General features: G+C 45.9%; 70 protein-coding genes (1 of these 70 running past the window's edge). 14 read left to right on the top strand and 56 right to left on the bottom strand.

Features of this window, described 5'->3' with window-relative positions; genetic code table 11:
• Window positions 1-1,190, top strand: partial view of an acetyl/propionyl/methylcrotonyl-CoA carboxylase subunit alpha gene (locus OIK42_RS11125; RefSeq protein ID WP_273640532.1) — the 3' portion only. It extends 787 nt beyond the left edge of the window; 1,190 of the gene's 1,977 nt are visible here — the last part of the coding sequence; its start codon lies off the left edge, out of view; the stop codon is at window positions 1,188-1,190.
• Window positions 1,177-2,100, top strand: a complete 924-nt coding sequence (locus OIK42_RS11130; RefSeq protein WP_273640534.1) for a hydroxymethylglutaryl-CoA lyase — start codon at window positions 1,177-1,179, stop codon at window positions 2,098-2,100. The genes OIK42_RS11125 and OIK42_RS11130 overlap by 14 nt, the downstream gene beginning before the upstream one ends.
• Window positions 2,101-2,164: 64 nt before the next feature.
• On the opposite strand, the gene OIK42_RS11135 is transcribed toward OIK42_RS11130, so the two are convergent.
• The 3 genes from OIK42_RS11135 to OIK42_RS11145 form a co-directional block, all read right to left on the bottom strand.
• The gene (locus tag OIK42_RS11135; RefSeq protein ID WP_273640535.1) at window positions 2,165-3,328 is read right to left on the bottom strand and encodes an MFS transporter; all 1,164 of its coding nucleotides are present in this window, start codon (window positions 3,326-3,328) and stop codon (window positions 2,165-2,167) included.
• A gap of 123 nt (window positions 3,329-3,451) precedes the next feature.
• Entirely contained in the window at window positions 3,452-3,994 is a 543-nt protein-coding gene (locus OIK42_RS11140) for an SRPBCC family protein (RefSeq protein ID WP_273640537.1), read from the bottom strand.
• Between the two features lie 43 nt (window positions 3,995-4,037).
• Complete coding sequence (locus OIK42_RS11145; protein WP_273640539.1) at window positions 4,038-5,009, bottom strand: nucleoside hydrolase; 972 nt, start codon at window positions 5,007-5,009, stop codon at window positions 4,038-4,040.
• 276 nt (window positions 5,010-5,285) lie between these two features.
• Here OIK42_RS11145 and glgC point away from each other — a divergent pair, with 276 nt between their 5' ends.
• Complete coding sequence (gene glgC / locus OIK42_RS11150) at window positions 5,286-6,566, top strand: glucose-1-phosphate adenylyltransferase (RefSeq protein ID WP_273640541.1); 1,281 nt, start codon at window positions 5,286-5,288, stop codon at window positions 6,564-6,566.
• An 18-nt stretch (window positions 6,567-6,584) separates the two neighbouring features.
• Here glgC and OIK42_RS11155 read toward each other — a convergent pair whose 3' ends face one another.
• The gene (locus OIK42_RS11155; protein WP_273640543.1) at window positions 6,585-7,877 is read right to left on the bottom strand and encodes a spinster family MFS transporter; all 1,293 of its coding nucleotides are present in this window, start codon (window positions 7,875-7,877) and stop codon (window positions 6,585-6,587) included.
• A 193-nt stretch (window positions 7,878-8,070) separates the two neighbouring features.
• Here OIK42_RS11155 and OIK42_RS11160 point away from each other — a divergent pair, with 193 nt between their 5' ends.
• Window positions 8,071-8,889 carry an acyl-CoA thioesterase gene (locus OIK42_RS11160; protein WP_273640545.1) on the top strand — a complete coding sequence of 273 codons (819 nt, stop codon included), beginning with the start codon at window positions 8,071-8,073 and terminating at the stop codon, window positions 8,887-8,889.
• Window positions 8,890-9,177: 288 nt separating this feature from the next.
• Here OIK42_RS11160 and OIK42_RS11165 read toward each other — a convergent pair whose 3' ends face one another.
• From OIK42_RS11165 to OIK42_RS11175, 3 genes are all read right to left on the bottom strand, one after another.
• Window positions 9,178-12,156, bottom strand: a complete 2,979-nt coding sequence (locus OIK42_RS11165; RefSeq protein WP_273640547.1) for a TonB-dependent receptor — start codon at window positions 12,154-12,156, stop codon at window positions 9,178-9,180.
• Window positions 12,157-12,227: 71 nt separating this feature from the next.
• The gene (locus tag OIK42_RS11170) at window positions 12,228-14,873 is read right to left on the bottom strand and encodes a glycoside hydrolase family 16 protein (protein ID WP_273640549.1); all 2,646 of its coding nucleotides are present in this window, start codon (window positions 14,871-14,873) and stop codon (window positions 12,228-12,230) included.
• 519 nt (window positions 14,874-15,392) lie between these two features.
• Window positions 15,393-16,244 (bottom strand): HDOD domain-containing protein, encoded by an 852-nt coding sequence (locus OIK42_RS11175; RefSeq protein WP_273640551.1) that lies wholly within the window; start codon window positions 16,242-16,244, stop codon window positions 15,393-15,395.
• Window positions 16,245-16,555: 311 nt separating this feature from the next.
• On the opposite strand from OIK42_RS11175, the gene OIK42_RS11180 reads away from it, so the two are divergent.
• On the top strand, window positions 16,556-17,791 hold the full coding sequence (locus OIK42_RS11180) for a glycosyltransferase (RefSeq protein WP_273640552.1): 1,236 nt from the start codon (window positions 16,556-16,558) through the stop codon (window positions 17,789-17,791).
• Between the two features lie 10 nt (window positions 17,792-17,801).
• On the opposite strand, the gene OIK42_RS11185 is transcribed toward OIK42_RS11180, so the two are convergent.
• Window positions 17,802-18,191 (bottom strand): SufE family protein, encoded by a 390-nt coding sequence (locus OIK42_RS11185; RefSeq protein ID WP_273640555.1) that lies wholly within the window; start codon window positions 18,189-18,191, stop codon window positions 17,802-17,804.
• Window positions 18,184-18,570: a DUF2750 domain-containing protein gene (locus OIK42_RS11190; RefSeq protein WP_273640557.1), complete on the bottom strand. Its 387-nt coding sequence runs from the start codon at window positions 18,568-18,570 to the stop codon at window positions 18,184-18,186. Before OIK42_RS11190 ends, OIK42_RS11185 begins: the two co-directional genes overlap by 8 nt.
• Before the next feature lie 143 nt (window positions 18,571-18,713).
• On the opposite strand from OIK42_RS11190, the gene xthA reads away from it, so the two are divergent.
• Both xthA and OIK42_RS11200 read left to right on the top strand, forming a co-directional pair.
• The gene (gene xthA, locus OIK42_RS11195) at window positions 18,714-19,523 is read left to right on the top strand and encodes an exodeoxyribonuclease III (RefSeq protein WP_273640559.1); all 810 of its coding nucleotides are present in this window, start codon (window positions 18,714-18,716) and stop codon (window positions 19,521-19,523) included.
• Window positions 19,524-19,526: 3 nt separating this feature from the next.
• Window positions 19,527-20,177: an energy-coupling factor ABC transporter permease gene (locus OIK42_RS11200; RefSeq protein ID WP_273640560.1), complete on the top strand. Its 651-nt coding sequence runs from the start codon at window positions 19,527-19,529 to the stop codon at window positions 20,175-20,177.
• A gap of 116 nt (window positions 20,178-20,293) precedes the next feature.
• Here OIK42_RS11200 and OIK42_RS11205 read toward each other — a convergent pair whose 3' ends face one another.
• A complete protein-coding gene (locus tag OIK42_RS11205; protein ID WP_273640561.1) occupies window positions 20,294-21,703 on the bottom strand; it encodes an ATP-binding protein in 1,410 nt (469 codons plus the stop codon).
• The gene (locus OIK42_RS11210) at window positions 21,703-22,401 is read right to left on the bottom strand and encodes a response regulator (RefSeq protein WP_273640563.1); all 699 of its coding nucleotides are present in this window, start codon (window positions 22,399-22,401) and stop codon (window positions 21,703-21,705) included. The genes OIK42_RS11205 and OIK42_RS11210 overlap by 1 nt, the downstream gene beginning before the upstream one ends.
• A 184-nt stretch (window positions 22,402-22,585) precedes the next feature.
• On the opposite strand from OIK42_RS11210, the gene OIK42_RS11215 reads away from it, so the two are divergent.
• Complete coding sequence (locus tag OIK42_RS11215; protein WP_273640565.1) at window positions 22,586-22,993, top strand: hypothetical protein; 408 nt, start codon at window positions 22,586-22,588, stop codon at window positions 22,991-22,993.
• Between the two features lie 57 nt (window positions 22,994-23,050).
• Here OIK42_RS11215 and OIK42_RS11220 read toward each other — a convergent pair whose 3' ends face one another.
• The 4 genes from OIK42_RS11220 to OIK42_RS11235 are packed head-to-tail and all read right to left on the bottom strand — an operon-like array spanning window position 23,051 to window position 24,817.
• Window positions 23,051-23,476, bottom strand: a complete 426-nt coding sequence (locus OIK42_RS11220) for a PH domain-containing protein (protein ID WP_273640567.1) — start codon at window positions 23,474-23,476, stop codon at window positions 23,051-23,053.
• 13 nt (window positions 23,477-23,489) lie between these two features.
• A complete protein-coding gene (locus OIK42_RS11225; RefSeq protein WP_273640569.1) occupies window positions 23,490-24,026 on the bottom strand; it encodes a GNAT family N-acetyltransferase in 537 nt (178 codons plus the stop codon).
• Window positions 24,016-24,306, bottom strand: coding sequence for a hypothetical protein (locus OIK42_RS11230; RefSeq protein ID WP_273640570.1), 291 nt, complete (start codon window positions 24,304-24,306; stop codon window positions 24,016-24,018). The genes OIK42_RS11225 and OIK42_RS11230 overlap by 11 nt, the downstream gene beginning before the upstream one ends.
• Window positions 24,307-24,355: 49 nt before the next feature.
• Window positions 24,356-24,817 (bottom strand): YaiI/YqxD family protein, encoded by a 462-nt coding sequence (locus OIK42_RS11235; protein ID WP_273640571.1) that lies wholly within the window; start codon window positions 24,815-24,817, stop codon window positions 24,356-24,358.
• Between the two features lie 263 nt (window positions 24,818-25,080).
• On the opposite strand from OIK42_RS11235, the gene OIK42_RS11240 reads away from it, so the two are divergent.
• From OIK42_RS11240 to OIK42_RS11250, 3 genes are read left to right on the top strand one after another with little or no spacing between them, the layout of a single operon-like run.
• Entirely contained in the window at window positions 25,081-25,602 is a 522-nt protein-coding gene (locus tag OIK42_RS11240) for a helix-turn-helix domain-containing protein (protein ID WP_273640572.1), read from the top strand.
• A 1-nt stretch (window position 25,603) separates the two neighbouring features.
• A complete protein-coding gene (locus OIK42_RS11245) occupies window positions 25,604-26,341 on the top strand; it encodes an AzlC family ABC transporter permease (RefSeq protein WP_273640573.1) in 738 nt (245 codons plus the stop codon).
• Window positions 26,342-26,701, top strand: coding sequence for a branched-chain amino acid transport AzlD family protein (locus OIK42_RS11250; RefSeq protein WP_273640575.1), 360 nt, complete (start codon window positions 26,342-26,344; stop codon window positions 26,699-26,701).
• A 59-nt stretch (window positions 26,702-26,760) separates the two neighbouring features.
• On the opposite strand, the gene OIK42_RS11255 is transcribed toward OIK42_RS11250, so the two are convergent.
• The 13 genes from OIK42_RS11255 to OIK42_RS11315 all read right to left on the bottom strand — a co-directional run bounded on the left by OIK42_RS11255 (window position 26,761) and on the right by OIK42_RS11315 (window position 32,967).
• Window positions 26,761-27,171, bottom strand: coding sequence for a Dabb family protein (locus OIK42_RS11255; protein WP_273640576.1), 411 nt, complete (start codon window positions 27,169-27,171; stop codon window positions 26,761-26,763).
• A 137-nt stretch (window positions 27,172-27,308) separates the two neighbouring features.
• Window positions 27,309-27,566: a hypothetical protein gene (locus OIK42_RS11260; protein WP_273640577.1), complete on the bottom strand. Its 258-nt coding sequence runs from the start codon at window positions 27,564-27,566 to the stop codon at window positions 27,309-27,311.
• Window positions 27,567-27,627: 61 nt separating this feature from the next.
• Window positions 27,628-27,918, bottom strand: a complete 291-nt coding sequence (locus tag OIK42_RS11265; RefSeq protein WP_273640578.1) for a hypothetical protein — start codon at window positions 27,916-27,918, stop codon at window positions 27,628-27,630.
• A gap of 114 nt (window positions 27,919-28,032) precedes the next feature.
• Complete coding sequence (locus OIK42_RS11270; protein WP_273640580.1) at window positions 28,033-28,509, bottom strand: DM13 domain-containing protein; 477 nt, start codon at window positions 28,507-28,509, stop codon at window positions 28,033-28,035.
• A 29-nt stretch (window positions 28,510-28,538) separates the two neighbouring features.
• Window positions 28,539-28,781 (bottom strand): hypothetical protein, encoded by a 243-nt coding sequence (locus OIK42_RS11275; protein WP_273640581.1) that lies wholly within the window; start codon window positions 28,779-28,781, stop codon window positions 28,539-28,541.
• Window positions 28,782-28,899: 118 nt separating this feature from the next.
• A complete protein-coding gene (locus OIK42_RS11280; RefSeq protein WP_273640582.1) occupies window positions 28,900-29,091 on the bottom strand; it encodes a hypothetical protein in 192 nt (63 codons plus the stop codon).
• 256 nt (window positions 29,092-29,347) lie between these two features.
• Window positions 29,348-29,629: a hypothetical protein gene (locus tag OIK42_RS11285; RefSeq protein ID WP_273640584.1), complete on the bottom strand. Its 282-nt coding sequence runs from the start codon at window positions 29,627-29,629 to the stop codon at window positions 29,348-29,350.
• A gap of 415 nt (window positions 29,630-30,044) precedes the next feature.
• Entirely contained in the window at window positions 30,045-30,539 is a 495-nt protein-coding gene (locus OIK42_RS11290) for a P-loop nucleotide/nucleoside kinase family protein (RefSeq protein WP_273640586.1), read from the bottom strand.
• 165 nt (window positions 30,540-30,704) lie between these two features.
• Complete coding sequence (locus tag OIK42_RS11295; RefSeq protein WP_273640587.1) at window positions 30,705-31,112, bottom strand: Ig-like domain-containing domain; 408 nt, start codon at window positions 31,110-31,112, stop codon at window positions 30,705-30,707.
• Window positions 31,113-31,221: 109 nt separating this feature from the next.
• Complete coding sequence (locus OIK42_RS11300) at window positions 31,222-31,572, bottom strand: hypothetical protein (RefSeq protein ID WP_273640589.1); 351 nt, start codon at window positions 31,570-31,572, stop codon at window positions 31,222-31,224.
• 44 nt (window positions 31,573-31,616) lie between these two features.
• The gene (locus OIK42_RS11305; protein ID WP_273640590.1) at window positions 31,617-32,006 is read right to left on the bottom strand and encodes a GFA family protein; all 390 of its coding nucleotides are present in this window, start codon (window positions 32,004-32,006) and stop codon (window positions 31,617-31,619) included.
• 35 nt (window positions 32,007-32,041) lie between these two features.
• Entirely contained in the window at window positions 32,042-32,632 is a 591-nt protein-coding gene (locus tag OIK42_RS11310; RefSeq protein WP_273640591.1) for an HD domain-containing protein, read from the bottom strand.
• Between the two features lie 170 nt (window positions 32,633-32,802).
• Window positions 32,803-32,967, bottom strand: coding sequence for a hypothetical protein (locus OIK42_RS11315; RefSeq protein ID WP_273640593.1), 165 nt, complete (start codon window positions 32,965-32,967; stop codon window positions 32,803-32,805).
• A gap of 290 nt (window positions 32,968-33,257) precedes the next feature.
• Here OIK42_RS11315 and OIK42_RS11320 point away from each other — a divergent pair, with 290 nt between their 5' ends.
• Window positions 33,258-34,607, top strand: coding sequence for a DUF4397 domain-containing protein (locus OIK42_RS11320; RefSeq protein ID WP_273640594.1), 1,350 nt, complete (start codon window positions 33,258-33,260; stop codon window positions 34,605-34,607).
• Between the two features lie 257 nt (window positions 34,608-34,864).
• Here OIK42_RS11320 and OIK42_RS11325 read toward each other — a convergent pair whose 3' ends face one another.
• From OIK42_RS11325 to OIK42_RS11400, 16 genes are all read right to left on the bottom strand, one after another.
• Complete coding sequence (locus OIK42_RS11325) at window positions 34,865-35,131, bottom strand: hypothetical protein (protein WP_273640596.1); 267 nt, start codon at window positions 35,129-35,131, stop codon at window positions 34,865-34,867.
• 144 nt (window positions 35,132-35,275) lie between these two features.
• Window positions 35,276-35,728, bottom strand: a complete 453-nt coding sequence (locus tag OIK42_RS11330; RefSeq protein ID WP_273640597.1) for a hypothetical protein — start codon at window positions 35,726-35,728, stop codon at window positions 35,276-35,278.
• A 90-nt stretch (window positions 35,729-35,818) separates the two neighbouring features.
• Window positions 35,819-36,319 (bottom strand): hypothetical protein, encoded by a 501-nt coding sequence (locus OIK42_RS11335; protein ID WP_273640599.1) that lies wholly within the window; start codon window positions 36,317-36,319, stop codon window positions 35,819-35,821.
• A 140-nt stretch (window positions 36,320-36,459) separates the two neighbouring features.
• Complete coding sequence (locus OIK42_RS11340) at window positions 36,460-36,621, bottom strand: hypothetical protein (RefSeq protein ID WP_273640601.1); 162 nt, start codon at window positions 36,619-36,621, stop codon at window positions 36,460-36,462.
• A 136-nt stretch (window positions 36,622-36,757) separates the two neighbouring features.
• Window positions 36,758-37,597, bottom strand: coding sequence for a glycoside hydrolase family 12 protein (locus OIK42_RS11345; RefSeq protein WP_273640603.1), 840 nt, complete (start codon window positions 37,595-37,597; stop codon window positions 36,758-36,760).
• Window positions 37,598-38,329: 732 nt separating this feature from the next.
• Complete coding sequence (locus OIK42_RS11350; RefSeq protein WP_273640604.1) at window positions 38,330-38,695, bottom strand: cupin domain-containing protein; 366 nt, start codon at window positions 38,693-38,695, stop codon at window positions 38,330-38,332.
• A gap of 132 nt (window positions 38,696-38,827) precedes the next feature.
• Window positions 38,828-39,319: a hypothetical protein gene (locus OIK42_RS11355; RefSeq protein WP_273640605.1), complete on the bottom strand. Its 492-nt coding sequence runs from the start codon at window positions 39,317-39,319 to the stop codon at window positions 38,828-38,830.
• A gap of 259 nt (window positions 39,320-39,578) precedes the next feature.
• Window positions 39,579-39,968 carry a hypothetical protein gene (locus tag OIK42_RS11360; protein WP_273641509.1) on the bottom strand — a complete coding sequence of 130 codons (390 nt, stop codon included), beginning with the start codon at window positions 39,966-39,968 and terminating at the stop codon, window positions 39,579-39,581.
• A 441-nt stretch (window positions 39,969-40,409) separates the two neighbouring features.
• On the bottom strand, window positions 40,410-41,210 hold the full coding sequence (locus tag OIK42_RS11365; RefSeq protein WP_273640607.1) for a glucose 1-dehydrogenase: 801 nt from the start codon (window positions 41,208-41,210) through the stop codon (window positions 40,410-40,412).
• 229 nt (window positions 41,211-41,439) lie between these two features.
• On the bottom strand, window positions 41,440-41,730 hold the full coding sequence (locus OIK42_RS11370) for a YkgJ family cysteine cluster protein (protein ID WP_273640609.1): 291 nt from the start codon (window positions 41,728-41,730) through the stop codon (window positions 41,440-41,442).
• A 433-nt stretch (window positions 41,731-42,163) separates the two neighbouring features.
• The gene (locus OIK42_RS11375; protein WP_273640611.1) at window positions 42,164-42,424 is read right to left on the bottom strand and encodes a hypothetical protein; all 261 of its coding nucleotides are present in this window, start codon (window positions 42,422-42,424) and stop codon (window positions 42,164-42,166) included.
• A 184-nt stretch (window positions 42,425-42,608) separates the two neighbouring features.
• Window positions 42,609-43,058, bottom strand: coding sequence for a hypothetical protein (locus OIK42_RS11380; RefSeq protein WP_273640613.1), 450 nt, complete (start codon window positions 43,056-43,058; stop codon window positions 42,609-42,611).
• A 178-nt stretch (window positions 43,059-43,236) separates the two neighbouring features.
• On the bottom strand, window positions 43,237-43,623 hold the full coding sequence (locus tag OIK42_RS11385; RefSeq protein ID WP_273640615.1) for a hypothetical protein: 387 nt from the start codon (window positions 43,621-43,623) through the stop codon (window positions 43,237-43,239).
• A gap of 126 nt (window positions 43,624-43,749) precedes the next feature.
• Window positions 43,750-43,971, bottom strand: a complete 222-nt coding sequence (locus OIK42_RS11390; protein WP_273640617.1) for a hypothetical protein — start codon at window positions 43,969-43,971, stop codon at window positions 43,750-43,752.
• A 103-nt stretch (window positions 43,972-44,074) separates the two neighbouring features.
• On the bottom strand, window positions 44,075-45,106 hold the full coding sequence (locus tag OIK42_RS11395) for a DUF2157 domain-containing protein (RefSeq protein ID WP_273640618.1): 1,032 nt from the start codon (window positions 45,104-45,106) through the stop codon (window positions 44,075-44,077).
• Between the two features lie 84 nt (window positions 45,107-45,190).
• Window positions 45,191-45,997 (bottom strand): alpha/beta fold hydrolase, encoded by an 807-nt coding sequence (locus OIK42_RS11400; protein WP_374211853.1) that lies wholly within the window; start codon window positions 45,995-45,997, stop codon window positions 45,191-45,193.
• Window positions 45,998-46,188: 191 nt separating this feature from the next.
• Here OIK42_RS11400 and OIK42_RS11405 point away from each other — a divergent pair, with 191 nt between their 5' ends.
• Together OIK42_RS11405 and OIK42_RS11410 are read left to right on the top strand one after the other, a co-directional pair.
• Window positions 46,189-46,410: a TA system antitoxin ParD family protein gene (locus OIK42_RS11405; RefSeq protein WP_273640620.1), complete on the top strand. Its 222-nt coding sequence runs from the start codon at window positions 46,189-46,191 to the stop codon at window positions 46,408-46,410.
• Window positions 46,411-46,482: 72 nt separating this feature from the next.
• Window positions 46,483-46,692: a type II toxin-antitoxin system RelE/ParE family toxin gene (locus tag OIK42_RS11410; protein ID WP_273640622.1), complete on the top strand. Its 210-nt coding sequence runs from the start codon at window positions 46,483-46,485 to the stop codon at window positions 46,690-46,692.
• A gap of 60 nt (window positions 46,693-46,752) precedes the next feature.
• Here OIK42_RS11410 and OIK42_RS11415 read toward each other — a convergent pair whose 3' ends face one another.
• The 12 genes from OIK42_RS11415 to OIK42_RS11470 form a co-directional block, all read right to left on the bottom strand.
• Window positions 46,753-47,436: an alpha/beta hydrolase gene (locus tag OIK42_RS11415; protein WP_273640623.1), complete on the bottom strand. Its 684-nt coding sequence runs from the start codon at window positions 47,434-47,436 to the stop codon at window positions 46,753-46,755.
• A 265-nt stretch (window positions 47,437-47,701) separates the two neighbouring features.
• The gene (locus OIK42_RS11420) at window positions 47,702-48,283 is read right to left on the bottom strand and encodes a hypothetical protein (protein WP_273640625.1); all 582 of its coding nucleotides are present in this window, start codon (window positions 48,281-48,283) and stop codon (window positions 47,702-47,704) included.
• 79 nt (window positions 48,284-48,362) lie between these two features.
• Window positions 48,363-48,686, bottom strand: coding sequence for a hypothetical protein (locus OIK42_RS11425; RefSeq protein WP_273640627.1), 324 nt, complete (start codon window positions 48,684-48,686; stop codon window positions 48,363-48,365).
• Between the two features lie 96 nt (window positions 48,687-48,782).
• Window positions 48,783-49,349: a CPBP family intramembrane glutamic endopeptidase gene (locus OIK42_RS11430; protein ID WP_273640629.1), complete on the bottom strand. Its 567-nt coding sequence runs from the start codon at window positions 49,347-49,349 to the stop codon at window positions 48,783-48,785.
• A 462-nt stretch (window positions 49,350-49,811) separates the two neighbouring features.
• Complete coding sequence (locus OIK42_RS11435) at window positions 49,812-50,123, bottom strand: hypothetical protein (protein WP_273640631.1); 312 nt, start codon at window positions 50,121-50,123, stop codon at window positions 49,812-49,814.
• Between the two features lie 117 nt (window positions 50,124-50,240).
• Window positions 50,241-50,618 (bottom strand): hypothetical protein, encoded by a 378-nt coding sequence (locus tag OIK42_RS11440; RefSeq protein ID WP_273640632.1) that lies wholly within the window; start codon window positions 50,616-50,618, stop codon window positions 50,241-50,243.
• Window positions 50,619-50,746: 128 nt separating this feature from the next.
• Window positions 50,747-51,076, bottom strand: a complete 330-nt coding sequence (locus OIK42_RS11445) for a hypothetical protein (protein WP_273640634.1) — start codon at window positions 51,074-51,076, stop codon at window positions 50,747-50,749.
• 181 nt (window positions 51,077-51,257) lie between these two features.
• Window positions 51,258-51,542 (bottom strand): hypothetical protein, encoded by a 285-nt coding sequence (locus OIK42_RS11450; RefSeq protein ID WP_273640636.1) that lies wholly within the window; start codon window positions 51,540-51,542, stop codon window positions 51,258-51,260.
• 486 nt (window positions 51,543-52,028) lie between these two features.
• Window positions 52,029-52,427 (bottom strand): hypothetical protein, encoded by a 399-nt coding sequence (locus tag OIK42_RS11455; RefSeq protein ID WP_273640638.1) that lies wholly within the window; start codon window positions 52,425-52,427, stop codon window positions 52,029-52,031.
• Window positions 52,428-52,552: 125 nt separating this feature from the next.
• The gene (locus OIK42_RS11460) at window positions 52,553-52,918 is read right to left on the bottom strand and encodes a hypothetical protein (RefSeq protein WP_273640639.1); all 366 of its coding nucleotides are present in this window, start codon (window positions 52,916-52,918) and stop codon (window positions 52,553-52,555) included.
• Window positions 52,919-53,407: 489 nt separating this feature from the next.
• Window positions 53,408-54,202 carry a trypsin-like serine protease gene (locus OIK42_RS11465; protein WP_273640641.1) on the bottom strand — a complete coding sequence of 265 codons (795 nt, stop codon included), beginning with the start codon at window positions 54,200-54,202 and terminating at the stop codon, window positions 53,408-53,410.
• 188 nt (window positions 54,203-54,390) lie between these two features.
• Window positions 54,391-54,807, bottom strand: coding sequence for a GFA family protein (locus tag OIK42_RS11470; protein ID WP_273641513.1), 417 nt, complete (start codon window positions 54,805-54,807; stop codon window positions 54,391-54,393).
• Window positions 54,808-54,993: the final 186 nt, after the last annotated feature.

The raw sequence follows: 54,993 nt of genomic DNA on the forward strand, positions 1-54,993 counted from the left end.
GTGCGGTAGCCGCTGCCAAAGCAATAGATTACGTCGGCGCCGGCACCGTGGAGTTTTTACTCGACGGCGACGACTTTTACTTTATGGAGATGAATACCCGCTTACAGGTAGAACATCCGGTTACGGAAATGGTTACCGGCGAGGATTTGGTCGCCTGGCAGCTGCGCATTGCTTCGGGTCAGCCTCTGCCCAAACATCAACATGAGCTGACCTGCCAGGGGCATGCCTTTGAAGTGCGACTTTATGCCGAAGATCCGGACAATGACTTTTTACCCTCTACCGGGCAGCTAAAACGGCTGCGCTTTGCATGTGGCGACCATATTCGCATTGATACCGGCTTTAATGAAGGCGATACGGTCAGTGTGCATTACGACCCGATGCTGGCAAAGTTAATTACCTGGGCCGATAACCGCGAACTCGCCCGCCAGCATATGCTTTACTGCCTTGAGCAAACCCGGGTAACCGGTGTTACCACCAATATTCCCTTTGTTCACCGGGTATTGCAGCACGACGATTTTGCTGCCGCCAGGCTGACCACCCATTTCATCCCGCAACATCAGCAAGCGCTGCAGCCCAAAGCCTTTGATAAGGCGCTGCTGCCGGTTATGGCGTTTTGCCTGTATCACGCCGGGCAAACAGCCGCATCGCCCCCGCTACCGCCGGAGCTTAACCACTGGCGAATGAACCATCAGCGTCAGCAAATAATACCGCTGGCGTGCAATAGCAGCGGCGTTGTGCTCAATGTGCAACACACCGGCGACGCACTGGCCGTATCCCATGAACAACAACACTGGCAGGTGAGCGGCCACTGGCAAGACGAACATTTAACCATCACAGTGGATGGCCATACCCGCCAGTATGCCGTGCACCCTGACAACGACGGAGGCTGGGTGTTATTTGCCGAGGGCCAGGCCTGGCCGTTTAGTCAGCAACGCCCGGACTTCGGCACCCATGAAGACAGCCTCGACGGTGCGTGTCTGGCGCCAATGAACGGCACAGTGGTTAAGCAACTTGTTGCGGTAAATGAGGCCGTCACCAAAGGCACAGCGCTGCTGGTCATGGAAGCGATGAAAATGGAACATAATATACGTGCTCCGGCTGACGGCCACGTGGCAGACTTTTTCTTCGATGCCGGCGACATGGTCGACGGCGGTGCCGTGTTACTGGAGTTTACTCATGCCGAAGAATAAGTTACCCACCCACGTCAGTATTGTTGAAGTCGGTGCGCGTGATGGCCTGCAAAATGAAGCGACTACGTTGCCGGTCAGCGTGAAGGTCGACTTTATTAACGCACTTACCCGGGCCGGGCTAACACGTATTGAGGCCGGTAGTTTCGTATCACCGCGCTGGGTACCACAAATGGCTGACACCGCCGAGGTGTTTGCGTGTCTGCCGACCGATACTGAGTGTACTTACAGTGCGCTGACGCCCAACGAAAAAGGCATGCAGGCGGCGATTGCTGCTGGCGCCGGTGAGGTGGCCGTGTTTGCCGCCGCATCAGAAAGCTTCTCGCAGAAAAACATCAACTGTTCAATTGCTGACAGCCTGACCCGTTTCGCGCCGGTATTTGCCCTTGCCAAACAACACAATTTGCCGGTCCGCGGCTATGTCTCCTGCGTGATGGGTTGCCCCTACGAAGGCTCAGTTAAACCTGAGGCGGTGTTGCAGGTCAGTCAGGCGCTGCTGGATATGGGCTGCTACGAAATCTCCCTGGGCGATACCATTGGTAGCGGCACACCCGGTGCAACCCAGGCACTGCTGGACACCCTGCTAAAGGCTATTCCGGCATCAAAACTGGCGGTCCACTTTCATGATACTTACGGCCAGGCACTGGCCAATATTCTGGTTGCCTTACAACAGGGTATCAGCGTGATAGACAGTGCCGCAGGAGGTTTGGGGGGCTGCCCCTATGCTGCCGGCGCCAGTGGCAATGTTGCTACTGAAGATGTGGTGTATATGCTCGATGGCATGGGCATCTCCAGCGGGGTTGATTTAACCACCCTGGTTGCTGCCTCGGCGCAGATATTCAGCCACCTTAACCGGCCACCAACGTCGAAAACCATGGCCGCATTTCTGGCAACGTGCAACCGCCTCCTTTAAACCAAGCCTCTGCGCGTGCGTTGACGGTCAGGTTAACAATACGCTTTGCGCCAGGAGGCCCGCGTTACTTCTCTTTGGGCAGTAGAAAGCTCAGAATGATACCGATGGTCAACACACTGGCCATCGTTGCCACAATATTAATGGCGTCGAGCGCTTTAAGGCCAGCATAGATTGAACCAAAAACAAGTAAAATCACCCCAATTGCGGTATTACTGAAGGCCACCAATTCGGTGCGTTGCTGGCCTTCTTTAACATCCAGACTGTAGGTTTTGCGCCCGGTTCTGACCCCGGTATGGGCCACCGCCAGAACAAAAAATAACGCGCCCGACAACCATAGGGAGTTACCTGGCAGCAGCAGCAATCCCAAACAGGCTGCTACCGCCAGCAGGCCTGCCAATTGTAAAGTAAGCCGGGCGCTGTAGTCTGCCACTTTGCCCCAGATAAACGACGACAGCATGGTCGCCGCCGCCTGCGCCGCAATATAAAATGGCAGCAGACTGGCAGCGTCCTGATCGGACTCAAGCATAAAATAAGGGGCAACGAGAGCACTGTGTACAAACAAACCACGTACCAGAATAAATTTGTACACCACGGCATCAAAACGAAGCCAGCTGAATGACTCATTGTTTGTCTGATGATTACTCTCAACGCAGGTTGTAACCGGCAACAGCACCAACAAACCCAGCAGCATGGTGGCTGCAGCGGTAATGATCAGCCCAATCACCAGGCTTTCTCCTAATTGCTCAGAGAACAGCAACAACGGCACGGCAATGAGCAGCGTCAGCACCCCGGAGGTGGTCGATGCAATGCCGAGTAATTTGCCACGCTCGCCTTTTTTGGCTAACTCAGCCTGAATATCTTTCATTGTCAGCGAGCACGCTGAGCGGCCTAAACTCAACAACGATAATCCGCCCAGCACAAACCAGCCCGCGGTGATTCCGTCAAAATACCAGGCCCCCAGCACCATAATCAGAATCGACACAACCTGTACTACCATGCCCAGACGCCAAATGTTATGGCGCGCCGCATAATGACGCAAACCTATGCCGATCAAAGCCTGAGGTAACAAAGCACCGGACTCACGAATAGGTACCAGCCAGCTAATCATCCAGGCCGGTGCGCCCAGCGTCAGCATTAACGCGGGCAAGGTTGATTTGGCTGATATAAGTAGATCGGCCAGCTTGGTGCTGGCGAGACTCGCAATAAGTCGAAACTGGTTGGTTTTCAATCTGGGTTATTCCGCAGCTGCCTAACTTAACAGCACGGCCTTAGTCATTAATATCAATCATTTACGCGACAATACCCGGAACGGATCTGCAATAATCACGTAAATGTACAGCCAGACTTCGACTCAGCGCGAACTGGCTGGCGCATTCTCTGCCAGTGTTTTTATATTTTCAAGCGCAACCTGCATGGCTTCATCCACCTCGCTCTCCAGAAAAAGAAAGCTGTAACGGTCGAAAATATTTACGCCAACATTACCGCGACTTGTCCAGATGAGTTCGGTGCCAGACTCAAGCGGCACCAGGCGCATTTCACCGGTCTCTCTCACACCATCGTCATTCCGGCTTAAAGAATAAATTAACTGCCGGTTAAACTGCAGCGACGATATTTCCACAGCGCCGCGTCCAACAATAGTTCCTTCCCATCGCATACGCATACCAATGGCCCTATCAGGGCCATCAAAAATAAGTCTCACGTCGGGATCCATGCGATTTAATACCGTCCATTGTTCCCATTTTCGCAGATCAACAATAACGCCATACACCTCACCGGGCGGCGCATTAATATGAATAGAACGCTCAACCTGATATTCATCAGGTAAAAACATTCCGGCTAAACCCACGATAAGCAGCAAAACAATGATATTCAGGAACCATTTATTGTTCCACATGCTAACTCCCTTAGTGATACCCCACGCCAATTATAACATTAAATTAACAAAATGAGAGTTTCACGGCCTTTTTTGTTTGAAGTAATTCAAACAGGTAGTTTATCACTGCATCAGCATCGACATCGGTTAGCCATTGACACGCAAAACCCTTTCCTGCTGGCGCAACAGACATACGACCGGCATCGGGTGTTGTCACGCTGGCGGTGAGATAACCCGCTTGTATAGTCAGGGCTCGTTCATCGATGGTGAGTAAACTAGTGGCCAGTACATCCCACATAAAATAGGTAAATTCATAGGCGGGAATTGCCGTCACGGTTGCTGCCCAACATTGGCCGGCAAGCTCTGCCAAAGGTGTTTTAATCTTTGCCAGCTCGGCTAAAAACGGCCAGCTCACCGGTAACCGGTTGGTCGCATCGAGCGGCACTACCACCAGCGGTAATTCGGCACTCAGCAAATCATAGGTGGCCTGGGGATGCCAATAGGCATTCCACTCGGCGCTGCCGTCATGATCGTGCATGGCCACATTACCCCTGACTTCAACCGCGCCGCCCATCCATATCACCCGGCTGATCTTAGCTTTTAACCCCGGGTTATGGGTGACCGTTTTTGCCAGGTTAGACGCGGGCCCTGTCATGAGAATCGTCACCGGCACTTCAGCGTTCATGAGTAGCGCTTCGAGCCACTGGTGCGCGGGCTCTGGCTTTAACTGTGAATAGTCAGCCTCGGTGCGTAAAAAGGCAGGCAACGCCCGACACAGACGGGGTTGAGCACGCCAATCTCCAGGAAACGGATTCGGCCCTATAATATTGCCCACTGTGACAGGGACATCCTGCTGATTAAACATCGCCAATATTTTTAGTGTCGACTCAACGGCATCATCGGGGTAACAGTCAGCAGGCGTCACGCATACCCCTATTAATTCCACTTCATCCATACACAGCAAAAACATTAATGACAGCAAATCGTCGATGCCGCCATCGTGATCAAATACGACCTGTTTTTTATTTTTATTCATGGTACTCCCTGACTACCTCTGATTAGAATTAGCAATTATTGCTGTATCGCACATTGGCGCTTTATGTTGCAACCCGCCTGCTTATTTGAGTGTTTTTTGTACGCACCGTAAGATTGTGAAAAATAATGTAATTTGAATAAAGCTAATGTAGTCTAAACTATCACAGCTGGAGTTCATAACCGGTTAGCTTTGCTCAATAGCCTAACCAAGACTGAACCTTTTGGTGAATCGTATGGCAAGCGCCAGTACTACATTGCGCGTCGATGGAGAATTACAATGACCGACAAAAGCCCCCGTTATATCAGTAACCTTACCCGCGATACTTATGCTTTAATCCTGGCCGGCGGGCGAGGCTCCCGATTGCACGACCTTACCACCTGGCGTGCTAAACCTGCGCTGTATTTTGGCGGCAAGTTCCGGATTATTGATTTTCCACTATCCAACTGTGTTAATTCAGGTATACGCCGTATAGGCGTGATTACTCAGTATAAATCACACTCATTAATCCGTCACTTAGTGCGTGGTTGGGGTCACTTTAAAAAAGAATTAGGCGAGTCCGTTGAGATATTACCTGCCTCGCAGCGATTTTCTGAAAACTGGTATGAAGGCACGGCCGACGCGGTGTTCCAGAACATTGATATTATCCGCGACGAACTCCCTAAATATGTGATGATTTTGTCAGGCGACCACATCTATCGTATGGACTACGGTAACCTGCTCGCCCGCCATGTTGAAAGTGGTGCAAAAATGACGGTGTGCTGTTTAAAAGTGCCACTTGAAGAGGCCGCGGGTTCATTTGGTGTTATGTCGGTAGACGAAAATTATCGCATTAATGGCTTTACCGAAAAACCAGCGTCACCCGATCCCATACCCAATCAACCGGATCTATGCCTGGCGTCCATGGGTAACTATGTATTCGATACCGAATTCTTATTTGAGCAACTTCGCCGTGACGCCGAAACTTCAGGTTCGGAACGTGATTTTGGTAAAGACATCATTCCCAGCATTATTGAAGATCACGATGTGTATGCGTATCCATTCCAAAGTGCCAATAACGAACATGTCTATTGGCGCGATGTCGGCACACTCGACTCGTTCTGGGAGGCCAACATGGAAATGGTTGCGCCGGTACCTGCGCTTAATTTGTACGACCGCAAATGGCCTATCTGGACCTATCAGGAACAGTTACCGCCAGCCAAGTTTGTATGGGAAGATCACGATCGGCGCGGCGAAGCCATCAACTCGGTAGTCTCCGGGGGGTGTATTATTTCGGGTTCTACCCTGCGACGCTCATTGTGCTTCTCCAACGTACGCGTGCACTCTTATGGCTTAATAGAAGAAGCGGTTATTTTGCCTGATGTAGAAATAAAACGTCACTGTAAACTGCGTAAAGTGATCATTGACCGCGGCTGCGTAATACCAGAAGGCACTGTTATCGGATACGACCACGACGAAGACCGCCGTCGCGGTTTTAAAGTATCAGAAAAAGGCGTGGTACTGGTTACCCGGGAAATGCTTGGCCAACCCGTTGGCGGCGGCGCTATCCCTAAAAATTAAACGCAGATGCTTACGCGGTTACTGCGCTCTGGCTGCCGCCAGATCCCGTGGTAATCGCTTAGCTGTCCAGGCAAATACGCTTATCGACAATATAAAGGGCACAACCAGCCATTCCAGCGCTTTTATCAGCCCCGTCAACCCACCATATACTGGCGCATAATAATCGCTCAGGATGCCAACGAACGTCGGACCGCCGCCAAGCGCTATCAGGTTTAAAATAAAGAAAAACAGCGCCGTCGACATCGCCCGGCAGTTGGCTGGAGACAGCGTTTGTGCCATCGCAAAACAAGGGCCAAAATAGGTCCCGGATGTGACCAATAATACCGTAAACCCGCTAATGGCCAGCCAAAGCGTTTCGGTATGAATCGCCACGATAAAAGCCGGTACCCCCAGGCATAACGCTACCGCCGGCAAGGCTGCATAAGCACCGGGTTGTGTGCGTCCCCAACGATCAGCAATGGCCCCGCCTGCCCACACCCCAAGAGCATATAAGGTGCCGTTAATCACACCGAAGACCACCAGTAACCCGACCACACTTACCTCGCTAAAACGGCGCACAAAAAAATCCATCTGCCAGGCAATTACCGCATAGTTGGCAAAGGACGATAAGGTGATGCCCATTACCATTCCCCACCAACTCGGGGTTCTCAATAGCCGTTTAACTGACGCCGACACCGGCATTTGACGCTCAGTTTGCTGCTGTTGTCGGGTGGGCTCCTTCACCGTAAAACGCAGCAGCAGCGCCAGTATTATGCCGGGTAAACCAACGGCTATCATCACTGTACGCCAGTTTGCCTGCCCGCCACTTAACACAAAAGCTGATGCTAAATAAGCGAGCATAATGCCAAACGGAATACCCAGCGCGTATATTGCCATTGCCGTTGCCCGCTGTTTAGGCTGGAATAAATCAGCAATGATACTATGTGCTGGCGGCGTGCCGCCCGCCTCGCCAATGCCAACGCCTATCCGGCATAATACTAACTGCAGGTAATTCCCGGCCAGGCCGGATAACGCGGTAAAGCCACTCCACAAGGTTAATGAAATGGCGACAATATTAATGCGATTGGACCGGTCGGCCAGCCAGGCAATGGGGATACCGGTTAAGGTATATAACAACGCAAAGTATATTCCTTTTAAATAGCCAAGCTGGGCATCATCGAGGCCAAGATCGGCTTTAATAAACGGCGATAAAATGCCGATGATTTGCCGGTCGATAAAATTAACCGCATACACCAGGGTCAGCATTAATAATACGTAATAACGATAGCGGTTAGCCGGTAGTGTCGGCTCAGGCTGGGTGGTTGATTGCAAAAGAGTCTCCGGTCACTCGTTGGTATCAGGGCTTGTTGACGAGCCGGGCCAGGCCTCACAGACCTATGCTGCGTGCGCAGTAATGCCCTGGCAACTTATACCCATATATAACAAGAATTAAGTCGCATAAGCGTTGAATGACCGTGATAATACCGTATTGGTATTAATTCTACAGAGTAAATTTGGTGCAACAATGCATATAGATGAGTTGTTATCGCAAACTTCAACATTGGAAAACATAGCAACAGATCGCTGGCAATGCTGCCACCCCGGACTGCCCGATAACTGGGGCCAGGGGCGCACTGCCTTTGGGGGTATCACTGCCGGCTTCCTGCATCATGCGCTGAGCCTGGTGGTCGACAACGACCGTTCACTGCGCGCTTACCACACCAATTTTGTTGGCCCGGTCAATTTTAATACCCCCTTTACGCTGGAGGTAGAGAAGCTGCGCAGTGGTCGCAATATGTCTCAGTACCTGGCGAAATTAATTCAAAATGAGAGCGTTTGCGTGTGTGTTCAGGCCTGTTTTGGGGTGAGTCGCGACTCTAAAATTGTGGTCAATAAGTTGCCCTCACACACTATGCAGTTGCCTAAAAAAGCGAAGTTTATTCCGCAAATCCCAAAGGTTACTCCGAAGTTTTTCCGCCATTATGAACTGGCAATAGAACAGGGCCAAATACCGTTCAGCTGGAGCAAACACAGTCACTATCACGGCTGGATGCGCTTAAAGCAGCCCGTCAGTCAGTTTACTTACACTCACCTTATCTCGCTCATTGATGCCTGGCCGCCAGCGGTGATTCAGCAGTTAAAACTACCAGCCCCGGTGAGTACAGTGAGTTGGGATATTGAAATCATTGAACCTATGGATACCACCTCAGGCAACCCATGGTTTGCCTATCAGGTAGATACCAAACTGGCCAATGGAGGATATGCCCATACCGAAGCGACCATTTGGGATGACAAGGACCGGGTGGTGGCGCTTAGTCGCCAGACTATTGCTGTGTTTGACTGAGCACTCGGTAATTTGTCAGCACGAAGGCACTGCACCATATAAAAAACCCGGACAAGCCGGGTAAAATGAGACGCTATTGCTAGCATCTGAGCCACTGTTAGCGCGGTTATAATTGTTATAAAACTCACTTCAAAGCGGCGCAGCAGCGGCGCTTATCAAGCCGCATACGATTATTATCGCACACGCTTCACAACGCCTTTTGCAGACTACGCTGTCCCGAAATGAAGATTGCCCGGCTTACGCCGGGCAACGATTAACTAATCCCCTCGTGTGGGTTGAGAATGGTGATTAGTTAAAACCGTAACGGATACCCAGCGCGTAGCGGGTACCATACTGACGTGCAAACAGGAACTGCTCTTCGTAACGACCATACCCCTGTTCCGTTTCGTTAGTCAGATTCAGCGCATCAAAGAACACGGTTACACGTTCATTGATATCATAGTTAACGCTCATATCCAGCTGTCCGTAATCCTTAAAGAACTGCGGCGGTGCGTCAGCTGAACCCTGCGCCTGACCCACACCCAGCAGGTAGTCGTCGCGCCATGCATAGGTAAATTTCACAGACAGGTCGTCTTTTTCGTAAAACGCCTGCAGGTTAGCTGAATCACCTAAACCCGTTAATGGAGCCTGTTGCGTTAGGCTGTCAACGTCAAACTCAACATCGCCATCAACAAAGGTCGCATTCACACCTAAACCAAAGCCCGTCTCACCAAACATATGCTGTACGGCGACTTCGATCCCATCAACCGACTTAGAATCCGTATTGGCAGGCTGACTGATGTTCCATACGATCAACGGATCGTTGCTGTTAGGTTCGATCTGGCCATCGGCATTACCGTGACCATTCGCCAGCATTTGTTCAAAAATTGCAGTACTGGTGGCTTGCTCGCCGCGTCCTTCGATATCGGCAATCGCTTGCTGATAACGAGGGCCGTTAAAGATGTCGTATAAACCATCAATTGTCGTTTCAGTAATCGTCGTTTGGATAAAGTTATCTACGTCTTTCTTAAAGAAACCCACATACGCATAGCTGGCTTCATCGTAGTAATACTCCAGCGTGATATCCAGGTTAGTTGATTCAAATGGCAACAAGTTAGGATTACCCTGACCACCGGTGCGGGCGCCCGGCTTCGGGCTACCGCTTAATGCACGACCACCGGCCAGATTACCCAGCGGTGCACGCGCCATGGTTTTACCCCAGGAGACACGAGCTAATAAGTCATCGGTGATGTCAACGCGAATATCAATAGCTGGCAGGAAGACATCGTGCTCACCTTCCTGTGTCAGGTAGTTATCCGTCCCCCCCTCTTCATACTGCATAATCCACTCTGAGGCACTTACCCAGTTAACCTGCTGCTCTACACGTTGACGAACTGTACTGGTGACTTCGGTTTCCTCGTAGCGCGCACCGGCAATAATCTGTACCGGGAAGTCAGCCACATCAAATTCCCAGTCTGTCTGGATGTATATGCTGTTAGTCACTTCCTCGACGCGGCTCTCACCATCAATACCATCAAAGTAAGCGTCTGGCACATACACATCCGCTCCCATTAGATCCTCTGTCAAAAACGCCATCTGACGCGCCACAGCTTCATCAAAATCATAGGTGTAATAGTAGTTGGGCATCAGCGCTGAACCACCACCGGCAAATTCGTCCAGGAAGTTCCCGGTGTCGTGACGTACAAACATGCTATCAGGGAATATTTCAGTAAAGCTGGGGTTAAAGCCCGGACCACCGCGTAAACCACTCCATGCGTTGGTGCCACCCATCGCCTGCTCTGTTCGGGCAAGACCAAACTTAACCGCCACCATTGGAATATCAAAAACCGAGTTAAACCATTCACCGTCAATTTGTAACTGATCAACAGTAGATTCGCCCGGCGTATGCTCGAACTGACTAAAGTTGGAGTCAATTTCGCTCGGCATCAGTTCGTTAGTGCCATTGCGCCAATTAATGTACGCGTGCGGAATTTCCCCTTCGCGGTAGTCATATACCTTGGAAATCAGCTTATCGGAACCCAAAATGATTTGTCCGGTACTGCCCATTCCCCGATCGGCGCCGTTATCAATTTCGTTGCTGGAGTCATGGTAATCAAGACTTAGCTTAAGCTCGTCAGTCGCTTGCCAATCGACATTTAAGCCTATTGAGCGAGCATCGACTTCGGTGGTATTGCGATTGGCCGTAAACGAGCCGTCATTGCCGCCGATATCGGCATACAACGCGGTACCGTTTTCGTCCAGTATGTAGGAGTTGATGTTGCCACCAAATTCATTCCAGATCCCCCAGCCAACACCTTCAAGACCAACAATAGCGTTAGTCATGGTGTAATCCATGGTCACTGTCAAATCGTCGTTTGGCGCATATTGCAGAGTGAGCTGACCGTTGGTACGTTCGTTTTCGACGTTATCAAAGCCGTAGTTCATGTCTTTCGGGAAAAAGTGATTACCAACGCGGTTGCCATCGGCATCAATTGCCCGCGGATCAGTAAACATTGACTCGTCTAAATCAGGTAAATCAACGTTTGCCTGCCAGCCTTGGACATTGGCTTGCTGACGCTGAAAGTGGCGCTGATAATGAGAAAAACTCAGCGACGCACCAAAAGTGTCATCATAAAAAGTATTGCTGTAGATACCGGCGATTTCCGGGGTGATATCGTGCCCCTCTTCCACCGAGGTATCGTGCAATGCTTTAGCCATAAAGGAGTAGCGTTCACCGGGGCGTTGTAACGGTTTGGCGGTAACAATATTTACCGTTGCACCTAAGCCACCGCTGGGGTTCTCCGCTCTGGCCGTTTTGTACACTTCCAGAGCACTCACGCCTTCTGACGATAAATGCTGCAGACTGTAAGAGCGGGTAAATCCGGTGCCCGGCATTTGCCGTCCGTTAAGTGTGATCAGGTTGAAACCCGGACCAAAACCACGCACCGTAATCTCGCTCCCCTCACCATTGGCCCGACTTACCGAAACACCCGTAATCCGTTGCAGAGACTCGGCCAGGTTAGAGTCAGGGAATTTACCCATTTCTTCAGCTGAGATGGCGTCCATTACCCCGGGGCTACTGCGCTTCATATCCATGGCGCGAATTAAACTGCCACGAATACCTTGTACTTCAATCACTTCAACAGGTTGCTCTTCGGCACCCGCTTGCGCGGTTTCCTGTGCCATAACCGGCTGACTGACTGTGCCAAGCAGTATTGCCATCGAGGCTGCCAGGCGGCTTTTGTTAAACACTGCCAGGCGGTTTTTAATATTAGTTGTGTCGTTCATAACTTTGATACTCACGATTAATGCTTTACCTTGCGCCAGATGCCAACGGCATCCGGCTCTTGACTGTGCTATTACTGTGCGCCAATTTTGATGTTATCCAGGCGATACACAGCACCTTCGCCGGTTCCCCAGGCTGGGAATACCATCACTACGTTTAAGTCGCTGATATCCAGGCCTGCATCAAATAGCGATTGCAAGGTAAAGGTATAGGTCTGCCACTGACCGGTAACCGGTGCGACACCTTCCACACTGTCTGTCAGGTCAAGCTCAACTGCGGTAGCAGCGCCGGTAGACTCAATTTTAAACTTCCACACTGCGTCAGGATTAGCCGGTGCTGACACAACTTTTAAGTCAAACTGCACCACACCGCTGCTTAAGTGAGCTGAGGCATCGAAGAACACGCCCTCGTCGGCGATTACACCCATTACCGTTGGCGCAGAGCCAATAATGAACTGGGCAACTGCACCTTTACTGTCATCGTCGTCAGTTTCAACCGTTGGGGTACTGCCACCACAGCAATCCCAGATAGACCAGCCTTCAGCGGCGGTATCTGCAAACAGGTTGATACCATCGGCCGACACGGCTGAAGGATCGTAAATTTTGGCATTATCGACTCGGTATACAGCGCCATTACCGGTTCCCCAGGCTGGGAAAATCATCAGTACGTCAATGGCACTTACGTCTAAACCCGCGGCAGCTAAATCAGCCAGCTTAAAGGTATAGGTTTGCCACTCACCGGTAACCGGGGCAACGCCTTCAACACTATCGGTTATAGGCAATTCAGCAAAACTAGCCGCTTCGTCAGCTTCGACTTTAACTACCCAGCTCGCATCCGGGCTGGATGGCGCGCTTACCACTTTCATTTCGAATTCCAGTACGCCGGTTTCGACAATGGTACTGGCATCAAAAGGCGTGTCGCCGCCGCCATTGGCGCTTCGCGTAATAAAGCCCATTACGGTTGGAGCTTCACCAATTGAGAATTGTGCAACGAGCCCATGCTCATCATCGTCAAGTTCTTCGGTGGGCATTGAGCCGCCACAGCAGTCCCACATCACCCAGTTCGGATTTTCACCGTCTTCAAAGAACACCACTTCTGGTTTAGGTGCTTTAATTTCAACGTTATCGAGCTGGTACACAGCCCCGTCACCCATGCCCCAGGCCGGGAAGATCATCAGCACATCAATGGCACTCACATCGAGGCCGGCATCCGCTAACATTTGTAACGGGAATACGTAGGTTTGCCATTCACCCACTACCGGTACGGTGCCGTCACGGTTCTCTGTAAGCGGCAGTTCCACTGCAGTGCTGGCGTTATTACTTTCAACCTTGAATATCCAGGTGGCATCGGGATTACCAGGCGCTGACACGACTTTCATGTCGAAGGTAATCACGCCATTCGCCACCATGCCTGAGCCGTCAAACGGAGTTGCCTGGCCGCTTTCATCGGTAAGGAATTCTTCACGGGTAATAAAACCATTTACAGTTGGCGTAGCACCCACATAAAACTCGGTGACTGCGCCCATCTCTGGGTCATCAAGCACCATAGGTGTAGAGCCACCACAGCAATCCCACGCCGCCCAGTTCGGGTTGGGTGCATCATCAAAAATAGTCAGGTTCTGTACCACACCGGTTGAGGGAGGTGACGGAATCGGCGCTTCACCTTCAACCAGAGCATCGTCGAGACTGTTGTAGCCCGGGCGCACGGTTTCACATCCCTTGCCAGTATCCGGATTTGACTGACACTGATATACATGAACGTAATCAATCACGTATTCCTGACCATTGGCAAACGCATCGGCATCAATACCCATGTTATTAACGTTTTCCGGCCAGTCTCCACCAACTGCCAGATTCAGCAGCAAATGAAATTCCTGATCAAAGGGTGCAGAATCCCAGTGCGTCGTTAACTCACCGGTAATTTGATCGAAATACTCGGCAAACCAACCACGGTGGCTCAGGCCAACCGCTTCGTCTTTAGAGTTGTAACGTACTTTTGACTGGCGCTGAGTAGCGTACAAATAACCGTCGACATACCAGCGAATTTCGCCTTCCTGCCATTCAATGGCATAGGTGTGAAAATCGTCTGCAGGATTGGAGTCCGCCGGAAACTCAAAGGCTTTACCAGAACTGGAATTATTTGGCCACTCGCGACCATAGTGAAGTGTGCCGTGAATATTTGATTCTACGTTTCCTTCGGCATCGGCAACTTTAAGATTAACCGCTTCCATGATGTCGATTTCGCCAGACTTTGGCCAACCGCCATACACATAATCCGTAGGCAACATCCAGAATGCTGGCCAGCTGCCCTGCCCTGAAGGCAATTTAGCACGCATTTCAAAACGGCCGTATTTAAAATCACCTTTGTAGCGTGTATTTAAACGCGCCGAGGTATAGGGTTTTTCAGCACCTTCTTCAGCAGGTCGTGCAACAATATGCAGCATGCCGTCCTGTACAAAGGAGTTGGCCGGATCGTCGGTGTAGCACTGCTGCTCATTATTACCGCCACCGACGCAGTTTACCTCGTGTGTCCATTTTGCACTATCAATGGCACTACCATCGAAGTCGTCACTCCAGACTAGCTCCCAGTCGCTAACCGGCACAGCCGGGTCAACAACAGTAAAATCTGACTCTGTTTTGGCACCACCGCCACACCCAACCAGCGTTGCAGCTGTTATTGCGGTGAGCAACCTGGATAGTTGCGTTGTTGTGTTTTTCATTCTTCAGCCCCGATCTAAACGGAATTAATATAGCTTCACTTTCGTCTTACCCATGCCGCGAAAAGTGTAAGCGCTTACATGTAAATCAACAAATATATGTAAGCGCTTACAGAGATTATTACAATTGAATGGATAAGTAAATGGAGATTAACATTTTTTTTACTATCGGAATAATATGCTGGCCAATATTAACAACTTGGCTATTCAGCTAGTCTCCTCTTGCCAGAAAAACTAAAAACCTACTAATAATCATAAATTTAAATAAAAATAATTTAACAGCAAGAAAATAACGAAAGTATGTCCTGCAGCGAAAGGCGTTCGCTGAACAACAAAAAGAAAAAAACCAGCAGGCTAATTTAGCCAGGCAAGCAAATATTAATAACCAATTTGTTTACAATTAAAGCAATACAAACTGTGTGTTAAATGACCAGAAAACTGACGGGCGATGCAAAATAATGAAAGCGCAACCATTTTACGGTGAGAAACATGAAAGCGCATAACCAAAGCGGTAAACGCCGGTTAATAGAGCATAAAGGCACTCGGGTTAAACAACGACATGACATTAAGATACTGAAGGTTGGTTATGTCCAGCGCATCTTCAATTTGTTCGTGACCAAAGCCAAGTGTCTCATAAAGGTAAGAGTGTTGACTTGCACTGCTGCCATAAAGACCCGGATTAACGTTATCCAACGCTAATATGTAAGCTAATTGGACGATTTGTATATCCAGTTCACTACTCATCAACTGTTCATCAACGTGGATTTGCGCAACCGGTTGCCACACTGTCGCCGGTATTCCCCACTCCTTGATCAGTGCTGCAGAAAGCTGCGCATAGGTAAAGCCACAAATGGCCTGTTGGAGTTCCGCCGGCTTTACTTTGGCGTTGTAACCAACACATCGTTGCGCAATCTGAGGGAATTGCGCCGCAATGATCAACTCACCAATATTATGCAGCAGCCCCACCACAAACAGACGCTCAGGCTCGCGGTGCTTTTGATGCTCGCCAATGTATTTGGCGAGTAACCCGCAGCTAATACTTTGCTCCCAGAACCGGTCGATATCGATCACTTTAGCGTGCACATCCTTAAAAGCACTGGTAACGCCAATGGCCAATGCCAGATCGTAAGCGGCGCGCGTGCCTATAACTTGCAACGCACGGGTAATTGAGTCAATTCGATTAGGAAACTTATACATGGCACTGTTGGCCACTTTGAGAAGTTGTGCGGTCAGGGCGGGATCAAAAGCAATAATGTCAGCGATATCATCCATACTCGCCGCACCATCGTCCATACAGGCTTTCACTCGTGTTACCGTTTCAGGTAACACAAAGACAGTACTTGCATGGGCGGCTATCTCATCAATACTTTTCATATTAATACCTCTGCAGAAGGAGGCGTCTGCAATGTCAGAAAATACCCTACCTAATGGATATAGCTCACTTTTGCCAAGTCTGCCAACTTAACGCCCTTACATGCCGTTACAATCAGGTTTTGGCGGGCGCGGTAAACTATTTATGATGTTAGCCTATCTTTTCAATAAAAACATTCAAGCGCGACAGTATTTTACGCAGGTCAGATGACGCAAATGCTGATAATCCCCCTTTGATTGCTGACACTCGTCGCGGGATTTATTGCCATGGTATACTTGCGGTTTTTATTCCACCAACAAAGTAGCAGGGTTTCGTGACAAGCAACGTATTAATTATTGGCGCCGTTTGGCCTGAGTCAAATTCCTCCGCCGCGGGCCAGAATATGGCGGCATTGATCAGGCACTTTATCGCCAATGATTACACTGTGCACTTTGCCACTGCCGCGGCAGAAAGTGAGCATGCAGACCATATTGAGTCTGAGCACTATACAACGCACTCGATTACCCTGAACGACAGTCAGTTTGATGTATTGGCAGGGCAAATTAACCCGGCTATCGTGGTATTTGACCGCTTTATGACCGAAGAGCAGTTTTCGTCGCGGGTGCGACAACAATGCCCGGACGCCCTGCTTATATTAAACACCGAAGATCTGCACAGTTTGCGCTATGCCCGGCATGAAGCCGTTAAACAAGGTAAGCCAGCCTCACAGGCGTGCCTGAACAATACGTTTTCACAGCGTGAAATCGCCGCTATTTTACGCTGTGATCTTAGTCTGGTGATCTCTCAACCCGAATGGAAGTTGCTCACTGAGTTTTATCAGGTACCGGCAAAACAGCTTGTCATATCGCCGCTTCAACAGACCCTCGACGCAACGCCATCCGCCAGCGCAGATTTTGCCACACGATCGCACTTTATTAGCATCGGCAACTTTCGTCACGCGCCAAACTGGGACGCCGTGTTGCAGTTAAAACAACTCTGGCCAGCCATTAAAAGCGCTGTTCCTGAGGCACAATTACATATTTATGGCGCCTACCCGCCGAAAAAAGCCACCCAACTGCATAACCCTAAAAGCGGATTTTTAGTCAAAGGCTGGGTGGATGATGTTAATCGTGTCATGGCTTCGGCCAGAGTATGCCTTGCGCCACTACGTTTTGGGGCAGGCATTAAAGGTAAACTGCTCACCGCTATACTGCATGCCACGCCGAGCGTGACAACCGCGATTGGTGCCGAGGGCATCGCGGCGCACCAGGACTGGCCTGGCGCCGTTTGCGATGACACTTCATCAATCGTCGAACAAGCAGTCAGTCTTTACACTAATCCGCAACGCTGGCAGCAGGCAAGTGATCGCGCAGAGCCGGTGTTAACCCAGTTTAAACGGCTGCAAACCGACGCCGTGAAAGCATTATTCGACACCATCAGTCACGTCCGGCAAGACTTACCCGGTTTTCGCCGCTCGCTGTTTTTACAAAGTCTGCTATGGCATCACAGTTTGCGCGCCAGCCAGTTTATGAGCCAATGGATCGAAGCCAAAAACGCACACAAACAGTGAGTGGTCTGAACTAACGCTGAAGTCGCTTAATAACCTCATTGATGCCATTGGCGCGGGACTGGCTTAAATAACGATCAAGCTGAATTTGGGCAAAGTACTCGCCAAAATTAAACGCCGATAATTGCTCCGGCGTCATTGGTCTCACCCGCTCCTCAATAAGCGCCAGTACACCACGGATAATCTTGCTGTCAGACCATGCCTGCATCACCAGCGATGCCTCTGTTGTGGCAATGACATGTAACCACACCCTGCTCTGGCAACCGGTCACTTCAGTCTCGCTGGTTCGCTGTTCGGGCGGCAGTGTATTGAGTTCACGTCCGGCCAGCATTAACTGGCGCACCAGGTTATCCCAACCTTTGCTTGCGGCCAGCTTAGCCGCTAGTGGCGGTAACTCACTCATTGATATCGGTCAGCTGTAACAACAATTCATCCGCCGTACTGACAATGCCCTCACGCAAGTTCCCCGACGGAAACAACACCACAGCGATGTTGTTTTTCTTTAACCCCTGTAACCAAACAGACGTAAATTCATCCAGTGCTATGGGCTCGGGTTTGCTGTCTGGCAGATCTTTGCGTTGCCAGAATGCCACGCTGGCTTCATCGGGCCATACCGGTAAGCAGGTTTGCTTACCACTTTCTACCATCACCCAGCCTTCAGCGCCCATCAGGCCCCAAATTATTTTCTGCTCTAATACCCTGTCTAACAGCAACTCAGCACGCTCACGCGCTGGTAACTGACTTTCCCGGGCTGCTTGTGAAGGTTCGCTTGGTGTCGTCATTGTGTGTAATGCTTTTAAAAATTTTCTTAATTATACACAGTCTTAGCATAAGACAGTTAATCAGATTTAGCGGTTAACAGCGGTTAAGCTCTGCGCCCCTTTCTGGTACTATCGCTGGCATCCTCTGATGTAAAGAAATCAATATGAAAGTAATCTCGTTTAATATAAATGGTATCCGCGCGCGTCTTCATCAGTTGGCGGCGCTCATCGAAAAACATCAGCCAGATGTAATTGGTCTGCAGGAAATAAAAGTCGACAATGCGCAGTTCCCCACCGAGGCGGTTGAAGCAATGGGCTATAACGTCTATTTTCATGGTCAGAAGGGCCACTATGGCGTGGCAATGCTAACCAAACAAACGCCAACAAATGTGCAGTACGGTTTCCCTACCGATGAGGACGACGCGCAACGTCGTATGATTATGGTAACCCTGGAAAATACCGCGGGTGAGCCGGTTACCCTGCTTAATGGCTACTTCCCCCAGGGCGAAAACCGTAGTCACGAAACCAAGTTTCCGGCCAAAAAGAAGTTTTATGCCGATCTGATGCACTACATCACTACTGCACATACCCCGGATGACAACGTCATCGTTATGGGCGATGTTAATATTTCTCATACCGACAGCGACATTGGTATTGGTGAGGACAATCGCAAACGCTGGTTACGCACCGGTAAATGCAGCTTTTTACCCGAAGAGCGTGAATGGCTCAATACCCTGCTTGATTGGGGGTTGTTCGACAGCTTCAGAAGCCAGCATCCCGAGTGTGAGGATCAATTTAGCTGGTTTGACTATCGTTCCAAAGGCTTTGACGACAATCGCGGACTGCGTATTGACCTTATTCTTGCAACCAAGGGGCTGCACGAAAGTTTGACCGACACCGGTATTGACTATCCATTGCGCGGTATTGAAAAACCCTCTGACCATGCTCCAATATGGGCCACCTATAAGGTTTAAGACATGACAACACTGCAACTGCTTGGGTTAGTGGGTTTTGTAGCTTTGCTCGGTGTAATTTGCAAAAACATTAACTGGCAAATGTTTATTAGCCATAAAAAAAGCCAGCATATGCTGTTTGGGTGCGCCGCGGCGGTTTTCTTTTTGTGGATTTTTCGTGCCAGCGTGCCGGCCGACCCCTCGCCCAGTGTGCACTTTCTTTGGGTTGTGGCGCTGGCACTTACATTAGGCTTTCGGTTTGCAATCCTCGCTGGCACCCTGGCCTTAATCGGGATCACGATAGCCGGAAAAGAAAGCTGGGAAATGCTGGGGGTAAATGGCCTGCTTGGTATTGCTGCCCCCATAGCACTCAGCTACCTCATTTTTATGCTGGTATTTCATAAGCTGCCGCGCCATGTTTTTATTTATATTTTTTTGTGTGCGTTTATCCCCGGCGCCCTGGCCATTGCGTTTAAGATGGCCCTCATGGGCGGGTATTATTTTCTGGATGATGTCTACACGTGGTCGGTGATTAAAGATAACTATCTGGTGTTGATCCCTTTGCTGTTGTTTCCGGAAGGCATGCTCAATGGCATGACCATGACCATGCTGATTATCTATTTCCCCAGCTTAGCTTATACCTTTCATGATAAGTTCTACATTGACGGAAAATAAGGTGCCTTCAGCTCATCTTTTGACAGACCTTAGGTATTAGCAACTGCCGCCTGCAGTGACTTGCAGGCGATGGCTGCGCTGGACGCCGTGCCCGTTTCCTAAGTGGAAAAGCATCACTATACGGCCGGAAATCGCAAGCTCACACAAAGCCCCCCTTGCGCCGCAAGGTTAAAGGTCATCTCTCCGCCATTCAGGCGCACCGCTTCGGCAACGATCGCCAGGCCCAGTCCTAACCCTCCGGTATCACTATGGCGAGCACTATCAGTGCGGTAAAAAGCCTGTGTGAGCTTATCCAGTTCCGTGGCCGCAACGCCTGGTCCATCATCACAGATCGTTACAACAACGTGGCCGTCAGCCTGCTCACAGCGCAACTCAACTGATGAATGGGCATATTTAAAGGCATTGCGAACAACATTTTCAATTGCTGTCACAAAAGGCTCTTCATAAATATTTAAGCGGGCATCAATGAGGTGGTGTTGCCAGCTTATGTTCATTGCCCTGGCTTCAAAGGCAGCATCATCACACAAATCCCCCAACACGGTCAGTAAGCTAGTGGTGTGACGACCCGCCTGAATAGCACGCGCTTCCAGCGTGGTAAGCTCTGAGAGTCGCTGGATGTGTAAATTAAGCAGTTCACTTTCTTTTTCGGCACGTTCCAATAGCGGCATAATCTGCGTGTCGGTAGATTTTTTGCGCACTAACGCCAGCGTCATTTGCAATCGCGTTAAAGGGGTTCGCAGTTCGTGCGAAATATCGGCGCTTTGGCGTTTCTGATTTTGCATTAATGCCGCAATACGTGCTGTCATATCATTAAACTGTGCAAATAGCCTGGCAAACTGGGGGTTGCTGCCAAAACGCTTATCCTTGCTGTGACTGCTGGTAATATCAATAGTGTGTGACACCTGCCCCCGCCCTACCGCATCAAACGCATTACCCAGGCGGTTTAAGGGCTGCGCAATTGAGCGTACCAACAGCCAACTCATGAGGCTGGTTACCAGCAAGAACAATCCGGCAACGCTCCACCACGGCATGGCTTTAAAGATATCCAGTGGCTTGGGACGTTCCGGTCGCCACAGTATCAGCTTCCAGCCAGGTTCAGAGGATAGCGTTGCCGGCCCAATCAGCCGCGTCCATTCAAGGTTAATCTCACGCAGTTCTTCGCTTTGCATAAAATACCAAAAACGACGACTGTTAAAACGCTCCATTAAGGGTTTGCGCAATGAGGTATTTTGCGCCACGACGGTAAAGTTTTCGTCCACGATAAACCAGTTAAACGGTAAACGGCGATCAGCACTATTTAGCGCCCGCCCTACAGAGCGGCCATTGTGTCTTGATTGCTCAATAATGGCATTAAAACGCGTACTGACCATTTCCAGTAGTTCACGATCCTTTCCATGAAGCGAGTTGCTGTCGCTCAATTGATTAATAACAAAAGCAGGCACGGCAATCGACAACACCGATACCAGTAAGGTTAACCAAAACCAACCGAGTACTTTGAGGTTAAAACTGCGCACAGGATTCAGCATCAGGCAAACACACCATAACCGCGCCCGCGCTGACTTTTAATTTCTACCGCAGAGTCTGCGCTACAAAGCTTTTTACGCAAATTGCTGACATGGGTGTCTATACTGCGGTCAAAGGCCTGTAAGCGCCTGCCAAGACAATGCTCAGACAAGCTTTCTTTGCTCACCAACTCTCCCGGCTGCAAGCTTAGGTACTTTAAAATAGCAAACTCACTGCCGGTAAGCTCGACAGCTTGCTCGTGGCAGGAAACGGCCATTCGTTTTACGTCAATCAATAAGTCACCAATGACTAAACTGGCTGGCGGTTGGACGGGTACATTGTGCTGACCACCTGATGTATCCCGGGTACGGCGCATTATGGCCCGGATACGCGCCAGTAACTCCCGGTCGTTAAACGGCTTGGCCAGATAGTCATCGGCGCCAAGCTCAAGGCCCAGAACCTTATCGAGATCGTCGCCCCGTGCAGTCAGCATTATTACCGGTACATCACTGTACTGACGCAAGGCTTTTAACACATCAATGCCATTAAGTTGAGGCAACATCACATCCAGTAAAATGAGATCAATGTCATCGTAATTGAGCGCCGCGTTAAGGCCTGTTTTTCCGTCAGCACAATGTACTACCTCAAAGCCAGACATGCCCAAAAACTCGCGCAGCAGTTCGGCTAAGCCGTTGTCGTCTTCAATTAATAAAATGGCCATCGATACTCATTTACTTCTTTTTATCGCGGCGCGTAAACGCCCTTCTGTATTGCTCTATACCACTATAATGCCTGACTTTTCATATGTTCACAGCAGCTTTGCATTTCTTAACGTTACGTAACTTTTAATCCGTTAATCTTAGTCCTGTTCTCACCTGGAGGACGACTATGAATCGGAGAACATTATGCAAAGTCTGATAAAAAAACTCACCATTATTGCTATGGCCACAACACTTATGGGTGGCGGCATCAGTAGCGTTGCGATCGCCGCCGACAATCATAAGGACGCTAATAATAGCCCCCCATTCCACCGTAACATGCCGATGCCGCCAGCAATGGCAAAAGCTATGCAGAACCTATCACTTACCGATGAGCAAAAAGCGCAACTCAAGGCGATAAAAGCTAAACGGAAATCACTACAAGATGAGTTTTGGGCGGTTTTTAGTGACGATCAAAAAACCACTATGCTTAAAAACATGACCCGTCATCAACGCCCCAGACACGGCAAAGGTAGTTGGGATAAGTCCCATCACCAGGGTAACCGTGACACCAATAAGCGCTGGCAGGAACAAGACGCTGACAAATCACAGTAAACGCTGAGAGGTTTCTGCTGACCCAAACCGCATGGTTACAATGCGGTTTGGGTACTGTCAGGACACAGTAATGTCAGGGCGGTTAAGCGCCTCAACAAAGGCCGCTTTGTCTTGCGGCGAGATAATTAACTGTTTATTGGCTTTATAATATATCGCCAATCTATCCAGCGACAGAGCGGGGCTGGAGATTGGATTATTGGTGGCACTAACCGATTCAATATCAGCCAGCTTAATTTGCCATTTAAACGGGCCACAGTGCACCTTTAAGGAGTCTTCATTTATTGTATCTATTGCATAGTATGTGCCACCGACTACCCATAGTGGTAAACCTGCGCCCACCAGCAACAACACTGCGGCGACCATAAAGTTAGCCAGCGTCAGGCCAGCAACTAACGTCACCACAGCACAGCCAGCTGAAAACAATACCGCCATATAAATCACCACCATGAGCCAGGTATCGCGCTTGGAGGAAAATGTTTGCATAAGTCTGTCCTTGTCAGTTATCGGTTTGCGTAATGAGGTAGCGCTGAACAACCGGGTCATGCTCGGTATACTCACTGTGCAGCACACCACCGCAGCGCAATATCATGTTGGCCGACGCCAGATTATTTTTGTAACAATGCACATGAACAACGTCGACGCCCAGTGCTCCGGCCTGCAATATCCCCTGTTGCAGCAGATACACGCCCAACGACTGCCCTCTCGCTGAAGGGCGAATACCCAAACCAATATGACCGCCGGCTTCACGTAACGCTTCATTAAGGTAGTGCCTGATATTCACCACACCAATGAGCTCATCTGAACTTACCAGCCAAAACGTTGAGCTTGGCACATAGCCAGCAGGCAGGTTAATGCCCGCTTTAAAATCAGCAATGCGCTGCAACATGGCAGGAAAATCCCGATGGTCAAAATCCATCGGAAATGGATAACGCTCCTCATTGCCCAGTTCTTTGATGTAGTGCTCATAGGAGGTTTTATAGGCGATATCAGGTGTCACTAACGCTAAGCTGCGCGGATGGATGTTAGCTGTCATTGCTTCGTTCATTGCTGGTGTGGCGGGGATTAACGGTCTTTGTTACGCCGTCGCTTGCTGTGTTGCCGGGCAAGTCGTTGCACAGCGCACAATAGCGATTTTGATGAAAATTATAGGCCCGTGTCAGGGCAAAAATGACTAACGACACACATGCCCAAAACACCGCAAATGCCAGTGCATCTTCAAGCGCGTGTCCTTTAAGGTATTGACTCAGGGTAAAAATACCACACAACACTGGCAGCGCAATCGCGTACTGCCGCAACCATTTTTTAACTGGCATACTGTCTCCTTTTTTCAATAGGCCCTATGGGTGTTGTGTACACCCAGTGTTATTGTCCGGAACTGCGCTGTTTAAATACCAGCCATTTGTCGAGTTCATTACCGAACGCCTGCTTTTCGCTGGAACCTAACGCCGGCGGACCACCGGTTTGAACGCCACTACTGCGTAACGTATCCATAAAATCACGAATATTCAGTCGTGACTTTATGTTTTCACGGGTAAATAATTCGCCCCGGGGGCTCAGTGCCCGCGCGCCTTTAGTGATGACCTCATCGGCTAAAGGAATATCACTGGTAATCACTAAATCGTCTTTAGCACAGCGCAGCACAATCTCATCGTCGGCCACATCAAATCCCTTCGGCACCTGAATACTGGTCACATACTTCGACGCAGGCGTTTTAATGTACTGATTGGCAACCAGCGTGACCTCTGTTTTAGTGCGGTTGGCGGCACGAAAAATAATCTCTTTAATCACCACCGGACACGCATCCGCGTCAACCCAAATTTTCATACTGTTTGTAGATTTCCGTAACAAGCTGCTCTGTGTAGTCAGGCAATGATGCAACGCTCCGCCATCAATAGCAACTCTTAGCGACTTTACAAACCACTGCCTGATATTGTTGCCGCCCATCTGCTGCACCCCCTTCCCCTACCGGGGTAAATCAATGGTTTTCAGTTTCTGGTGTTGCGTTCATGGTGATGTGCAACTTGACAAGCATGCGTTCTTTATATAGAACGTTCTTTATATCGAACAACTCTGCATATTTTTACGCTATGGATCAACAAGCACTCAGCGCACTCGGGCGTCACCTGCAACAGTTGCGCACAGAACGGGGCATATCATTGTCACAACTGGCGGTAAATGCCGGTATTGCCAAGTCAAACTTGTCGCGCCTTGAGCAAGGCCAGGGCAACCCCACGCTGAATACTATCTGGCGCCTGGCGGTGCAGCTCGACCTTCCCTTCAGCAAGCTGATAGCGCCGGTAAGCAACCGCATAAACGAAGACGGCATTGAAATATTGCTCGTTGAACAAGGCGATGACAGCCCCAAGGTCGATGCGTACTGGATGTCGATGGCGCCTCATACATCCCGGCTAGCCGAGCCCCATACCCAGGGAGCTACGGAGTCAGTGACGCTCATATCCGGTACATTAAAGGTGGGCCCCCGTCACCAGGAACGCCAGTTAAACGCCGGTGAAACCTATACATTTGCTGCCGATGAAGCACATAGTTACTGCACCGAAGCCAAAGAGGCGAGTTTCTTGATTGCTATTACCTATTGGGATAACGCATAACATGACCGACAACACACTCCACCACCACCGTATCAGTTGGTTGAGCGGACTGCGCGACGCCACACCGCTACTTGGGGGATATATTCCCGTTGCCCTGTCCTTTGGTTTAATCGCCACCCAGGCCGGATTTAGCGTATGGCAGGCTACCCTGATCTCTGCGCTTATTTACGCTGGGGCGTCGCAGTTTTTATTGGTGGCGATGATTGCTGCCGGCGCTTCGTTGTGGCTGGTCGTGTTAATGACCTTGCTGATCAACGCACGCCATATTGTGTATGCCCCCAACCTGGCGCCGTATCTCAGCGACAGTCGGCGCTGGTTAATATTAATGCATGGTCTCACCGATCAGATCTTTGCCCTGGCGTTAAAACGGTTGCCAGAGTTACCTGCCAGCCAGCGTATGGGCTGGTACTGTGGCGCTGCCCTGCTGGCCTGGGTAAGCTGGATTGCTGGTACCGCGCTAGGTGCCGCGGCGGGCGCAGAACTGACTGCACAATGGCCACTGCTTGGCGAAGTGATGCCCTTTGCCCTGCCGGCGTTATTCCTGGTATTGCTTGCCCCTCGCTTTACCTCACAACGTTGGTTTATTGCGCTTTGCGCCACCATTTTTACTGCCCTGGGCTTAACCCTGTTGCACTTTACCAATGCCGCTATTCCGGTCGCAGCCGCAACCGGGGCACTGGGTTATTATATGCTTGAGCGAAAATGGCGACTCCCCCATCCGCACGAGGAGGATACCTGAATGACAACACAGATGGATAGCAGTACATGGCTGGCACTATTGGTATGTGCTCTAGGTACCTATGCGATTCGTATGCTGCCTCTGGTTTGGACGCGCCGTCATCTTGCCAGGCAGCACAACAAGGGCGTGGCAAATCAACTGCCGGAATGGCTTGGAATACTCGGCCCGCTGATGATTGCGGCAATGTTCGGCGTATCGTTGGTACCTGCCCGTGCCGACTGGGTTGGCGGGCTGGCAACCCTGGCAGGAACTGCCGCCACCCTGCTTATATGGCACCGCAGCCGTTCGTTGGGCAAGCCGGTCTTTGCCGGCGTACTGGTGTTTGGGCTGGTAAGCTGGGGATTGCCGCTATTCTGGTAATTCCGGGGGAGTCATAACATGGCTCACCCGTAACTATGCATTAAAGACACGGTAATTGGCTAAGGCTTAATCTCGTAATCAACCACAAACACGCCATCGAGGATGCCGAGCTCACCAAGCAACTCCCCAAACTTACCGTGTTGCGGATGTGGTAAATAGGTGTCTCGTGCCTGGGCATTTTCGAAGGTCATTTGATAGATATGGGTAAAACCCTGATCTAAATTCTCCGGGCTATTATTTACACCGTACTCAAAACTTAAAATGCCCGGGATGTCATCTTTTAGTGCCCGGAACGCGTCGGTGACCTGCTTTATTTGTTCAGGGCGGCTATCAGGCTTATATTTAAAAACAACAATATGCCGCACAGCACCGTCGTTCAATGACGTGTCGGCGCTCTCGCCGGCCGCTTTACAGGTAAAAGCACTCAACACTAACAGGCTGGCAGTGAGGTACAATAATACGTTACGCATGGATTTTCTCTTACGGCATTTGAAATGTGCCGTACACCATAGCGAGCAAAGCTGTATCACGCAACAGGTTCGGTTGTTGTTAAACAATGAGAAAAGCCCGGTCAGCTGCCCCCTGCCGCGCTGAAACACAAGGACTGCTACCTGAAGAGTTTTCCGAGGAACTCTCCCACCTCAATGCCCAGCGCAAATATCATGATGGCACTGCAAATAATCATTAACGTCACCACGCCGCGACGTTCTTTATTGGGGATACTTTGAAACCACTTGGCTAAATGACGCATATTATTGGCTGTTTGATTGCGGGTATTAAGGTCAGGTAAGTCATGGCATTCTAAGTGAACATTATTACGACAGCGACCTGAACAAAAACCAATTTTGTTTAAAGAACAAATCATAAAATTAAACCTAACAGAGCACAAGCTCAGTAATCCAGCCACTCAAAGCCATATAACAGCGCTACTGTGAGTAAATCTTGTCGGTAGCTTGCTTTAACTCAGCATGGGGTAAAAACGCATCGCTGATGGTTAAAATGGCGTGCAGATTATTTTGTAATTTATCAATTTGCAGTTCGCCAGGAGTGACCGCCGTTTGCAATAAATGCAGTGCCATGTCTGCCAGTAATAAGCGCTGTTTTTCGTGCCAGTTATCATCCTGGCGACGCGCCGGATGCGCCAAAACGCTCTGCTCAACCTTTGCATGCAAAGCCCAACTTGTATCAATGATTGCCTGGCGCTGTGCGTTATTCATGTTTACTGTAATCCATTGCGATAATACCTGAGTGCCATAGTACCGAAACGCAGGGGGCAGAATGTACCCAAACATCCACAAATTAACACTAAATGTCTGCTTTGCGACGCTGAATTAACGGTATTTAGCGGAGGTAATAAACTCACCAAATGACTCACACCACACCACCACCGTATTGTATTGGGTTAAGCGGGTGCCGGGCGCTACTTTTACCCTGAAATTTTTAAAGGTTTTTATATCGCCTATCTGCAGCATATCCGCCTTTAACTGGTCAAACTCAGCTTCTGTTTCGACAAACTGTGGCGATAAATAGAGTTTGTAGTCGGGACCGGGGGCAAGCTTACCTTGTAATGTAATCTCGCTTTTACCAATGGCTACCTTGCCCTCTCCCCAGTGAAGAAAATCACTTCCTTGCAAATCACGCTTAAATACACCGTGGTATTCGGCATTGGCAGCAGTGCGGGCAATTTCAGCATCGCTCGGGGCTGGCGGCGCGGTCAGGATGGGTAGCGTATAAATGCCTACAATAACGCCAAGTGCCAGCATGGACAGGTGCGTTATCGCGAGCAGCAGTATTTTTTTGATTTGCATGTGGGTCAGCCCAAATCGCTTAATATTAATCACTTAACATCTGGCTTTCGTCGACCACCAATAGCGCTAACCAGCGCGTATCCAACCAGACCAAAACACATAAACGCCACTACGCCAGCCGGATACGCCATTAAGAGCATACCGGTTTGCCAGCCATAAAATGCCATCACGGCGCATATAACCCCGAGTGAGCACTCTATGAGTAAGCTTTCCCAATGTAATCGGTAGTTTGAGTCGATAGGTCTGGCAAAAAAGTTAATCTTGAATCCCATGATTTCAATCCTTGAGTCTACATTCTCTGCATCGCACACAACTTATTTACGATAACAATTAGTTCACTTTCACAACGTGACTGCCGGCCGCACTTTAATTGACCGCGCCTTGAATACATCAGGTATCGCTCGCGCGCGAGTGTATAAAGTCGTTATAACCTTGCTCAAAACCGTTTGCAAAAGGCTCGGCGGCTAATCCGATACACAGACATATATAACCTGCAAGCATCATTTTACGGTGGTTTTTTTTAAAGCCGATAACAACCAATACCAGTGACACGCCGATAAACAATAATTCAAAATTTACCATACTGACTTCCTTTTCAGTTGGGCCCAATCGGAACCCGTGAGTCTCTATTACCGCTATTTCAGCCGTCGTTAAGGCTGACTTTTGTAGAAGACGTCGCGGCCAGCTCAATGCTTTGAGCGTAGGTTAAACCATCAATTTTTGCACCTATTCCGGAAAGGCTCATAGCGATTTCATTTTCGCTGACTGTCGATACATACTCAAAACCAACAACACCATCTAAATTAATCGCAATCAGGGCAACCCCTCATACAACACATTAACGCGCCGATACTCCCTGTTTTTCCGTCACACTGTTTGCACCGGCTCGCTCGATAACTTTGAGTAATACCGTTTGAATCGCTTCGTCATTGCGCACGTCACCCTTTGAAGTAAAGCTCTGCTCCTGCGGCTCACTCCCCTCCTCTAAAGTGAACTGTATAACAACCTCAGTGGCTAATTCTGCATTCTCACCAAAATATTCAATTGAAACCCACGGATACCCATTAAAGCCTTTGCTCACCTGTTTGGCGATTCGCTTTTTTGCTTTATCTACGTTCATCTCTACCCTTATGTGGTAATGAACTTTATCAATGTTGCCCCTGCTTAATCAGCTTAAATGCCGGGACATTTACTTTCCAACGCTATACACAGCTATCGCATTTGATTAAACGGCAACTGGCATAATGCCGATGGTCGAAAGCCTTGCTGAGAGTAACTTACAGAATGCCGGCTCATAAATCCATGTAAATAAGGCAACTTCTGGCCAACTCATTCTGAGTATTAGCTACCCGGCCTATCACTTCTGCCAGTGACGAATGGTTTTTCAGGTGCTGAACAACGACGGCCATAGCAGAACAAAGCGGCTCAATAGTCAGGTAATTTCTGACTTGCAAAGCTTCGCAACAAGACGCAAGCGTTACGTTTCAGGGTTAAGGCTATTTCGCGGATTGCCAGAACAATTACACCGTGCTCAGTTATGCCTTGTTGCCGACGCTATTAATAGTAAAGCCTTCCTCAGGGGTTGGCGCTACAAAATACCGGGTGACCTGCTCGAACATCTCGGCGGTATCGGTTTTAGCCCTTTGTGGCTGCTCAATGCTCCGCTGTTGGATCTGCTTTAAGCAAACTGCATCCGCTACCTCAATATACACCAGACAATGCGGGGCATTAATCTCTGCAAAAATGCTCCGAAACCAATTTCGTTGTGAGATTGTGTTAGCGGGAAAATCCATTACAACGTTGGTACCACAAGCCAAAATGGACTGAACAAGCGCTTTGATCTGTGGTTTGAGCAAGTTTGAATACTCAATGTAATCACTGAGAGTCGCAATCTTATTGGGGTAGAGTGACGACAGCCACTCGTCTTCTGAGAGCAAAACAGCCGTGCATTGCCGCGCAATTTCGCGGGCTCTGGTGGATTTCCCTGAGCCCATTTTCCCACAGAAAAAGGTCAACGTTCCTTTATTCATTACTGCTCTCTATTTTAATGCATAACAGGCAAATACAGCGATGCCGCTGTATGTTATTTAATGCCAGGCAAAGGGCCATGTTTGAGCCTTTACTTATGATTTACCTCTTAGGGTATACCTTACATTTTTACCACAAAAAGAGTCGGCAAACCTCAGGCCTTAGCATTAGCCACTTGTTTTAAATGAGAGAATATAAGGCTGTGCAGGTTTACCCTTAAGATCTTTAAAACCTGTATGGCTGCGAGAGTTGATACTCAAGGCATAAACGGTGTTTTTTCCTAACGCTACTGGTATCACGAAAGTACGGCCGTCACTCTTAAAGTAAACCTGGCCAGTAATTTTGGGGAAATTCGCTCCCTCAACCTGCACCACTGACCACATCTTTTGTGTCATCATGTCTTTACTGAATGTAACCGTTATTTCTTTTGTTGAGGGGGCAACGGCTGAACTACCTGCAACAGGTGTGCTGGTAACAACAACGGGGCTAAGATCGTCTAACGTAAGGGTTTGTGCTGCTAAATCTAAAGGCACTAAAACCAGTAAAGCGAGGGTGAGTTTTTTAATAACATTCATATTGATCATCCTTGATTTAAATTATTCATAGCGCTTAATACAATATATATCAAAAATATTATTCTTCGCTACGCAATGTCAACCTGCGCGTTCGCGCTCTGGCAGTTTTTTACCGGTAACGTTCCGTTTTTACTATAAGGGCAATTGCGGTAAAAATATGGAAAAACAGCCCTAAGAAAAACCAAAGCACTGCATTGCGACCGGTTATTTTAGCCCACCACGCACAGAAAAAGGCAAAAAGTAAAATGCCCAACCCGTTATTTTTAACACTCTCTTGTAGCTTTAAAATATATGAGTGATTGTTACTTTGGTTATATTCCAACCGTTGCACTTTATACTGAAGCGCAATCACGGCTTCCTCTAACTCAGCAATAGTAGGTTGCCTTTCTGCTGCGAGCGACAAAGCAGTATTTTGAAAACCGAAACACAGAAATACTAAAAATAAGAAAATCCTTTTCATTGTGCTAAATCTCCTTTTGCACGTAACGTTTTGCGATGTGTCGCTTACTGCACGCCCTGCTCAAACCTGGTGAATGATGCAACTTCGGTAATCCATTCGAGTTGCGACTCACAAAAGATATTCATGGCTGGTTTAAGGTTTGGTGCATTATTAATAATACCCAAATATAAGATTTTTACACCGGCCAGTTTATGGTTTTGATTGAATACTGGCGTGCCACAACGCTGGCAAAAACTTTTAGTGGCATTATCCGAAACCTGAACCGTTGTTAAGGTGCCTTTATGCAAAACAAAGTCTGTATCGGGCACTACCACATAGGTTGAAAAAGCACTGCCATTCATTTTACGGCACAAATTACAGTGGCAGTTTACGATGGCTCTGATGTTATCCGAGGCGCTAAATTGAATACCATTACAGTTACAACTTCCTTCCATAAAACATTCCTTTAAATAATCAAACGGTATAGCCTCTATGCGGCCCTGAGCCACCCTTTTTCAGTAGCGATGTCGATTTGCTCGAGTACGTACGTCCACAATTTTGGCGCAATCTCTTGCAGGTGTTTGTTACGGTTAATCACTTGCTGTTTGCTGACATTATTTTCAGACCAGCTACCGCCTTCATTTTGCATGTTTTGCAATAACGGAAGAACCCGGTCCATTGATTTAGCAAACTTTGCATCCGCGGTTTCGGCAATTTCGAACTCTTGCCACAGTGAAAGATAAAACGTCCTTTGATCCTCTGGCAATAGTCCAAAAATACGTGTTGCTGCTTGCTGCTCTTTGTCTGATTGTTGTGAAAGGATCACCTTTTCATCGAATGCAAATGTATCTCCTGCATCAATCTCTACAATGTCATGAATTAACAACATGAGCGTCACGCGGTGAATATCGATAGGTTGTTCTGCATAGGGCGCTAAAATATTCGCCATTAATGCAACATGCCAACTGTGCTCGGCACTGTTTTCATAGCGATTGTTATCAGTTTTAATTAACGCTTTGCGATAAACCGATTTCAGTTTATCCATTTCGAGTAAGAAACCGAGTTGTTCCGAAAAATTCATTTTTACATATCCGAAAAGTGTTTAAGTTTGCACAAGACGCATAGCTGTGCTCGTTCATGAACAATTTGCTTTGGGGGAGCGCAATGCAAATGTCTGCGAGTGTGAGTTTACCCGAAGCTCAAAGGTGATGTTAACAGTTGCTGTAGCACGCGTCACCGAACCCAAAAAAGCTAAAGCGCACCTGCCATTTTCAACAAAAACAATACAAAGCTGGCAAATAAAATAACCCCAACAATCACCATGGCCGTAAATGTTTTAGAACGTTGCATGGACGATGCTAATTCTTTTCCTGGCAATAAGCCCAATGCCATCAACATACTTTCCATAAAACTCATGTTGCTGCTCCCTTTAGTATCACCTGCTAACGCCCTTTAGTTTGGCGCTTAGCTATAGTGACATGCAATTTTACCTACGACACCCCGCTTTTAGCGGCAGTAACCAGCGCGTTGCGTACCAAATTTAAGCTCTTCATATTCTTTGTTATCACGCTAAAAACCTTTCAGTCTGCATTAACGTATTAACACATCGAAGTACTCATTTACCAAGTGCGTTTCTTACAAGCAATACCTGGTGTCGGAAATACTAAGTTGTTTAACTCACATTAACTAACACTTTTGGAAGGCCCATGAAAATCATTAAACTATCGCTTAGTTTGTTTATGCTTGTTTTACTCAGCGCATGCTCTGGCAGCGACGAGGAGCCAGTTGAAGGAGAAAGCTCACTGCGGGTGGTACATGCATCTTCCGATGCGCCCACTGTAAACGTATTAGCCGACGGTGAAGTTCTGGGCTTTTTAGTTGGTGTGGACTATCAACAAGCCTCTGAACAATACGCCCTAGAATCCGGTAAAAGTTATGATTTTGCGATACAGGCAAACACCACCACCGGCGTGGTAGAGGTACTAAGCACAAGTCTTACCCCCGCAGCAGACGTTTTGTATGATGTGATCGCCGTTGGTAGCGTAGCAAACGAAACCCTGGAATTACTTACATTGAGCACACCTGATGAAGAACTAGCGGCAGGCAATGCCAGAGCCCGAATTGTTCATGTAGCTGAAGGTGCTCCCATTGTGGATATTTATGTCACCGCAGTCGGTGCAGACTTAGCCAGCGCCCAACCCATTGCTACCCTCGGTTATAAAGACAACTCCGGCGCAATAGAAGTTGAAAGTGGCGACTATCAAATCAGAATCACTCCGGCAGGTTCTACCACTATCGCTTTTGATTCGGGGCCGGTTACTTTTTCTGCTAACGCCGAACTTCTGGTGTTGGCAACAAACAATGTTTCACCTGGCAGTTCCCCGGTAAGCCTGGTGATATCTGATGGCGATAGCTCCGCTACACTGCTGGATAAAGATACGCCCGCTTCTGTGAGAGTTGTGCACGGCGTTGCCGATGCGCCTGCCGTAGATATCCTTGCAAATAATGCCCTTGAACTATTTGGTGATGCGAGCTTTTCGGCAGTCACTGATTATGCAACTGTTGCCGCAGGCGATTACTTAATTGACGTTGTCGATGCTACAGACAGCGCTATCGTAGTTGTTGACGACGCGGCCATTCCCCTTGAAGCGGGAAAACGATATACGGCAATTGCTAACAACGCGCTGGCCACGATCGATTTAGATTTAGTGGCTGATAGTGCGCGACCTGTTGCAACCGATGCCAAGGTGAGATTATTTCATGCGGCGTCCACGCTGGCAGATGTCGACATCTATTTTACGGCCGATGGCAATATTACCGATGTAGCCCCAAGTTCAACCGATATTCCGTATCAAACAGGTGATCTCGCCGACACAGGTTACGTTACGTTTAGCGCAGGAGATTATATAATATCGGTTACGCTGGCAGACTCAAAAACAGTTCTGTTAGAAACCGACGTGGTAAGCCTACAGGTCAATCAAGTCTATACTGGATATATTGTTAACCCAGAAACGAACACCGCAGAGCCAAAGCTAATCACCGCGGAGGGTTTTTAGTCTCTGATGCGAGTTGGTTTTGTTGAAATCAATTTGCTGCTACGAGACTACACCCGACAAATTGGACACCCTGCCCGAACTATGGTGCAGGGTGTTTGGTATATAAAAATAGTCACCGCTGCCTACCCTACTCACTGTTAATCGAACGAAAATTTTACGGCACGCCCCTAATAGCCTCCAGGCGGCGTTATTATGCGGAAAGAAGTAATGTGAGCCTTGGTGTTACTGACCTGCTGATTTGGTATTTTATGCCAGCTTTATTTAAGACGCTTTACCGGCAATGACTCAATAATGTTTAAACAGTATTTAAGCGATAAACCGGTTTGCCTTCTTAGTTCCATTGCAGCTTTCGCTGTTTTGCCCTCGCTAATATGATGATTAAACTTGTCATTAAAATAGAGTTTCCAATCAGGTTCGTTTTGCTTCAGAATAATGTCAACTTTGGCGTGAAGCTCCGAAATGTTCACATGGAGCACATACACGGCAGCCAAAATTAAAACTAAGAATCCAATCTCCACAACCATTTCTGTCTCCTGGCCACTTAAATCTATATAGAATTTCTAACTGAATGTACAACGAACGATTAGCCGGTGAAAAACTTGCGGCCTGAAATTGGTCGAAGCGAAAAGCCCGCAAGTAATTGCCCTGCTTACCTGGGTTGTTATATCTCAACTTGCCTTTATTAATGGCTTCAAACAAGCTTGAAACCCGGCTCTTGAAGACGCGTTCTCCCAGCAGCCAATTAGCTTATCTTTTGCGATAGTATTGAGCGGATAAAAACGGCTACCTTCGCTATTAAGCTTGCAGCGTAAATACCAATAATCTTCAAAAATGTTTACTTCAACTTGAGGATTATTGGAGAAATCGTTTTGTGCAACCAGTTTTGCCATCGCTTTTGCAGTGCTGTCCTGAATATTTTTCTCTGCATAAGCAGATTTGCTTGCAGCCCAAATATAAAGCCATTTTTCATCACTAAAAGCTGCAGGTTCGTTGGCAATACCACGATTAACTGACCATTTAGCCGCAATAATTTTAAAAAATGCTTCAGATTCGACCATGCAGTCATCAGCTTTCACCGAAACTGATAACATAGATATTGTAAATAGCACTAAAAACTTCATTGTGTGTCCTTTGATATATAACTTCCCTTCAAGGGGGCCGTAACAACTGGGCTACTAATGCAGCAATGTGACGCGAACCACATGTTGCTGTTACAGCGAGCTTGCAACCGACACAATATGACTGTTGTGTTTTGTATTCAGATAAAGCACTTCGCTCATTCCAATTACAACATTTTTATTGCTGGTTTTCTTTTGATGTATCGCTACAAGGTATTTGATAGGCAATGCCATTTTACTCAAAGCTTCTCTTGAATAGCCTGCACCCAGCGATAGCGGCGTGTTCCATTTAACTGATACAGAACCCGTTTTTGAGTCGATACGACATGGATTTGCGTTTTCTAATCTGGTTATCATCTCTGTTTCAGAAGTCACAAACAACACTGAACAGGTATACAGCTCAGGGATGTCGTGATAATCACTGATGCTGTAATCAAACTTAACATCAAGCTGGTATTTATCAGTTCCAGCTTTACCAAGCTCTGTAACATTTAGATTTTTGATGACGGCCTGACTATTTTCAATCTCTGAATAATTAACTGCTGCGCAACCTGCTAACAGAGCAATAGCAATAATCCCTGGAATCTTCTTCATTTTTCTTCCTTTAAAAACGTCTGAATATGAGGCACAAACAAACGCGCCAGACTGGTAAAGCTGCCTGTCTGTTTTTGCATCGCCCCGCTCCTACTATGACATAACTTTTGGTTATGTGCCGCTAAATAGCACTTAGTTGATTAATGAGCTATTGGAGAGGCTTTAGCGGTTTGTACGTCATGAATTTGCTGCTGAAGCGATTTAACTTCGCTTTGTAGCTTCAAATTAGACACGCCTAAAAAAATAGCCGTGATACTTAGCAGCGTAACCGTAATATTGATGGGTTTTAGTAGCTTTTTCATAAGTTCTCATCCGTAATTAATTCATGAAATAAGTAAGATTAGGCAATTGTAATATAGTTCAAATTTTATACTTGGCACGCATCACCCCTGTCAGCACCAATACCACGCGGGCTAAAACGTAAACTCGAGTGATTTTTTAGAATTTACTGTCGTAAACAACATCAAATTTTTTTACCCAGGTCATTCCAGAGCCACTCATGATCTCATTTCCGAGCTCGACATCTGCAATATAATGCTCTTCAGAAATTAAATTCTCTTCAATTGCGTAAGTTAACAGTTCTAATCCATTAATATCGGCTTTCATCGAAGAGTTTGTCGCCCTGAAAGCTACATGCACCCAACGATTATCGTTCTCTTCAGACTTGTCCTGCCATTCTTTTTGGAACCAAACTTCCCAGTTAGCCCCATCAGATGTTGTTATTTCACTATACTTAGCGCCAGCCGGGTCGAAATGCGCATTGGTCGAATATGTCCATATCATAATTTCCGCGGCTATAACCGACCTGTTTGGTTTGCTACCTGTGTAAGCTTCTGAAATGAGCCACATGGTAGTAGCGATATTATGATTTCCGTTAGTAGTAACCTCAAGATCATAGGCAATATCGAGTTTGCTGAGCGCAGATATTTTTAATGGAAATGATGTGTCAAACTTTGGCTCCGGCGCCCATGGTGACGACCCGATTTTTATTTGGGGTTGAGAATAAATAACTCTGCGCCCAAAAGGCCATGACCACGACCACCCAAACTGTGTTTCTCCGTCCACCGATCTTTTTTCCAGGCACTGGCGCCAAGAATCACTTTCTGCGGCTTTTTTGTTCCATACATTATTTGTTAGCACACCTTGCTTTGTAGGATAACTAAAGTATTCCTCGCAGCTTATAGTGGTGGATTCTGGTTTAATCCATTTGTCACTTTCTGCCTCCTCGTAACCACAGGAAACTACAAATGCGATAAGCATTATTAGCAAATATCTCAAAATAGTTCTCCGCATTGGGCGCTTTGCTTTGTTTACCGTCTAAATAACCTGCTAGCAACGCTCATTCCTTATTGCCAGAGGGCAAATCATTGCAAACTTGGCAGGCAATATTTTTACGGTAATTGTAAGCCCGACGTATCGCGAAGATTCCAACAGAAATAAAAGACCAAATTAAACCAAACTCTATAGAATATGAAAGCGTGCGCCCTTTAATATATTGAACACTCGCAAACAACAAAAAAATAAGTGGTAGCGCAATACAATATTGAAAAATCCATTTCTTGATTGGCATTGTTCATCCTTTTCAGTTTTCCGGCAGATAAATTTACTTTTTAGCGAAAAGTGGAAGCCTTAATAAAAATATTAATAAGGCCGTTCCTTCATCATAGAACAAGTATCAGATTGACACCACAAATCAAAATTTACCGCTATACACAGTTTGAATAAACGATTTATCGAACGGCTTGGCGATTACATCTATCTGATACTTGATACGGCTTTATGCATGTATAAATAATTGCTGAACAGAACAAAAAAAAGCCTTGCCAAAAGCAACCGTCAAGCATCACTATACACAAAGTAAACCTGGAATATATAGTGAAGTGTACCCAACTATTGATTTTATTTAATCACGGACTCTAACCATAGCGCCGACTCATACAGACGCCCTGAATAGGACGTGCCTAGGAGGGTTGTCGGCGCCGAACATACTTGATGGCCTTATTCACTGATTCAAATCCAAACGTCATTCTCGGCGGTTTGGGAAGCGTTTTCGTCGCCAGTGTTCACCACGCCACGCGGCTCAATAAGCAAAACCTTTGCCTCGTGCTCCGCATAGGGCTTGTGTTCGATGCCCTTTGGTACCACATACATTTCGCCCTCAGATAAAGCCACATGCCCGTCTCTGAAATCGATTCTGAGACTGCCTTCAAGAACTATGAAGGTTTCGTCGGTGTCTTTGTGATCGTGCCACACAAACTCGCCCTGGATTTTGACCACCTTAAACTGATAGTCATTCATCTCAGCGATGACCTTTGGTGACCATTGCTCTTCAAAGAGGCCAAGCTTGTTTTTGAAATTGATCGCCTGATGGCCCATGTAAACTCCTTTTTCGGTGAAAATTAACTTTTAAAAATTGGACACAAACAGGCAGGCGATAATGGCAAAGCAGCCCGCTTGTTTGTGTTCACAACAGCGCCCTGTTATATGCTTGAACGGTATACCAAAAAATTATGGAATTTGCATTAATAAGAAAACTAAAAAGTTTTGCCCCATGTGAGTTGCCATACACATTCCCAGCGCTAAATTTCTCGATTTTTCAAGCCAGGAAATAAACACAAACGAAAACACAACAAATGACCAAAAGATGGCAAAACCGTGTGTAAAAGTGCCAATTGAATGAATTATCGCCCACAATAACGCCGAAATAAGTGTGGCCTTCCAAATGGAAGCGGTAAACTTTTTAATTATTGAAATACCCAGCCATAACAGCAGCGTTTCAACAACAGGGGCGAATATAACAACACTGAAAAATAATTCACCAATACCTTTCGGAAACTCAGGCGACTCAGCTTCAGGGAAAAACACATAAATCAAAAATGAAATGCTCAACGCAGGTATTGTCGAAATGGCAATAGTACTAAGAAGATAGATAACTTTGCTTTGTGATGTATTCGATAAGAAGTCGAACGGAAACATTAAACTATAAGAGTTCTTGTCCATTTAATCCTAAGTTCCTTGTTTGCCACATAACTCTCCAGGCAGGAGCATGTACTTTTCCCGCTTACCTTGAGTAGCAGTAAACGGGTGTCGCAAAAATGACCAAATCAGAAGACACCAATGTTTCTGTTATTAGAGTGAAGTCGTCAGATTTATTCCGGTGTTTATAATCGTAGAATGAAATTAAAAAGTCCTACAGATCTATTAATAAGACTACCATTGCGCTTCACAGCAAAATGGTAGCGACGACCTGATGTACTTGTTATGTGCCCGTCCTGGAATAAACCGACAACAACGGAAACTGACTGATTCCAAAAGTTATTGTTACCGACAGAGTTTCATGCCCTTTGAATGATTGCATGAATTCAACCGGCCCAATACGCCGCCCGTTTGCGACGATAGCCATTAAGTGCTTTTGAGTTAAAGTGCGCCCACCGGATGCCTGGTTAGTCAGAGTTACAACCGCCCAGCGTTCACCCGAATCGTTGCTCATCAAAACATAGTTGTTTACTTCAAAATCACTTTGCTCCGGCTGAATGTTTTGCTCATTGGGAAAGGCTAACGCCATGCCATTTGGTACAACCCTGTCTACAGAGAGCGCTTCTTCATCAGCATTCGCAGCAAATGTAAAAGCCAATAAAACGAGTAACATCCTTTTCAACTTACTTTCTCCTAATGGCATATAACGCTAAGCTTTGGACAAAAGCGCAATGCGTAAATAGCAAAGCCGCAATGTGTTTTTGTTGCAGTGGCCTGCAAACGACTTAATGTGATGGTCACGGCAGCACAACGTTGTCAAAAAATGCTTCCACTGCTGCGCTTAATGTTAACCGGATTAACCGCATGCTGCCCGCTGAGTTCTCATTAAACAGAATGCGATATTTAGATTTTGTTTTCCAATATTTTTTAGCATCCGCCTAATGACTGATTGCTAAAATAAGATTTACCGCTTCCACTGCCGCCAATAACGTTAATTTTCGTCATTGGTAAATAAAACCTAAAAAGCACCTAACAAAACACACGGGCCAACGATCCGCGCAGCGGTTCAACACCCCGACAACCTCGGGGCGCGAGCGCCGTGTATTGCCAGACACTATTTCGCAGGTGCTCCTGCTGAACCGGCAAGAATGCCACCGTCAATATTGATCTCCGCTCCTGTCAGATAGCCAGACTCATCTGAAGCCAACATGACAGCAACACAGGCTACTTCCTCAGGCAAACCGAAACGCCTGAGCGGTGTGTCTTGCACAAAAGCGGCCATATTTGCCTCGCGCTCAGGGCCATTACCCAGCATAGGCTCCCACATGGGTGTCAGAATTGCAGCGGGGTGAATTGAATTACACCGAACCGTCAAATTCTGCTGTGCACAGTACAACGCCACACTTTTAGTATGATTACGCACAGCCGCCTTACTTGAAGCATAGGCCGCGGCAGTTGGAATACCGACCAGGCCAGAACGCGACGAGATATTAATAATGGATCCCCGACCCGTGCTGCGCATGGCTTTAATGGCGTACTTACAGCCTAAAAATACGCCATCGAGGTTTGTCTCATGCACCTTGCGCCAGGCGTCTAAGGTTGCATTCTCTGGATCATGGGGCACAACCCCCTCTTCAAAGCCTGTAATACCGGCATTGTTAACAACAATATCAAGCCTGCCGTGTGTATCGATTATTTTACCTGTAAGCTTTTGCCAGGCATCTTCATCACGAACATCCAACCCAGCAAAGCAGGCAGATTCACCAAGCGATGACACGACTTGCTGCCCATTGTCCTGATCAATATCCGTGACATAAACAAATGCACCTTCCGCTGCAAAATGACGAGCGATCGACTCACCAATACCTTTTGCAGCCCCGGTGACTAAAGCGATTTTTCCTTCGAGTCTCAACATTCGCTCCTCCTAATGGCTCCCCCCCCCAAGCAGGGGCAAGTGCATGCAGACTGTAATACCGAACGATGTGACGGGAGCCTGCGTGTATTAGTCCCGTTTACCTGGCTCGTTAGCTGCTTTTCGCCAAGGGTTAAACTGTGGACCCAAACTGCCAAGCGCAGAGGAGCCCTGTTAAACGCTTTGCTATGGCTGACAACTCACGTACACGGATAAACGTTAATGCGTTGTTTTATAAAAACTCAATACGTTCTTCTAAGCACTCAAAAGAACCCATTTCAAATTCGCGACATATCCAGGGACGATTTTCATAAATAGTGCACAGTAACGTGTCTCTGTCTAGAGCCGCACACCAACCATCATTTAATCTCATCATTGTTTCACCGCCATACTGATCACGTGAGATGAACTCTTCTGGCACGCCAGTATCAGAGATAATCATAACTTCAAGACGGCAGCAACAAGCTTTGCAGTTTGAGCAGGAAACGTTTGAGGATGAAGGTGTATTAGTTGGTATAAGCACAAGTATCTACAGTTTAGTCAATTGTGCATGATACCGTAAATTTGCTACCAACAACCTTCATTTATGAGATTGTGACTGTAATCTTCCCGATATGAGATTTCGATAAGGCAAGTTCATTTAATTTCTTCTCCTTGAAACATGACGCCTAAATATAGGGCAATAACACGTGCGCTAAAATTGGAGCAAAGCGACTGAGCCCACGTGTTATTGACCCAGTGAGCTTACGACCGGCTACAGCGGTTTGTTATATGCCAGACTAAAACAAAACAGAGTCCAGTTACCAACTAAATGCGCGTTCATTGGCATAAACACCCCCGCATAACGGGCAAAAATAGGTAGGCTATAATTACGAGCGAAGCGAAGGAGCCTGTGTATTTTCGTCTCTAGCGAGCGCATCGAGTGGTTCATGCATTTGTATATATTCTGCGGTTTATTACATCGCGCACTTCTTGCTTCTTAAGTGTTCTTCAATTGATATAAGGATTGCAATAACCCCTGCAAAAACAAATAACGAAATAGACCAGACTAATAAAGGTAATGCGCCCAATGCATTAAAATGAATGCCTGAGACGATGGACCAAACGATAAAACACAAACTTCCCACCAATAGCAATATGGCAATAATTGCAATAGCCCGTGCAAGGAACAGCAATAACTTAAAGTTGTGTGATTGAATTAAAGAAAAAGGTTTCATTTAAACTTCCTTATTTATTTTTACCAATAATATAACGCCTTACAAACCGGCGAAAATACGATAGTATTTTTGTCCCAACGACCGAAGGGAGTGCGTTATGTAATTTTTTATGGCTGCGCACATTCTTTTGCGCACTGAAATGTTTATCATCTTCGATACTACAAAATTAAGAGGCGTGCGACATCTAATTTTGATGTTGACCATAAAACCATTTTTTGAAATTTTTAGGCTTGTTCAGAGAATAAAGGAGACTCTCGTATTCATTAAATTCAGATGCGTCACTATCAAAACTTTGAACAAATACAAACATCTGTTTCGGTATGGTTTCAACGAGCTCACCTTGTAACAATTCAAATTGAGCTTCAGAACAAATGCCGCGATAACCGCCTTTATTATGAACACTTTGAAATATTATAGGTTTGCGAGCTTTGATTGATATAGAACTATTGAAACCGCCCAGTTTGCCCTCTTGAATAATATTGACAAATGTTTGATGCATCTGCAAACATGCTGCTAATTTCACTTGTTCACTAGTTTTTATCTCAGACAACTTAGAACTACAACTAGCTATCAGAATTAGTGCTGTAATGACTGTCGTTAATGGTAGTACTTTCATCCTTTTTACTTTAATCATCAAAATTCCCTGATAAGATTTTTATCAAATGGTAAAGAGCAACGAGGTTTACGTAAAGTTTGTTTAAACCCACATGAGAACCACCATAACGCTAAATTCTGAGGCGGCTGGAGCTCGGCATAAGCTGCTCCAGCCGCGCTAGCGGCGATAGTAACGCCCTGCTATTCAAAGTGACGGCTTACCGCTTTTTTGGTGTTGCAGAAATACTGTACTTTGTGGCTTTGTACCACCAGGTGATCTCTGATTTACTTCCCCAATTTGTATTTAACGTAAAATTACCGACCGGAAATAGCTCTTCATTTTTGTCATAGTCGAAAAGCTTAATAGCAACCTGAGGTAAACCATTTGCTTCAATCACTTCAAACTGTGCTTTGAACTCCTTGTCCTGCACATAATCGACTTCTTTGTTGTAAGCAAAAGCAATTTCAAATTTAGACTCAAAATTATTCACAGTGTCCTTGGCGGGGATTGTCATTTCATTGAGCTCAAAAGCAATTGAGATTGGTGCGTCAGCGGCAAATACGTTTGCGCTTAATAGCAATATTGGTAAAAGTAACTTTTTCACTATTCATCCTTAATTAGTATCTGGAATTGGACCGGAGTTTGTACAACACCAAAATAAGCGGTAGCTGAGTGCTCTTCGCAGATATCCATCTCCATTCTTTTGTTATACGTTGATATATTCACCATATCAATCAATTTGGTTTATATCTTTTTTAAACACCAATACCATTAAATAAATAAGCGCTAAAGGTGGAATCATCACCGAAAAAAATCCAATCGCGGCAACTAACTTTGGAGTTTCGGTTTTGCGTTTGCCCAAATAGTAGCTCACCCGTGCCACTATGATAGCGAGCACTGAGAATACCAAAAAAGCTATGATTTGCCCGATAAGTGTTGCATTAAATTCCATTATCATTTAATTCCCTTGTTTGACGTATAACGCTAAGTTTTGGGGCCACTTCGGAGCGCAGCGGAAAATTTGCCCGACAGCAGCACCTTGCTAAATGTCGATTTCAATTTGCCTTGGCCTCGATAAATTTCTTAATTTTATCTGGCAATAGTGAACGAGCTTTTTCAGCTAGTGCCTTTTCATTTTTTTGCCATACAACACCGAGATATACTATTAATAATCCGATTGCAGTAAGTGTCATCGGAAATAACCAGCTGTCTTCAAATACTTCCTGAGCCAGGTGGCCCAAATACAGACATGAGCCTAGGGCGCCAAAAACAACGAACACTCTTCTGACGATGACAACGCCCGCGATTATCATGAACAGATTTACACAGAAGTAGATAAACTTCGAAATCTCACTGTCAGAATCCTGCGCGGTCATTCCCCCCCAGAACGCCATTACCCCCAAAATATATAGCCAAAACGCATAATCAATCCTGCTTTGAGATCTGATATCAATCCAGAAGGCTCCGAAAATCATCAGTATGCCGAAATACATTGTGACTAAAGCACGAAACTCGAAATCGTAGTAATCGCCCATAATCATTACCGCGACATCCATTGACATATACCAGGTCGTTACAGCGATCGGCATTACCAGGAAAGGATACTTATATCGCCAGACAACGATCAGGCCGACTATCAGCGTAGCGAGCTCCATATACAACCAGTGCCATTTAATATACTTGTGGTACTCCCGATAAACGCTCTCGTCTGGCCAAAGGCCAAGCGCTTGCTGCAGTCCGTATACAGCCAAAGGGGTCAGGGAAACGGAGAAAGTGGCACAAATTCCTGCGGGAATCGCGTAGCCCTTTTCCTGGAAAATGCCGGCTAATATGAGGCCAATTCCTGCGTAGGCCAACGAGATAAAAAATATTCCCCATCCCCCAAAGGCTTCCCATCCTAAATTCATGAAGAGAGTCATCGCGCCAATTGCAATTAGACCTCCCAGGTAGTAAAGAACATTTGTGAAATTAAATGTTGGCCCCGTGCTCGGTAAGCTAGCTAAATAATTATGCAGCTTTACCGCCTGTTCAGCGGTTATTATGTTCTCTACGACAGCATCATCGAGGTTTTTTCTGGTAATTTTCATCTGTAATGGAACCTTTGTGACAAGTCTCTTGGCATCTAACGTTTTCAGCAGCGGAGACCGAAGCGAATTCGCTGACTGAACTTGTTAGTGTTTAATTCTCTCCAAAAGGGCGTTCACTTCCTGAATTATCATATCTGGTTCGTCGTTCTGTGGGAAATGGTAACTTTTTTCTGTTAATACGGCTTTTCCCTGAGGGAATGCACTCGCCCATTTGGAATGCAATTCCCCCCACATTTCTCGGGCTTCATCGGTAAAAAAAAGTAATGGAGGGTTATCATACTTTTTTATTGATGCAACGACTGTCACCGGAATATCCGGTATCTCAGGATAATCGGGCAAGGGTCGTTTAGCCCAAAAATCCAGATACTGATTAGACATACCATTTTTCAGATCATCCAGTTTCACTTGAGCAATTTCTATTTCTGCTTTCTCAAGGTCAATTTTTCTCATAATATCAACATCATGTTCCGATGCTGGCTCAATTAGCATTAACCCAGATACCCATTCAGGATAGGTTGCAGCAAAGCATCTAGCGATGTACGCCCCATATGAATGGGCCACGTATACTACTGGGCTTTTAATATTTAAAGCTTCAAGAACTAAACGAGCCTCTTCTGCATACTCTTCAGAGCTGTAGTTCTTCCTAACTTGCTCTGATTTGCCGTTACCAACCCGTGAGTAACGAATGACACGACTGTTAATGGAGAGGCTATCGAAAATAGGATCCCAATCAGATAAGCCTGCTGCCCCCCCGGCCTCTAAAAACAGGACATGTTTGCCTTTGCCGGCCATTTCGTATTCCACATCATAGCCATTTACCGTGATGAAGCTAGATTTAGCAAAAACAACCACTGGGGCAATAAGACTTAAAAATAACCATACGGCTTTCACATCTTCTCCTTAACACTAACTTTTAAACAAGGGGGCGCATACGCGTGGGCTAAAATCAGGAACGAAGTGACGCAGCCCATGTGTTAGCGTCCCAGCGGGCCTGCGAGCGATTTAATGCGCTCGTTATGCGCAATGTGCTACACGTGTAGCGCATTGCTACAATATAATAACGAACTATCAGGAGACATATTATGGCAACCTCAAGCGTAAGACTAGACCAAGAGCTAGTTGAAAAAGCGACTATTATGGGCAAAGCACTGAACCGAACTATGCCAAAACAAATTGAGCATTGGGCAAAGATAGGTGAAATGATGGAAGATAATCCTGATTTGCCATACGAATTCGTGAAACAGGCAATTATTTCCAAAGCTGAAAAAGAGGCCGGAAAATTGGAGCCTTACGATTTTGGCTAAAATTACCAGTGTTTTACAGACAGCTAATTTTAGAGAGCAGTAAAAAAGTTACATCAGAATCAGAAAAAAGACTTGGATAAAGCCGTAAGGGAACTAATCGAAGATCCTCTCTTAGGAGAGCAGAAAAAAGGCGACCTAGCCTTTCTTCGCGTGTACAAGTTCAAGATGGTCAAGCAGTTAACTTTACTTGGTTACAGCTACGAGGATGGCACTGTAATACTCGAATTGATAGCACTTGGCGCTCATGAGAACTTTTACCGCGATATTAAAAAGTTATTCTGACCAATTGAGTATAACGTTTGTAGCAGCGAACGTAACGAATCCGCTGACCGCACTTGTTAGTTACATACCGTATTTCTGTTGATGCTGAAATAATCCTTTAAGTGCATTATAGAGACCGGCTACCATAGTGAAGTCATGAGGCTCATGTTCAAACTCATCTAATCGCAAATTTAAATCAATGTTGCGATTTCTCAAAATAGTTTGCGCTAAAGAATCATAAACCTGACGCATCTCCCCACCTTCGCTGCCTATATCCATATAGAGATAATTTTGAATATGCTTTTTGGTAGCGACATATTGTTTTGTAGCTTTTGATGTTTCGCGATCTCCCCACCAGACAGCCGGACTAAACGCTAAATGAGCCTGAAAAACATTAGGGCGAGAGTGAAAACTATGCATAACCAATAGACCAGCTATTGAATGACCTGCAAGGACGTTGAAGTTGCTGGTGCGATACCTTTCGTTTATCGTTGGTATGAGTTCTTTTTCCATGAAGTCCAGGAATTTGTCACCGCCACCACCTTCACCAACTGGACCTCTGGGGTCTTTGTTCACAGTCGGAGCGAAATCTCTCAGACGATTGCTACTGGTGACACCTACAATAATGTGTTCATTTGAACCGTTAGATGAATGTAGTCTCTGAAACATGCCTTTTACCAGCTCACCATTTAGCTCACCATCTAAAACAAATAAAACTGGGTAAGTTTTTATTGTCTCTGACTCGTAAGATAAAGGTACGCGCAACGATTATATTTGGTGTCTCCGCAACAAATTTAGACTGGAGTATTTCAATATTTACAAAATTCGACGCATTAACAGCGGTTGAAATTAAGGCAGCAAGGACTAAAAAAACAATTTTCAAAATTTAAAAACTCCCTTTCCGGGTGAAAATGTCAAAAGGCATAGGCTTATAACGCCCCCATAACGGCAATTACCGCAGACTAAAATAGGAGCGCTAGCGACGGGAGCCTGCGAGTAATTGTCCCAGCGAAGCGTGTTTATGGGATTGTTAGCTGCCACCTGCCGCCATAACTATAGCCCCCAAAAAGACCGCTGGTACCGTAATTACTGAGTCTATAACTATAGTTGCTGGTGTTGCTGCTATTTTTCCGGCAGTTTCGGTAAAAGTTGACGGCTGTGCTACTGCAATCTGGCGACGTTTTTCAAGCTTTTCCAAAGGTAATATGCCTTCAACGATATAGCGTCTACCTCTTATGTTTTCGGTTAGTTTGTATCGATGCAACAATTCGTCTTTTTTGAAACCTAATGCAATTAGTTCATTCTCTAATTCGGATGATGGAAACTCGTCAGCAAGAGTTAGAGATACATCGCCTTCAATAGTATTGTCCTTGTTCAATTGGAATTGATCGAAGTAAGGATAAAACTCCTCTTTTCGCGATAAGAGAAGTGCTTCTGCGAAGTTTTTATTGATGTTGAACAGATAAGCTGAATTTGAGGATGTAACGAATAGTTGACTTGAATCACTTTTAACATAAAAGCCATCAACCCATTCCTGCTCATAGTTTGGAGCCCACAAGGCTGTTGTACAACCCGACAATAAAAGAACTACAAAAAACAGCATTAACTTCATATAAATTCCTTTTATATCAAAAAAAGCAGAAAATTCTTCGAGGAGCACTAGCGTCAAAAGATGGCAGCTAACACCCCGCTTAGGGCCAATAACCACATAAGCTAATGGCAATTGATAGAGCCAACAACCCCAAATGCCAACCTGTTAAAAGTCCAGGAACTATACCCGCTAGTAAAAAGTATTGTGGTTTAAACATAGAAAATTTATTTAACAAAAGTGCTAGCGGGACACCGTAAATTAGCATTATTAGATAAACGACAATCAGACTAAAACAAGCCACCATAAAAGCGCCCGCAAAGCCGTCCAATATTAGTTCGCTACTAAAAGTAGCAGCTATGAAATAAGGGAATACCAGTAAGGGACTAAGCACTGCACCTTTGATTACATCAGCAATAGTTACCATGGTGTACAACGTTCAGCACAACAGCAAGGGTGTGGATGGCGGAATTTCTGGAACAAAAATAGTGACATACCTATACTTGTCTGATGATGCGTCTGGTTATATGCCATTGATATAAAAAAACACTGTCCAATTGCCTGTCATATGAGCCAAGCTCGGCAATAGCACCCCCTTAAATTTATTGTATAGCAAAACGAAAATTATTCCTGATAGAAAATGAAAAGCTAGGCCTATATGAGAGGTGTCTAAGTGTATAAATGTAAAAAATATAACAGAAGCCAAGCTACCAATTAAAACATTACACCTCTGAGTCAAATCTTCCAGCACAATACCACGGAAATATAATTCCTCAGCTATTGAAACAATTCCTAATGCGACAAAATAAAATAGATATATATCGCCGAACAACTCTTGTTTATCAGGCTGAGTAAAAAATGAAACCTGTAGAAATTTGTAGAGACCAAATAATACTAATATTGTTAAAACAATTACGAAAGAAGCTTTACCGAGCTTAATTCCTTGTTTAGTAATTAGTGATGCCCCAATTCCAGCAACTAAGAGGAATACTCCATGTGCAGATAAAGACCGAAGCTCAGTGGTAATGAAGCTACTTGAAATTAGCTGAAGTACTACATAAATTAGTGCACCATATAAAATTCGTCGCACAAACCTATCCTTGGTATATAACGCCCCAATAAGCGGTGGACGCGCTTTTTGCGGCCATCCGTCTTCATTGGTTTGTTATTTGCGTTACACAAAAACATAAATAAGCACCATTAAAACAGGAACACCAACCCAAAATATCGGCGATTGATGAATGGGAATAGGCCCAGACTTATCAAACTCTAACTTTGTTATAAATAGATAATGACATACCGGCATAACCACGAGATAAATGACTACTTTGACAAGAACACTTATGAATGCCTCATCATTTTGCAGCCCTGAATATCCTGTGAAGACCAGACATAGCAACAAGAATTTCCAATTTTCCTTTATGTATTTGTTCATAACATCCTTTTAGTAGAGCACCACATATAACGCTTAACATATGGGGATTTTGCGAGTGTTTTTGGCCGAAGGCCATCGAGTAAAATTCCCATCATGATGTTTTTGTTAGGCATGCTTCTATTGGGGCTTAGTATAAAAGGTTATTCCGCCAGTGTGTTTTGCAACTAAGTTGTATACGATACAAAAAACAGCTACTAACATATAAGTAGCTGCAAAATTTAACACCGGCAAAAAGAGAAATAAGAAAAATTTCCCATCACTACTGGTAACAGTTATCGAAACAATGAATTCGAACGCTACTTTAGTTTCCACTCCTACTGCTAATGACACTATACCTATAATCGATATTAATATACTGATGACTGCAGCTAAGAGTGCGAGCGTTTTAGATGTTTGAGTTACATTGAGCTCTACAATTTCTGATTTCATTTTGACTCTCCTTGTCTGTATGCCTAACGCCCACATAAGGGGCAATAACACGTGGGCTAAAATTGGAGCGAAGCGACTGAGCCCACGAGTTACTGTCCCAGCACGCCCCGCGTGCGTCTACAGCGGTTTGTTATGTGACATTTGCTTATTAGCGTGAGCTTTGTTGTTCACTGAAACATTAAATACAGACAACCCTAACGTTAGCAAAAGAAAAAAAGCCCCAGCAATAACCATCCCGATAACACCAAAGTTGCTATGGTTGTTAAACTTGCTGGCAATATCACGAAGTATTTCACCGTTAAGTACCAATTGATTTGGCTCAATATTCTTTGATGCAAGTGACTCAATTTGAATATCGTATATTGAGAAGAGGAATTCTGTTGTAGTATTCGTTGATTGATAAATGTACCAGGCTGAAACCCAGAACAACAGTCCAACAACCATGAAAAGTGATTGAATAGGTTTTGAATCAATGCTTACTAATATGGTTTTCATAAAACTTCCCTTGTTACATAACACCTAAATATGGGGCACGAACAGGCAGGCGATAATGGCGAAGCCGCCTGCCTGTTTGTGTCCCAGCCCGCCTGCGGGCGAAATAATTTTTTTGTTATGTACCTTGCTTAAAATAACAACTCAGCGAATGTGCCGATATTAGCGATAACTAATCCGACAATTAGGCCATAGTAAAAAGCTCTAGATACTCGATCATTTACCTTTTGCCGTTCGATTTCCTTCAGCATTTTATCAACAGAACCGCATGTTTCAGTAAATTGACTAAGTTTATACTTGGTCTCTCCGTTAAGCGGGACGCAATACTGTTTATGATTTTTAAAGAAACTTCTTAGTTCTGATTGTCTGTAACCTGTTTCTAAGGAGAGAGTAATCACGCCAACTCCTTCTTTACCGGAAGATTCCAACGCCTCTAGAACTTTTCGCGCTTCTATGCTCATCTAAGCTTCCTGTGTTTATCACTTCTGGAGGTACATAACACCCCGCTTAGGGACAATAACACGTGGGCTCAGTCGCTTCGCTCCAAATTTTAGCCCACGTGTTATTGTCCCAGGGAGCTTGCGACCGACTACAGCGGTTTGTTAGTACCCGTGAACTAAAACAACCTTGTACCTGCTTTAGTTAACGGCTTTTATTACGACTTTTGATTATTTCTTTGTAACTGATGTATGTAAAGAATGGAACCATAATATAAATAACCAAAATGACATCGAGTGCCACCAAGGCATAAACCATTTCTGCTTGCCCGATTGAGCCACAGAATTCCCAGTTAAAAACTTGAATGCATTCATATACTGATGTAGACCACACATACCCAGTACCGCCAATAACAATGCACAGCAGTACGATACTTCGTACCATTTTAAGGTATAACGTTTTAGATGGTTTTACCTTCAATTTTTCCATTCCTTTGGGTACTAACGCTTAACATATGGGGATTTTAGGAGCGCTGTTTCAGCGAGTAAAATTCCCACCATGATGTTTTTGTTATGTTTTCTTGTTGCACTTTGGACAAGCATTTGGTGTTTATGTGAGTCCTAAATTGTTAATGCCAATTGCGATTTTGTGACCACAATGATTACATTTTTGATAACTTGAAAATGCATAAATTATCATGGCTAAAGTTGAACCAATACCAAACCACAAAATACTAAATATAATTCTACCGTTACTAGCCTGAATTATCACATTACCTGCAACAAACCCACCGACCAAAACGATTACCATCACGAATCGCCAAAATATAGCTCTTTGATAAACGCTAAACATGCTCATCTGAAAACATAACACCCCGCTTAGGGGCGAAAATACGTGGGCTATAATAACGAGCGAAGCGAGGACAGCCCACGTGTTTTTGTCCCAGCACGCACCGCGTGCGTCTACAGCGGTTTGTTATGTAACGTCACCGCTAAATCCAAATTTTTTCCTACTTAAAACTAACGATACTAGAACAACTAATCCGACAAATGTACCAACTGGGAATATGAAGAGTAACAATGCTGAATATATTATTAACACCCAAAATAGCCATCTTGTTCGATAATTTAGGCCCACAACAGAAAGTGTTAAAAGGCAAATCGCAACTAAAGATAAGAATAATCCTAAGATCGTAGACAAAGCCGCTGATGACATTTCTTCTTTTGATATTTCAGGTTTGTTTTCTCCAAACAGCGTTATCTCCTGGAATGAAGAAGACATAATTAAATAAGAGTCAACAATTCCCCAAAGCGGCGCCCAAAAAAGCAATAGTCCAAAAATCGCCACGTATTTCCCTATAATTTCCTTGCTCACCATCTCTCCTCACTTAGTTACATAACGCCCCAATTTGGGGAAATTACGAGTGTTTTGCCACGCAGTGGCAGCGAGTAATTTTCCCAAGCCAGCTTGCTGGCTGAACAACATTGGCTTGTTATACACTACCACACCCGCCCCCTAGCTTTAAAAAATACTGCGATAACAAACGATGCAATAAATATAAAAACGTTCAAAAAAGTTGATGGCGATAAGAAAGTGATACTTCCTTTGACACAAAAACCAATGAATGAGATTAAAAATATTAATGCAAAGTAAAAACTCAATGAACCAATAGTTGAGGCTAATGCCCTGTTAAAATCTGGCTTGACTGGAAATGATATTAGTAAGCCAACAATAAAAATTATGATGCCTGAAATAGCTATATTTAGCCCAGTATACACAGCACCATATTGTGCAGGAAAAATTGCCATCACAAAGCTAAATGCTGCAATGATTAAAAATAATTCGCTTGTTTGTTGTAGGCTCATAGTTTAAATAGCGTATAACGCTTTTTATAAATGGCGCGCGTTGTTCGCGCGTCCAGTGGAGGCCGTTTTTTTGGCCGTAACAATATTTAATAAATTTGTTATACGCACATTAACCATTTTACGGGACTTTATTGAATAGTAAATATATAAAAGCACGAATGAAAATCCCCCCACAAAAGCAGGTCTATAGAAGTCAAACGCAGACTCTGAATGTATTAATAGTTGATATATAGCTGTACCAATAGAAATACCTATTGCCATTTTTAAACAGTAAACAAATTTATTTTTCATAACTAAACTTCCTTGTGCTTATAACACTTTAGTTAAACGGCACGCTCGCCGTAGTAAAAACATCCGCCGCTGCGAATCGTGTCCGTTTGAACGCTTTGTTATACGAACGCGAGTAAAAATGCTTGGCTAAACTTAGCGACGAAGGAGCGCAAGCCAAGCGTTTTACGTCCTTTTGAGTAAATTGTTATATACCGTTATTTAGTTTTCGGACATGGTTTTTCTGATCCAATCACTATAAGTAGAAATTCTGACCTGGTAAGACTTTTTTCCGTAATGACCAGCCGCAAACTCTTCTAAATTTCCCTCAATATAGTCCCAGCTAAACAAGGCAACTAAATATTTTTTTCCTTCAACGGCCATAATCAAAGGGCCACCGCTATCACCGGAACCGTCAATCCCTTCAAGGTCAAGAGCTTTTTCACCGGAGTCAAAAGTGATTGATAACCAATTAGTATGGGCTTCTTCAATTCTATTTTGCAGAAGTCTAAATTTTCCCTGAGTTCCTTGAATAGAACCAGTTATACCATTTCCCGTTGTCCCTCTGCCATACCCTGTTATTACTTGGTTGAGCTCTTTGTTTTCAGAATATATGTCAATGGGGGCGCTATCTGGTAAGTCAGAACTTAACTTTACTAAAGCAATATCGTGGGCAGTCATCATAAAGTCCATTAAATCAGAAGCGTCCCCACTTAACATGCTCTCAGGAATATCCGTTATACCGGGATGGATGATTACCTTTTCTACTTCAACTTCGTATTCGCCGATTTGTAGTGTTTTATCAATAATATTTGGTGGTAAAAGGTGTGCTACCGTCACGACCCAATTAGGAGCTATCAAAGCACCATGCCCGCCATCTGGCATATCGACGAAAAACGATGGTGTTTTTTCTAATTCATACTTGCTAGCTTGAACATCATGGCGAACGACTATCGCCAAACTATCGAAGGAAAATATTAGTATGCAGGCTAAGTATATATATTGAATGACTTTCATTTAATTTCCCTATTTATGTTTTTATTAGACTTGCGAAGAAGTTTATTCTTTGAGGTATATAACGCCCGCTTAAGTGGTGAGCAACGCTACCACAACACTCAATCATTACACCGTAAACACACAAGCCGAATCAAACCAAAACCGCCGAGCGTTGCGAATCCGTCTTAAAGCGTTTGTTATATGTTTGGTCACACCTTATCCGCAAAATAAGCCATGATTTCTTCTGTAGTCATTTCCTTAGTCTCGTTGGCAAAGCAATAATAGCTCGGGCGCATGTCACTAAAATATTGCATATCCATTTCCAACCCTTCTAGATTTGGAAATAAACCCACTGGCATATTGTACTCGCCTGTTTCTTTAAACTTATAGAACAGATGAGTTCCACACTCAGTACAAAAACCACGAGAAGCCCAAGAGGATGATTTGTACATTTTTACCTTATCATCACCTTCAATTTTCACTTGAGTACCACATTTCACCGCAAAGAATGGCGCACCTCCCCAAGTTCTGCACGATTGGCAGTGACACACTGTAAACTTAGGATTTACGTTTTCAGCGGTAATTTTTACAGCACCACAAAGACAGCTAGCCTTAGACATTGAGATAACTCCTAAATTGATGAAACATATAACACCCGCATAACGGGCAAAAATACGTAGGCTACAATACCAAGCGAAGCGCAGGGAGCCTACGTGTTGTTGTCCCAGCGAGCCCGCGAGCGAGTTTATGCGTTTGTTAGTTGCCGTAAATTCAATGGGTGTGCTAACATTTGTGTGTACATTTCATAAGGA

The organism is Alteromonas gilva (assembly GCF_028595265.1).
In the GTDB taxonomy this organism is placed as follows: domain Bacteria; phylum Pseudomonadota; class Gammaproteobacteria; order Enterobacterales; family Alteromonadaceae; genus Alteromonas; species Alteromonas gilva.

What these genes read in the sequence shown, in the direction of transcription:
- OIK42_RS11130 (WP_273640534.1), top strand. Translation starts at nt 1,177, where the DNA reads ATGCCGAAGAATAAGTTACCCACCCACGTCAGTATTGTTGAAGTCGGT.
- OIK42_RS11140 (WP_273640537.1), bottom strand. Translation starts at nt 3,994, where the DNA reads ATGTGGAACAATAAATGGTTCCTGAATATCATTGTTTTGCTGCTTATC.
- OIK42_RS11145 (WP_273640539.1), bottom strand. Translation starts at nt 5,009, where the DNA reads ATGAATAAAAATAAAAAACAGGTCGTATTTGATCACGATGGCGGCATC.
- glgC (WP_273640541.1), top strand. Translation starts at nt 5,286, where the DNA reads ATGACCGACAAAAGCCCCCGTTATATCAGTAACCTTACCCGCGATACT.
- OIK42_RS11160 (WP_273640545.1), top strand. Translation starts at nt 8,071, where the DNA reads ATGCATATAGATGAGTTGTTATCGCAAACTTCAACATTGGAAAACATA.
- OIK42_RS11165 (WP_273640547.1), bottom strand. Translation starts at nt 12,156, where the DNA reads ATGAACGACACAACTAATATTAAAAACCGCCTGGCAGTGTTTAACAAA.
- OIK42_RS11170 (WP_273640549.1), bottom strand. Translation starts at nt 14,873, where the DNA reads ATGAAAAACACAACAACGCAACTATCCAGGTTGCTCACCGCAATAACA.
- OIK42_RS11175 (WP_273640551.1), bottom strand. Translation starts at nt 16,244, where the DNA reads ATGAAAAGTATTGATGAGATAGCCGCCCATGCAAGTACTGTCTTTGTG.
- OIK42_RS11185 (WP_273640555.1), bottom strand. Translation starts at nt 18,191, where the DNA reads ATGAGTGAGTTACCGCCACTAGCGGCTAAGCTGGCCGCAAGCAAAGGT.
- OIK42_RS11190 (WP_273640557.1), bottom strand. Translation starts at nt 18,570, where the DNA reads ATGACGACACCAAGCGAACCTTCACAAGCAGCCCGGGAAAGTCAGTTA.
- xthA (WP_273640559.1), top strand. Translation starts at nt 18,714, where the DNA reads ATGAAAGTAATCTCGTTTAATATAAATGGTATCCGCGCGCGTCTTCAT.
- OIK42_RS11200 (WP_273640560.1), top strand. Translation starts at nt 19,527, where the DNA reads ATGACAACACTGCAACTGCTTGGGTTAGTGGGTTTTGTAGCTTTGCTC.
- OIK42_RS11205 (WP_273640561.1), bottom strand. Translation starts at nt 21,703, where the DNA reads ATGCTGAATCCTGTGCGCAGTTTTAACCTCAAAGTACTCGGTTGGTTT.
- OIK42_RS11210 (WP_273640563.1), bottom strand. Translation starts at nt 22,401, where the DNA reads ATGGCCATTTTATTAATTGAAGACGACAACGGCTTAGCCGAACTGCTG.
- OIK42_RS11215 (WP_273640565.1), top strand. Translation starts at nt 22,586, where the DNA reads ATGCAAAGTCTGATAAAAAAACTCACCATTATTGCTATGGCCACAACA.
- OIK42_RS11220 (WP_273640567.1), bottom strand. Translation starts at nt 23,476, where the DNA reads ATGCAAACATTTTCCTCCAAGCGCGATACCTGGCTCATGGTGGTGATT.
- OIK42_RS11225 (WP_273640569.1), bottom strand. Translation starts at nt 24,026, where the DNA reads ATGACAGCTAACATCCATCCGCGCAGCTTAGCGTTAGTGACACCTGAT.
- OIK42_RS11230 (WP_273640570.1), bottom strand. Translation starts at nt 24,306, where the DNA reads ATGCCAGTTAAAAAATGGTTGCGGCAGTACGCGATTGCGCTGCCAGTG.
- OIK42_RS11235 (WP_273640571.1), bottom strand. Translation starts at nt 24,817, where the DNA reads ATGAAAATTTGGGTTGACGCGGATGCGTGTCCGGTGGTGATTAAAGAG.
- OIK42_RS11240 (WP_273640572.1), top strand. Translation starts at nt 25,081, where the DNA reads ATGGATCAACAAGCACTCAGCGCACTCGGGCGTCACCTGCAACAGTTG.
- OIK42_RS11245 (WP_273640573.1), top strand. Translation starts at nt 25,604, where the DNA reads ATGACCGACAACACACTCCACCACCACCGTATCAGTTGGTTGAGCGGA.
- OIK42_RS11250 (WP_273640575.1), top strand. Translation starts at nt 26,342, where the DNA reads ATGACAACACAGATGGATAGCAGTACATGGCTGGCACTATTGGTATGT.
- OIK42_RS11255 (WP_273640576.1), bottom strand. Translation starts at nt 27,171, where the DNA reads ATGCGTAACGTATTATTGTACCTCACTGCCAGCCTGTTAGTGTTGAGT.
- OIK42_RS11260 (WP_273640577.1), bottom strand. Translation starts at nt 27,566, where the DNA reads ATGATTTGTTCTTTAAACAAAATTGGTTTTTGTTCAGGTCGCTGTCGT.
- OIK42_RS11265 (WP_273640578.1), bottom strand. Translation starts at nt 27,918, where the DNA reads ATGAATAACGCACAGCGCCAGGCAATCATTGATACAAGTTGGGCTTTG.
- OIK42_RS11270 (WP_273640580.1), bottom strand. Translation starts at nt 28,509, where the DNA reads ATGCAAATCAAAAAAATACTGCTGCTCGCGATAACGCACCTGTCCATG.
- OIK42_RS11275 (WP_273640581.1), bottom strand. Translation starts at nt 28,781, where the DNA reads ATGGGATTCAAGATTAACTTTTTTGCCAGACCTATCGACTCAAACTAC.
- OIK42_RS11280 (WP_273640582.1), bottom strand. Translation starts at nt 29,091, where the DNA reads ATGGTAAATTTTGAATTATTGTTTATCGGCGTGTCACTGGTATTGGTT.
- OIK42_RS11285 (WP_273640584.1), bottom strand. Translation starts at nt 29,629, where the DNA reads ATGAACGTAGATAAAGCAAAAAAGCGAATCGCCAAACAGGTGAGCAAA.
- OIK42_RS11290 (WP_273640586.1), bottom strand. Translation starts at nt 30,539, where the DNA reads ATGAATAAAGGAACGTTGACCTTTTTCTGTGGGAAAATGGGCTCAGGG.
- OIK42_RS11295 (WP_273640587.1), bottom strand. Translation starts at nt 31,112, where the DNA reads ATGAATGTTATTAAAAAACTCACCCTCGCTTTACTGGTTTTAGTGCCT.
- OIK42_RS11300 (WP_273640589.1), bottom strand. Translation starts at nt 31,572, where the DNA reads ATGAAAAGGATTTTCTTATTTTTAGTATTTCTGTGTTTCGGTTTTCAA.
- OIK42_RS11305 (WP_273640590.1), bottom strand. Translation starts at nt 32,006, where the DNA reads ATGGAAGGAAGTTGTAACTGTAATGGTATTCAATTTAGCGCCTCGGAT.
- OIK42_RS11310 (WP_273640591.1), bottom strand. Translation starts at nt 32,632, where the DNA reads ATGAATTTTTCGGAACAACTCGGTTTCTTACTCGAAATGGATAAACTG.
- OIK42_RS11315 (WP_273640593.1), bottom strand. Translation starts at nt 32,967, where the DNA reads ATGAGTTTTATGGAAAGTATGTTGATGGCATTGGGCTTATTGCCAGGA.
- OIK42_RS11320 (WP_273640594.1), top strand. Translation starts at nt 33,258, where the DNA reads ATGAAAATCATTAAACTATCGCTTAGTTTGTTTATGCTTGTTTTACTC.
- OIK42_RS11325 (WP_273640596.1), bottom strand. Translation starts at nt 35,131, where the DNA reads ATGGTTGTGGAGATTGGATTCTTAGTTTTAATTTTGGCTGCCGTGTAT.
- OIK42_RS11330 (WP_273640597.1), bottom strand. Translation starts at nt 35,728, where the DNA reads ATGAAGTTTTTAGTGCTATTTACAATATCTATGTTATCAGTTTCGGTG.
- OIK42_RS11335 (WP_273640599.1), bottom strand. Translation starts at nt 36,319, where the DNA reads ATGAAGAAGATTCCAGGGATTATTGCTATTGCTCTGTTAGCAGGTTGC.
- OIK42_RS11340 (WP_273640601.1), bottom strand. Translation starts at nt 36,621, where the DNA reads ATGAAAAAGCTACTAAAACCCATCAATATTACGGTTACGCTGCTAAGT.
- OIK42_RS11350 (WP_273640604.1), bottom strand. Translation starts at nt 38,695, where the DNA reads ATGGGCCATCAGGCGATCAATTTCAAAAACAAGCTTGGCCTCTTTGAA.
- OIK42_RS11355 (WP_273640605.1), bottom strand. Translation starts at nt 39,319, where the DNA reads ATGGACAAGAACTCTTATAGTTTAATGTTTCCGTTCGACTTCTTATCG.
- OIK42_RS11360 (WP_273641509.1), bottom strand. Translation starts at nt 39,968, where the DNA reads ATGTTACTCGTTTTATTGGCTTTTACATTTGCTGCGAATGCTGATGAA.
- OIK42_RS11365 (WP_273640607.1), bottom strand. Translation starts at nt 41,210, where the DNA reads ATGTTGAGACTCGAAGGAAAAATCGCTTTAGTCACCGGGGCTGCAAAA.
- OIK42_RS11375 (WP_273640611.1), bottom strand. Translation starts at nt 42,424, where the DNA reads ATGAAACCTTTTTCTTTAATTCAATCACACAACTTTAAGTTATTGCTG.
- OIK42_RS11380 (WP_273640613.1), bottom strand. Translation starts at nt 43,058, where the DNA reads ATGATTAAAGTAAAAAGGATGAAAGTACTACCATTAACGACAGTCATT.
- OIK42_RS11390 (WP_273640617.1), bottom strand. Translation starts at nt 43,971, where the DNA reads ATGGAATTTAATGCAACACTTATCGGGCAAATCATAGCTTTTTTGGTA.
- OIK42_RS11395 (WP_273640618.1), bottom strand. Translation starts at nt 45,106, where the DNA reads ATGAAAATTACCAGAAAAAACCTCGATGATGCTGTCGTAGAGAACATA.
- OIK42_RS11405 (WP_273640620.1), top strand. Translation starts at nt 46,189, where the DNA reads ATGGCAACCTCAAGCGTAAGACTAGACCAAGAGCTAGTTGAAAAAGCG.
- OIK42_RS11420 (WP_273640625.1), bottom strand. Translation starts at nt 48,283, where the DNA reads ATGAAGTTAATGCTGTTTTTTGTAGTTCTTTTATTGTCGGGTTGTACA.
- OIK42_RS11425 (WP_273640627.1), bottom strand. Translation starts at nt 48,686, where the DNA reads ATGGTAACTATTGCTGATGTAATCAAAGGTGCAGTGCTTAGTCCCTTA.
- OIK42_RS11435 (WP_273640631.1), bottom strand. Translation starts at nt 50,123, where the DNA reads ATGAAATCAGAAATTGTAGAGCTCAATGTAACTCAAACATCTAAAACG.
- OIK42_RS11440 (WP_273640632.1), bottom strand. Translation starts at nt 50,618, where the DNA reads ATGAAAACCATATTAGTAAGCATTGATTCAAAACCTATTCAATCACTT.
- OIK42_RS11445 (WP_273640634.1), bottom strand. Translation starts at nt 51,076, where the DNA reads ATGAGCATAGAAGCGCGAAAAGTTCTAGAGGCGTTGGAATCTTCCGGT.
- OIK42_RS11450 (WP_273640636.1), bottom strand. Translation starts at nt 51,542, where the DNA reads ATGGAAAAATTGAAGGTAAAACCATCTAAAACGTTATACCTTAAAATG.
- OIK42_RS11460 (WP_273640639.1), bottom strand. Translation starts at nt 52,918, where the DNA reads ATGAGCCTACAACAAACAAGCGAATTATTTTTAATCATTGCAGCATTT.
- OIK42_RS11465 (WP_273640641.1), bottom strand. Translation starts at nt 54,202, where the DNA reads ATGAAAGTCATTCAATATATATACTTAGCCTGCATACTAATATTTTCC.